We start from the raw sequence: 56,991 nt of genomic DNA, 5'->3' as shown, positions 1-56,991 counted from the left end.
CCCTTCGTGGCTTCGTGCAATGTCGTGTGCGAGATCGCCCCCGACCGGCCAGACATCTCCCGGAAAGGTGGGTTTCCGACCGATTTGCGAAGTTCTCGCAGAGCCGCCGCGAAGTCCTCGATCGTCTCCGTCCGTACAGGCATGTCTTCCACCGGGCGAAGCTAACAGCGCCCACGGTGTTTACTCAAGCTCGAACCCACAGTGGCGGGCGGAGTAAGGCGGCTGGTACCACCGAGCCGGACCTGGATCATCTGCCGGTGAAGCCGTCATCTGAACTGCGCCGGCAGCCGCCGACCGGCCGGGCCCGATACGTGATCGGCCGGTGAGGATCGCCGCAAGCTCGATGAGCGTACAGAAAGCCGCTCGACTCATCCCCGATGGCGGCCGGCAGCGGCCGCGCACCGGCCACGGCGCCAAGGGCGCCCGCTCCACGACCGGGCGAAGCCGACCGTCGAACCCGATGGACACGACAACGGGCACGGCATGCCGCCGGCCCACCGTCACCGCCACACCCGCGAGTTGTCGCTCTACGGCACCCATCCGGATACGACTGGACGTGGTGAGGTCTACCGCTCACTGAGGTCGGGGGTTCTCCGGGCATGCATTCTGCGGAATCTTTGTATTTTTGGGCCCGAACGGTGAATTTATCACCCCCAGGCCGGTCCAGTAAACTCCTATGGACGCATGCACCCGACCCTGGAAGGAAATCATAAGAATTTCGGAAACATACTGCTGGCCGTCCATCGTCAGGCCGGCGACTTCCAGCACCCACCCGTCTTCCGTGTTGCCGCTACGCTTGAGTGCCGCGGATCTTAATATTCTTGGCTTGTCCTTCGGGAGAAGACAGTATGCGAATGAATCCTCGAGTGTCTGCTTGCATTGATCTTGATCGCGGACGGATCTCTCACAAAAGTCCGTCATGCCCTTTTCGGAAACTCCCGTAACGAGTTTGTTGAATGCCGCCCTCGCGCTCTCGTCGTTCAGTGGGATCAAGCTTCCGCCCGAGGTGTTGCCGCTACATCCCGCCCCCAGCGCGAGAACGGCGACAGCCACAACGGCTTTGATGCGCCTCATGTACGCAATCCAATCTACGAGCGAACCTCGGACGCATGTGACATGCGTCCGAGGCCGATCCTTCGAGGAGGGCTAGCGAATGTCGAACAAGGCCCAGGAACTATCCAGGCAGGTGGGGCGCCTTATGCCATGAAACACTTCCCGAGCCGTCGGTCACACGCTCTCTCGGTATTATCATTCAAGCTCAGAGAATGATAACGGTCTCTTGGTTGAACCAATTCGACCAGTCCGGTCGAGCGTTGGCCTGCGGCTGCCTGATGGAAGATCTGTGTCGCGTTGTGCGCAGGCGGTCGGGGAGGACCGCCCCCTTCCAATAGGTGCTCATCTTACCCCCTTCGGGGTAAAGGTATACTCGCTGCTCTTCGCAGTGGGTATATGAGCCGCCGAGGCCGAACACCTCGACCGATATGCTGAGGTCAATGGTGCGGCAGTTGATGTTCGGGCTACTGTCCTGAGGGGCGTAGTCGTGCCATTGAGTACCTCCGCTGTCTACTTGATGACCCTTTCCGCATGACGTCAGCCACCATCCCGCCGTGGACTGGCATGAGGTCCACGAGTCGATCGCGTAGTAGTTCCACGTGCCGTTGCCATCGTTCTTGAGGACGTACTTCTTGTAGCACGGCATATGCCAGCCACCGGTGCTTGACCGACTCCCTGCTCGTGGTCGCCAACGGAGCCTGATACCGGAAACTCCTTCCGTTTGAGACGATTGATATGAGGTAGGTGCCGTATGGCTGTTCGTGCGATACGAACCGTACGTTGACTGAATAGCTACCTGCAAGAGCAGTTTGAGAAGCAGTCAGGCCGACAAGTCATCTGCGAAGTCGAGGATTCGGTAATCCGAATTACCTCGATCGTCTCTCCAGGTCAGGGTTCGGATTGCAGGACGATTGCAATGTTGTCAATGCTGGATGCATGCCAATATGGGCCGATTAAGGACGACCGCATCCGCCAATATGAGTGTCCAACACCATGGGCGTACAGCTAAGGCGATATACCGCATTTGCGGCTCGGAGCGTTGAGAGCAGCAGGCCGCCCACCCTGCAAAAGCCCTATCTCGCGGCAAGAGAATCCACCTTCGATATTCCCTGTGCGGCGCTTAACGGAATGAGTTCTGCCGCGCTTCGGCCTCTCGCTGTAGCGACGGCGAGAGGAGCGACGGATGGCGCGGCTGAAGCCGTGGAAGGTCAGCGACGAATCGCGGGCGAGGTCTCCGCGCGATCGCGGCCGGTCCAATTGAGATCCTGATTTCAGGAAACCTGTTCGGCGGTTGTACGGTTTCGCCCCGTGCCACGGCTGTTCGATCCGGTGCTCTTGAGAGCGAAGTCTCTCCCGAGAGGTTTCCGGCTCTGGATGATCGCTGTCCCCATGGCGCTGTTCGCGAAGTGGGCCGACGTGTCACCAGGCACCCCGGCACGCGGAAGGCCCCGGAGCAGGTCCAGGGCCTTCGGTATGGATCAGGAATCAGTCGTCGAGGGCGTCGGAGCTCTGCCGGTCGGCGCGGGAGCGTTGTCCCTCGACGCACCTGGCGTAGATCCTCACGAGCACGTCAACGCCGTGCCCGGCCCGCTTCGCCGAAACCCCGGAATCAAGCCACAGGACACGGCGGTGTGGCGCAGGTCGTACGGCCGAGCCGCCAGAGGTCAGTCGATCCGCTGGCAGATCGCCACCGGCAGCCGGGGAGACCACGTCTTGGTGGTGTCGTCGTACGCGCGGGCGTATCCGTTCTTCCCCCCGGCGCAGGGAGCGGCGATCGTCGTCTCCACGTAGATGGTCCCGCCGGGAGTGATGGAATGCGGCCGGGCGGTCTCCCACTTGGAGAACGCCGTCCGGCCGGTGTTGTACTTGACGACCAGGAAGACGCGGCGGCCGACGGTGAAATTGCCGCCAGCGATCTTGAGATGGCCGTTGAAGGTGTAATTGAACAGGAAGCCGGCGGAGGTCGTGCTGGTGACGCCCGTGGCGGACGTGGTCGACGCGTTCGCGGCGGCGCTGAGGGCCGGGACGCCCAGGGCGACGATGCCGGCGGTGGCGGTGACTCCGATCAGGGTGCGGATGGTGCGGCTCATCGGGATCTCCTATGCGATCGTGTGAACCGTGCGGTTGGGGGCGCTGTGTCGAGGGGCTTGCATCACCATTGATAGGCCGGGCCGCCTGCAAGGCGCTTACAACAGCCCTGACGTCCGCATACGGGCCGCCGCAGGTCGTCCAAACCTTGATCGGTTCCGGCGCCGAGGAGATCGGCCGCTGAAGGGCCGTGTGCCCGCCTGCCTCCTGGGGCCGACACCGACGTGTCCGGTCGTGTGGTCCAGCCCCCCGGCGGACGTGGACGGCCGCGAACCGGCGGGGACCGCTGAGGCGTCGCGGCTACAGGTACGTCAGCGGGCCGGGGTCCGGGGGCGATTCCACCAGAGGGAGAGGGACAGGGCCGCGGTGATGAGGATGGCGCCGCCGGCGGCGAAGGCGGCGGCTGTGTCGACCCGTTGGTGGATGACGGTGAAGCTACCGGGGAGGGCGTCGAGGGCGCTTTGGAGCTGGTCGGCGTTCTCAGCGCGGTGGTAGGAGCCGCCGGTGGTCCGGGCTATCCGTTTGAGTGCGGGCTCGTCGATGGTGCGGGGGTTGCGGCCCCTGTCGAATCCGCCGCGGCCGCCGGAGCCGCCGCCCCAGCCGCCGTAGCCGCGGCCGTCGAACTGTGAGTTGTCGCAGACCATCGGGGCCGGGTTCGTGGTGCCGAAACCGATGGTGAAGACGCGTACGCGGCGCAGGGCCGCCTCCTGGGCGGCGAGCTGCGGGTCGACGCCCTGGGTGTTGGCGCCGTCGGTGAGCACGACGATCGCGGCACCGGCGTAGCCCGACCCGCCGCCGGGGTTCGCCCCGGTGGAGGCGACCGACGGGTCGACCTCCGCGATGGCGTCGATCGAGGTGAGCATGGCCTGCCCGATCGCGGTGCCGCGGGACACGGTGAGGCCGTCCAGCGCCTCGATCAGCGAGTCGGTGTCGTCGGTGGGCGGGACGAGCAGTCCCGCGCTGCCCGCGAAGGTGACCAGGCCGATGCGCGGCCCGCCCCGCTGCGACTCGATGAAATCGGCGGCGGCTTTCCTCGCGGCGGTGAGGCGGTTGGGGTCGACGTCCGTGGAGCACATGGAGCCGGAGGTGTCGAGCGCGAGCAGGATCGTCACCGACGTCTGTGGCACCGGGACCGACGCCTGTGGTCGCGCGGCCCCGACCGCGAGCAGCGCGAGTCCGGCTACGAACAGTGCCGCGGGGATCTTCCGCGTCCAGCGCGTGCGGCCGGGCAGGGCGCCGCGTACGAGCGCGATCGAGGTGACGCGCACGGCGGCCCGCCGGCGGCGGCGCCGCGCCCACTCCCGGATGGCGAAGATCAGCGGGATGACCAGGATGGACAGCAGTGCCCACGGCCATGAGAACGACATTCAGATCACCCGTCCAGACCGGAGCACGGTGAGCGCCGCGCCCGCGGTGAGCAGCGCGAGGGCGAGCCCGATCAGCCCGCCGGCGAGGGGCAGCGGCTCGTCGGAGACGGTGAGCCGCAGGTCGACCGTGTCGGCGATCCCGTCGAGCCGCGCGGTGTCGGAGGCGGGGTGGTAGGTGCCGCCGGTGGTCTGCGCGATCGAGGTGAGGGTGTCCTCTTCGAGCGAGGTCTGCAGGTGGTAGCCGTCGACCTTCACCGTCGCCCCGGCCGTGGTGCCGACCCCGACGGTATGGATGTGGACGTTCGCCCGCTGGGCCACGGTGGCGGCCCGTTCGACGTCCGCGCCCTGGTTCTGGCCGTCGGAGAACATCACGATCGTCGCCGACGGCCAGTAGCCGATGTCGGGCGCGGTGCCGTCGCGGCCGACGGCCACCTGCTTGCCGGTGATCGCCGACAGGGAGGCCGTGATGGCCGTCCCCAGCGAGGTGCCGCCGGTGATCCTCAGCCGGTCGATGGCCTTGAGCGCGATGGAGTGGTCGGCGTCGGGCCGTGCGGTGGTGAGCGCACCCCGCTCGAACGCGACGACTCCGATGTCGACGCTGTCGGGCTGCGCCGCCACGAACGCGCGGGCCGCCCGCTGCGCGGCCGCCAGCCGGGTGGGCGCGACGTCGTCGGCACCCATGCTGTTGGAGACGTCGATGGCGAGGATGACGGTGCCCGCGGTCCGCGGGACCGGCACCATGGCCGCCGGTCCGGCGGTGGCGATCGCGAGTACCCCGACGCCGGCGATCGTCAGGCCGACTCCGAGGTACGCCCGGCGTCCGCCCGGCACGGCGACCCCGGCCGCGGTGAGGGCGGCCGTCCGGCGGCGCGCCGAGACGACGGCCGCCCAGGTGAGCGCCGCCGTGACGAGCAGTCCGACGACCAGCGGCAGCGAGGAGGACAGGGTCATGAGGCCTCCTTCGCCGGTCTCATGCGTCTGTTGACGACCTTGGCGAACTCGGTCGTGGATCGGTCCCCGGTTCGGGCGACGACCTCGGCAAGCCCGGTCGTGGGTCGATCCCCGGTTCGGGCGACGACCTCGGCAAGCCCGGTCGTGGATCGGTCCCCGGCCCGGGTGACGACCTCGACGAGCCCGGTCATGGCGACCGGTCCCCGGTTCGGGCGACGACCTCGACGAGCGCCTCGGCCAGATCGCGGTCGGTGTCGATGCGGTGGACGGGCACCCCGGCCCGGCGCATGCCCGCCTTGAGCCGGGCGTCGCGGGCGTCGACGGCGGCGCGGAGGCGGACCCGCAACAGCGGGTCGGCGGAGTCGACGACGAGCTGCTCGCCGGTCTCGGCGTCCTCGACCACGATCAGCCCGGCTTCGGGCAGCACGTCGTCGGCCGTGTCCACGATCCGCAGGGCGACCACCTCGTGCCGCCGGGCCAGGCGCTGGAGCGAGCGCTCCCAGTCGCCGTCGCCGATGAAGTCCGACAGCACGACGATGAGCGCGCGGCGGCGCGCGAGCCGTCCGGCCGCGTCGAGCATCTCCGCCAGGTCGGTGGTGGTGCCGCCGCGCGTCTTGGAGGTGCGTTCCAGCTCGGCGCCGATCCGCAGCGCGTGCCGCCGGGAGGTGCCGGGCGGCACGACGCGCAGCGTCCCGGTGTCGAACAGCAGGGCGCCGACGCGGTTGCCGCCCCGGCCGAACAGCCGGGCGAGGACGAGCGCGAGCTCGGCGAGCACATCGTGCTTGCCGCGCCCCGGCCGGCCGGCCGCCATCGACGCCGACCGGTCGAGGACGAGCCACACCGTCAGCTCACGATCCTCGGTGAACACTCGCAGGTGCGGCTCGTCCAGCCGCGCGGTCACGTTCCAGTCGATGTGCCGGGCGTCGTCACCGTCGCTGTAGGCGCGTAACCCGGTGAAGTCGATCCCGGAGCCGCGGTGCGCGGTGCGGTGGGCGCCCTGGAGCCGGCCGTCGAGCCTGCGGACGACCTTCCACTCCAGGCGGAGCAGGAGCCTCTCGGGGGCGGTGGCCATGACAGCTCAGCGGTTCTGCAGGACGACGTCGGGCGCCCGGACGGCCCCGAGCACCCTGGTGATGATCGTGTCGGCGTCGACGTCGTCCGCGAGGGCCTCGTAGGACAGCACGAGGCGGTGGCGCAGCACGTCGAGCGCGAGCTCGGACAGGTCGTGCGGCAGGACGTAGCCGCGGCCGCGCAGGAACGCCAGCGCCCGGGCGCCCGTGACGAGCGCGATGGACGCCCGCGGGCTCGCCCCGTAGGTGACGTACCGTTCCAGCTCGCCGAGCCCGGCCGTCGCGGGGGAACGCGTCACGGAGACCAGCCGTACCGCGTAGTCGACGATCGCCGGATCGACGTACACCTGCTGAGCGCGGGCCCGCATCGCGATCAGGTCCTCGGCCGCCACCATCGGCCGCGGCGGCTCGGGTGGACGCAGCGCTCGTGCGACGATCGCCTGCTCTTCGGCCTGCGTCGGATAGTCGACGATCACCTTCATCATGAAACGGTCGACCTGCGCTTCGGGCAGCGGGTAGGTGCCCTCCGACTCGATCGGGTTCTCCGTCGCCATGACCAGGAACGGCTCGGGCACCCGGAACGTCTCGCGGCCGATCGTCACCTGATGCTCCTGCATCACCTCCAGCAGGGCGCTCTGCACCTTGGCGGGGGCGCGGTTGATCTCGTCGGCCAGCAGCAGGTTCGCGAACACCGGGCCGAGCTCGGTTTTGAACTCCCCGGAGTGCTGGTGGTAGACCCGCGTGCCCACGAGGTCGGCCGGCACCAGGTCGGGGGTGAACTGGACGCGCTGGAAACTGCCGGCGATCGCGGCGGCCAGCGACCTCACCGCGAGCGTCTTGGCCAGGCCCGGCACGCCCTCGACGAGCAGGTGACCGTCGGCGATCAACGCGACGGCCATGCGCTCCAGCAGGACGTCCTGCCCGACGATCGTGCGTTTGACCTCGAACAGCACATGTTCGAGCGGATGGGCCGACTCGGAGGACTTGGTCGAGGTCATATGGTGTTCCTTCTCGTGACGCTTCGGTCAGATCTGGGGCCCACCCGGCGGCCCGTCGCCTTCGCCTCCGCCCAGGGCCGCGCCGATCGGCACCGCGAACGCGATGCCGGCGAACGCCTCGTCGCCGCCCGGGTCGGCGATCGAGACGACGATCCCGATGACCAGGCCGCGGGCGTCCAGGAGGGGACCGCCGGAGCTGCCCGGGTTCGCGGAGGCGTCGAACTGGATGAGCCCGTTCAGGTCGCCGTCCTTGGCGGTCCGGTTCAGGCCCGACACGACGCCGGTGGAGACGCTGTAGGTCAGGCCCAGCGGATTGCCGATCGCCACGACAGGCGCGCCCACGGTCGCGGCGCCGCCGAGCGTCGCGGGGACGACGATCTCCGGCAGCTTCGCGGGCCTGAGGGTCGCGACGTCGAGCTTGGGATTCGACGACGCGACAACGGCCTTCGTCTTGGTGCCGTCGGCGAACGTCACGGTGATGTCCTCGGCGCCCTTGTTCGAAGTACCTTTGTTCGAGGTGCCTTTGTTCGAGGTACCTTCGACGACGTGGTGCGCCGTCAGAATCGTCCCGTCCTCGGCCGCGATCACCCCGGTTCCGAGCGACTTCCCGGCCTGGATGACCACCACCGACGGCCCGACCCTCCTGAAGACGTCGGGCACCGTGAGCGTCGCACTGGGCGTCGGCGTCGCGCTCGGCCCGGCCGCGGCCTCTTCGCCGTTCCCACCGCCGCTTCCCAGCCAGTACGCGAGCAGCGCCACGACGACGAGTGCGCCACCTCCGACGACGAACCGCCGGGCCTTCCCGGTCACGGCTCCCTGAGCCTCGACCGCGTCGGCCTCCTGCGGCACACGCTCCATCGCCCCATACTCATAAATTTAAGTTGAAAGTGCTACAAACTCCGCCTGAAAACTCCCTGGGAACCGGTCCTCGCAGCCCGGCCCGTACGGCCGAAAACCGTTTGCCTCGTGTGGTGGGCTCAGGGAACGTGGTGTCCATGACGCTCTGACGGACAGCACCCCGCCACTCCGAGATGCCACGGCGCCGACGCGCCCCGTGACGCTGTCAGCCCATACCCTTTTGAAGAGAGCCTTTTTGTCTCAGCAACGCTCCCGGCAGGAGTCCCCGCTGCCGTCCACCTCGGCCGTGGGTCCGGCCACCGTCACCGTGTTCGCCTCCCCCACGAGCTGGATCGAGTCCGACGCCCTCGCGCAATGCCACCAGGTGGCCGCCCTCGACGGCATGACGCACGTCGCCGCCATGCCGGACCTGCACCCCGGCAAGGGCGCCCCCATCGGCGCCGCCATGGCGTCGACCGTGCTGTATCCGTTCCTGGTGGGCTCCGACATCGGTTGCGGCATCGCCGTGTTCCCCATGAAGCTCAAGCGCGCCGTGCCCGAGAAGCTCGCCGCCCGCTTCCCCGACCTCGATCGCGCGCTGGATCCCGAGCGGGACGCCGGCGATCCGGCCTGGGCCGTTGTGAAGGGCGACATCCCCGCCGGTCACGTCGAGGGCCTCGGGACGGTCGGCCGGGGCAATCACTTCGTCGAGCTGGCGCGGATCGGGACTGTCTTCGAGCCGGGCCACGCGAGCCGTCTCGGACTCGCCGAGGACGACCTGGTCCTCATCGTCCACAGCGGTTCCCGAGGGCTGGGCGAACGGATCCTGCGGGCGCACACCGAGGTCCACGGCGCGGGCCCCGCCCCCGATCCCGGCGCCTACCTGGCGATACACGACGACGCCGTACGCTGGGGATCGCTCAACCGGCGGTTGATGGCCGCCCGGGTCGCCCATGCCCTGGGGGCCGAGCCCGCCGAGCCGCTCGTCGACCAGTGCCACAACCTGGTCGAGATCCGCGACGGGGCCTACCTGCACCGCAAGGGGGCGGCGCCGGGTGACGGCAACGACGTGCTCATCGCCGGCACGCGAGGCACCCCTTCCTACCTCGTGGCCGCCCACGCCGGGCCGGACGCCAACCATTCCGTCGCGCACGGCGCGGGCCGCAAGATGTCGCGTGCGGACGCCCTGCGCCGGGGCCGGGCCAAGCACACGGTCGAGGAGCTGCGCCGCACGCCGGTGGGGTCGCTGGTGGTGTGCGGAGACCGCCAGCTGCTCTTCGAGGAGGCGCCGACGGCCTACAAACGCATCGAGCAGGTGATCGCCGACCTCGTCGACCATGACCTGGCCACGCCCGTGGCCACCACGGTCCCCCTGGTCACCTACAAGACGCCCGACCTCGGGTCCACGCCCCGGCGGGACGAACGCCGCAAGCGAGGCCGGCGATGAGCGTCCACCTGCTCCTGTCGGTCGGGCGTGGCCCGCAGGAGTGCGCCTGGGCGCTGGCCCGGCTGCTGCGCCGCCTGGAGGTCGACGCCACCCGGCAGAACCTGGAGACCCATCGGGCCGAGACCGTTCCCGGTGACCTGCCCGACACCTACCGGTCGGTCCTGATCCAGATCTCGGGAGCCGGCGCCGAGGCGTTCGCCGCCTCGTGGACCGGAACCCTGTGCTGGCAGGCCCCCAGCCCGTACCGGGCCGGCGCAGGCCGGAAGAACTGGTACGTCATCGCCCGACCGTGCCAGGTCGACGTCCCGCGCACGACGTTCTCGGAAGCGGATGTCGACATCGTCGCCTGCCGCACCGGCGGCCCCGGCGGTCAACATCGGAACAAGGCCAGCACGGCGGTACGGGCGACCCACCGGCCCTCGGGGATCGTCGTCGTGGTCGACACCGAGCGGCAGTTCAGCCTCAACCGCCGCATCGCCATGCGGCTGCTGCGACAGCGCATCGAGCACGGCGACGAGGTGGCAGGACGCGCCGTCACCACCGCCCGCCGGCGCATCCACGACGAGCTCGTACGCGGCGACCCCACCCGTATCGAACGCCCGGAAACGCCGAAGCAGGACCTGGCCGGCCCCGATCCCCGATCAAGAATCGGAGGTCATTGACTCGATCACCCGGGTCGGGCGTCGATGGTGTACGTGACCACGGACACCGGCCGGCATGCCGGGCGCGCGGAAGCGCGGCGCACAGGGCCCTGTGGACCGCACCGGCGGCGAACCAGCGTGGAACTCGGCAAGGGCTTGATCATCGGAGACCGGTCCGCCGACGACCCGGTACGCCGACCTCGCGCCGTGGATGCCTGTCCGGCCGCCCGTCCCGGTGCGGGACGGGCGGCAACGGCTCGATCGGCGCGCACCGCTCATCGGTCAGATCAGAGGGGTGAAAACCGGTCTCGCGTCATGCCCCCGCACCCACCTGGCAAGACGGCCCGGCGATCACCTCTCTTAGACGCGCCAGGGCATGTGCTGGAGAGTCCAGGTGTTGCCGTCCGGGTCGGCGAAGCGCGCGTAGTAGACGCCGCCCAGATCCTCGACCGGGCCCACGTCCGCCCCGCGCTCCAGGAGTGCGGCGCGGGCCTCCTCGATGTCGCTCACCACCAGGTGCAGGCCGCGCAATGTGCCGACCGGCATGTCGAGGGACGGGATGCCCTCGGTCAGGGTGATCGAGCAGGCCGAGCCCGGTGGAGTGAGCTGGACGAATCGAACTCCGTCCGCGGGCCGTACGTCGACGTCCACGTGGAAGCCGAGGCGGTCGGCGTAGAAGGCTTTGGCCCGGTCGATGTCCGTGACGGGCACCGGGACGAGTTCGAGGAGAAGCGCGCCGGGAGGGACGGGCGGTGAGGTGAGGTCGGCCGGGATGTCGGCGAGGTCGGTCGGGATTTCGGTCTGCGTGGGCTGGGCGTCGGTCATCACAGCTGGCCTTTCACGTCGGTCATCACAGCTCGCCGTTCAGGGTCGGTCACTACGACCCACCTTCCACGGTCGGTCATCACAGCTCCCCGTTCGCGGTCGTCTCGCCGAGCATCTCGGCGAGACGGTCGTACCCCTCGCCCGCGCCGCGTTCCATGGGGGTGCGGAGCACGCTGTCGCGGACCTCCCGCGAGGGGTAGCGCACCCTGGTGGTCATCGCGGTCCGGCCGTCTCGCTCGTCGAAAACGGTGGTGACGAGGGCCTCGCCCTCGTCCCAGCCGTCGTGGACCTCGCTCTGGACCAGCCGGCCGGGCGCGTCGACCTCGTGGAACACCCCGCCCTGGCCCAGCTCGGCACCCTGCGGCCCGCGCGACACGAAGCGCCAGGCACCGCCCGGACGCAGGTCGATCTCACAGACGACGAGGTGCCAGCCGCGCGCGCCGTGCCATCGCCGGAGCAGCTCGGGCCGGGTGAACGCGTCGAAGACGAGCCGGCGGGGAGCGGCGAACGTCCTGGTGAGCACGAGGTCGGTGTCGGACACCGCCCGCACCGTCAGACCTTCGGTCTGCTCCTGCCCCGACATCACGGGCTCTCCCGTTCAGCGGCGTTCGCTCCCCCGGGCTCAAGCTCGCCGAGGAGATCGTCCAGCCTCTGATAGCTCTCCTCCCAGTAGGAGCGGTAGTTCGCCAGCCAGTCCATGGCGTCCCTGAGCGGGCCCGCCTCCAGGCGGCGGGGCCTGCGCTGCGCGTCGCGTCCGCGAGAGATCAGCCCGGCGCGCTCCAGCACCCGCAGGTGCTTGGAGATACCCGGCTGGCTCATCGCGAACGGCGCGGCCAACTCGGTCACCGTGGCCTCGCCCTCCATCAGCCGGGCCAGAATCGCTCGCCGGGTCGGGTCGGCCAGCGCGGCGAATGTCGCGTCGAGAACGTCGGCAGCCACTTTGATTACCTTTCGGTTCTATAACTAGCTGGTTTTGTATCGTGCCGGGTTCGACCCTGTCAAGGACCTCGGACTCGGCGCCCGCGCCGGCAGGGTCCTGCCCCCATGACCCGCCGGATCGACCTCCGCCGGTCGTGTCATCGCTCCTTCGACCTGGTGCTCCGGTGCCGTACCGATCCCATGCCGGTCCGGCGCCGGTCGGGTACCGGCCCCGCGCCCCTCCGCGGCATATCGACGGATAGTCGGATCGTCCAGCCAGTCCACCGATTCCACCATTCCTGCGGCCTCGAGCTGGGCTCATAGTTACCTCACCTGAGCGGACGCGCCATGGTGAAGTCCAGTCCCCGTTCTAACCGGAGGCGAAATGCCGCAACGAACCGGACCTCGCAACCCAGCCCTCGTCGCCGTGGTAGCCATGGCGGCGATGCTCCTCAGCCTTCTCGCGACGCCCCCCGCGTTCGCGCTGACGACCCGCGGTGTGAGTTCGCCGAACGGGCAGATCACCTTCAACGTCACCGAGCAGGCGCAGGGAGCGCTGACGTTCGCGGTGACGGCCGGAAGCACCTCGGTCTTCGGGGAGTCACCCCTGGGCATCGCCACCTCGGCGGTCGATCTGCGGTCCGGGCTCGGCTTCACGGGAGAGTCCCGCAGGTCGATCGACACGACCTACACGTTGCCCGCCGGGACCAAGCCGTCGTACCGCGACCACGCGAACGAGCTGGTGCTGCGGTACGCCAGGTCGGGACAGACGCTGGAGCTGGTGATCCGGGCCTACGACGACGGCGTCGCCTACCGGTACCGGCTGCCGGGAAGCGGCGCGGTGTCGATCACGGACGAGGTCGGCGGGTGGCGCCTGCCGACGACGACCGGCGGATGGGCCGCCCCCTGGAACGGGAACTACGAGCAGGACTACACCTACCGGAACGCCTCCCAGCTGAACTCCGGTACGGAACTCACCATGCCGCTGCTGGCGTCGATCAACGACAACGCCTACTTCACGGTGATCACCGAGGCCGAGGTGATGAACGCGAACGCCTCCTACGTGCCGTCCCTGCTGAAGGGCAGCGGCGCCGGTGACGGGCTGCTGAACCTGAAGCGGACGCCAGACCAGGCGTTCCCGGTCTCGGCGACGTACCCGTTCCAGACGCCGTGGCGGGTGGCGATCATCGCGAGCGGCGTCGACCCGCTCTACAACTCGGATCTGGTGCAGCACCTGAACCCGCCGTCGACGACCGCCGCCTCCTGGGTGCGCCCGGGGCGCGCCGCCTGGTCGTGGTACGCGGACGAGGACAGCGCCGCCGACCTCGACAAGCAGAAGGAGTACGTCGACTTCGCCGAGTCGATGGGCTTCGAGTACGTGACCATGGACTGCTGCTACGACCGCGCGACGGATCTCCCGGCGATCGCCTCCTACGCCAAGCGGCGCGGGGTGGACATGTTCGCCTGGGTCAACGCCGAGCCGTTCGCCGACCCGGCCGTCGCGGACGCGCTGATGGCCGAGCACAGAGGCTACGGCGTCAAGGGCCTCAAGGTGGACTTCTTCCTGCGGGACTCGCAGGAGGCGATGGGCTGGTACCAGTCGATCGGCAAGGCGGCGGGCGACAACGAGATGATGATCACCTTCCACGGCAACACCAAGCCGGGCGGGGAGAACCGTACCTGGCCGTGGCTGGTGACGACGGAGGCGGTGGCCGGAACCGAGCACTACCTGTACCCGCCGCCCACGACCGCTCGCCAGGATGTCACCTATCCGTTCATCCGGAACATGCTCGGCGGCATGGACTACACGCCGACGATGATCTCGGAGAACGGGTCGATCCTCACGCAGGGGCACACGCTCGCGCAGGCCGTCGTGTACACCTCCGCGATGGTCAACTACGCGGACTCCGCCGCGGCCTACGAGCAGTGGGACGGCCGTCACCTGATGCGCGCGCTCCCGACGACGTGGGACGAGACGAAGGTCGTCGAAGGGTTCCCCGGAGACCACATCACGGTCGCCCGCCGCTCGGGCGGCGACTGGTTCGTCGGCGCGATGACGTCGCCGGCCAGGACCGCCACGGTCCCGCTGTCGTTCCTCGGCGCGGGCGCGCACACGGCGACGATCTTCTCCGACAACGGTTCGGGACGGCTCACCACGTCGACCCAGACCGTCACGAACGCGACCACGCTCTCGCTGCCGATGATCGCCACAGGCGGTGTCTCCGTGCACATCTCGAAGACCCCCCTGCCGAAGATCGGGTCCGGTGACACCCGGTACGAGGCGGAGAGCGCGTCCAACACGCGCGGCGGCAGCGCCGGGATCCACACCTGCAAGGGATGCTCCGGCGGGCAGAAGGTCGGCGACGTCGGGGCAGGCGGTTCGGTGCGGTTCAACGGCGTGATGGCCGCGACCGCGGGCACGCACCGGCTGACCTTCACCTACACCTCGGGCGACCCGCGTTCGGTGCAGGTACGGGTCAACGGCGCCACCGTCTCGACGGAGAACGTCAAGGACTCCGGCGGCTGGGAGCACGTGGGCAAGTGGTCGCTCGACGTGCCGCTCAACGCCGGCGCGAACACCGTCACGTTCCTGAACGACGGCGCCCACGCCCCCGACATCGACGCGTTGACGATCGCGCGCACGGTCCAGGCCGAGGCGCCGGCGAACACCCGGCAGGGCGGCGCCGCCGTGGACGCGTGCTCGGGATGCGAGGGCGGTTCCGGGGTGTCCGCTCTGGCGAACGGGTCGCTCTCGGTGCGCGTCGACGCCGTCTCGGCCGGCGACAAGACGGTGCGGATCAACTACGCGTCGGCGACCGCCGGCTCGATCGAGGTGGCGGTGAACGGCGGAACCGCGGTCACCGTGCCGCTGCACGCGACGGGAAGCGACGACACCCCCGCGACGGTGACCGTCGGGCTCCCGCTGAACCCCGGCGCGAACACGATCGTGCTGGGGAACGCGTCCGGGGCGGCGGTGACCGTCGACTCGGTCGGCACGGTGATGTGAGCCGGATGGGGCGGTGACCGTCGGCTCGATCCGCGCGGTGATGTGAGGCCGGTGAGGCGGTGCCCGTCGAAATCGATCGGCACCGTGATGTGAAGCCGGTGGGGCGGTGCCCGTCGAAATCGATCGGCACGGTGATGCGAGCCCGGCGAGGCGCCGCCCCACTCATACCGTCGGATCGTCCATCCCCTACCTGTGAAAGCCCATTTCACGAAGAATCAAACGGCCGATAGCGTCATTGATATGTGGCGGTGCCCCCCGCCCCCCAAGCAGCCGGACGGCATCTGATGGAGAACGTGGTGACCAACGAAGTACGCTCCCGACCCGCGACGAGTGCGGGCGGTGTCGACGCCCGGGTCGAGAACACCGGCGCGGGAGTGCGGCTGACCGTCACCTGGCAGGAGGAGCAGGAGGAGGAGGTCGTCCTCGACCGGATCCGGCTCGGTTTCGTGCTCGACGGCACGGAACTGGGGACGGACGCGGAGCTCGTGCGCGTCTCGGAGCGTACGGTCCGCGACCGGTTCCGCGCCCGCTCCGGCAAGTCGGTCGGCGAGCATGACTACGAGCACCGCGAGAGCGTGTACGCCTTCCGCGAGGTCGGCGTCGAGTGGCAGGTCATCCTGCGCGTCGCGCGTGACGGTGTCGCGATCCGCTACGCGATGCCCGCCCTGGACGGGACCGCCCGCGTCACGGGCGACCGCACCGCCGTCACGCTTCCCGCCGGGTCGAGGAGCTGGGTGCTCGACTACCAGACCTGGTACGAGACGCCCCGCTTCGGGGCCGACAGCGCCGAGCTGGCGAGCGGCGCGTACGGGCTCCCGTTCCTGGTCCGGCTGGACGCGGCGAGGCATGTCCTGATCACCGAGTCGGGGATCGACGGCCGGTTCGCGGGCGCGCACGTCGTGGCGGGCGAGCCCGAGACGGACGGCGGGCGGACGCTGCGGTTCACCCTCGCCGACGACGGCGTCGAGGTCACCCGCGGCGTCGTCACGCCGTGGCGGGTCTTCCTCGTCGGAACGCCGGCGGAGCTGGTGTCCTCGCTGCTCGTCGACGAGCTGGCGCCCGCGGCCTCTCCCGAGCTGGAGGGGGCGGCGTGGGTCCGGCCGGGGCGGGCGGCCTGGTCGTGGTGGTCGGACTTCTACTCGGGCGCGCAGCTGGACAAGCAGAAGCACTTCGTCGACGTCGCCGCCGACCTTGGCTGGGAACACCTGCTCATCGACTGCGGGTGGGAGGAGACCTGGGTGCCGGAGATCGTCTCCTACGCCGGCAGCCGGGGCGTCCAGGTGCACCTGTGGACGATCTGGCGTGACCTGAACAGCCCGGAGGACCTGCGGAGGCTGGCGCTGTGGCGGTCCTGGGGCGTCGCCGGGATCAAGGTCGACTTCATGGAGTCGGAGTCGAAGGACCGTTACCGCTGGTACGACACGATCCTCGCCGAGACCGCGCGGCTCGGCCTCATGGTGAACTTCCACGGCTCGGTCATCCCGCGCGGCTGGGGACGCACGTTCCCGCAGGTGATCGGGTACGAGGCGATCCGCGGCGCCGAGTACTACGTGTTCTTCGAGAACCAGGCGCTCACCGCCGCGCACAACGTCATCCAGCCGTTCACCCGCAACGTCGTGGGCGGCATGGACGCCACGCCGGTCGCGTTCGGCGCCGCGAACCGCACGACCAGCGACGGTCACGAGCTCGGCCTGTCGGTGGCGTTCGAATGCGGGATCACCCACTTCGCCGACCACGTCGACGCCTACGCGGGCCGCCCGCTCGCGGCCCGGTTCCTGGCGGAGCTGGCGCCGTACTGGGCGGAGACGGTGCTGCTGGCGGGCGACCCCGACAGCCATGCGGTCATCGCCCGCCGGGCCGGCGACCGGTGGTTCGTGGGCGGCATCGCCACCGGGGAGGCCCGTACGATCCGCGTGCCGCTCGACGTGCTCAGGGTGGGGCCGGACGCCCAGGTGTGGATCGTCGGCGACGCGTCACCCGCGACCGGCGAGGTGCCGGAAACCGGACGTACGGAGACACCCGCGACCGGACACACGGAGACGACCACGACCGGCGAGGTGGCGGCGACCGGGCTCGCGGAGACGACCACGACCGCCGGCGACGCGATCGACGTCGAGGTCGCCCGCGACGGCGGCTTCGTCGCCATCGTGGCGCCCGCGGGCACCGGCCTGTTCCGGGCCACGCCCCGGCCGCGTCAGGCCGTGCCGGTCGTGCACCCGGCCGTCGCCGAGGTCGGCGCGGACGGGACCGCGTCGATCACGACCGACGCCGGTGCCCGGCTGCGCCTTCCCCCCGGCTGGTCGGCGGACCGCGTCGGCGAGACCGGCTGGGCCGTCCGCCCCGACGCCTCGCTGCGCCCCGGGCGTCTCGGCGTCGTGACGGTCGAGCGGGACGGCGAGGGTCATCGCCACGGCGAGGGCCAGGTGCCCGTCGTCTCGCACGCGCGCGTCGTCCGCCCGCTGACGCCCGGCGGCCACGCCCTCTCGGACCTGCCGATGATCGCCTTCGTCAACGACGACGGGCCCGTCGAGCGCGACCAGTCGAACGGGGCGGGCAACCCCGGCGACGGCCGGCCCATGCGCGTGGCGGGCCAGGGGTTCGAGCGCGGCCTCGGCACGGCGCCGTACTCGGAGGCGCGCTTCCACCTCGGCGGGCGCGTGGAGACGTTCACCGGCGCGGTCGGTGTCGACGACGAGTCGACCGGCGGCGCCAGGGTCCACGTGCTCGGCGACGGCCGCGAGCTGTTCACCGCCGTCGTCGAGGCGGGAAAGCCCGTCACGGACTTCGACCTGGAGGTTCGGGGCGTCCAGACCCTCTGCCTGCGCAGCGAGACGGCCACACCGGACGACGCCGGTGTGCACGTCGACTGGGTCGACACGACCCTGCACGTCCCATCCACCAGCCGATGACACCGTGCCGATCACGGCGACCGGTGCACAGCACGATCAGAGGAACACCATGAAAAGCACGTGGATGGCGGCCGTGGCGATGGCCGCGGCGACGACACTTCTCACGGCCTGCGGGTCCGGGGCCGGATCCGGCTCAGGGTCGGGTGCCGCGCCGAACGAGAAGGTCACCCTCACCTACGCCAACTGGAGCGAGGACCAGGCTCCCGCGATGGAGCAGATCGCCGCGGAGTTCCAGAAGGCGAACCCGAACATCACCGTCAAGGTCCAGACGCTGCCGTGGACCGAGTACTGGTCGACGCTCCAGGTCGGCGCCGCGGGCGGCACCGCGCCCGACGCGTTCTGGATGCTCGCCGACCACTTCCGCGAGTACGCGAAGGGCGGCCAGCTGCTCGACCTGTCGGAGACGGTGAAGGCCGGCGGGATCGACACGGGCGTCTACCCCAAGGCCGTCACCGACTCCTACACCTACGACGGCAAGCTGTTCGCGCTGCCGAAGGACTTCGACACCAACGGCATCTGGTACAACAAGGCGCTCTTCGACGCCGCGAAGGTCGCCTACCCCGACGGCACCTGGGGCTGGCAGGACGTGCAGGACGCCGCCAAGAAGCTGACCGACAAGGCCAAGGGCGTGTGGGGCATCGCGGCGCCGATCGACCCGCAGGGCGGCTACTACAACACGATCCTGCAGGCCGGTGGGCAGATCGTCAACGCGGAGGGCACCGCCTCCGACTTCGCGAGCCCGGCGAGCGTCGCCGGCCTGAAGTTCTGGGCCGACCTGCAGGCGGCCGGCTCGTCGCCGACGCTGCAGCAGCTGTCGGACACCGAGGCCGTCTCGATGTTCGAGAACCAGAAGGTCGCCATGTACTTCTCCGGCGCGTACTGGGCCTTCCGCTTCCACAAGAACCCCGACCTGAAGGGCAAGGTCGACGTCGCGCCCCTGCCGCAGGGCGTCAAGCGCGCCACGGTCACCAGCGGCATCGGCAACGCCGGGTACGCGGGCAGCAAGCACCCGGAGGAGCTGAAGAAGTTCCTGGCCTTCCTGGGCGGGACCAAGGCCGCCGAGATCCAGGCCGCCACCGGAACGGTGCTCCCCGCCTACGAGGGGACGCAGCAGCCGTGGCTCGACGCGATGCCCGAGTTCAAGCTGAAGGTGTTCATCGACGCCATCGAGTACAGCGTCCCTCTCCCGGTCGCCGGCAACGCGTCGGAGTGGCAGGGACTCGCCGCGCAGTACCTGGCCCCCGCGTGGGACGGTAAGAAGCCCGTGCAGGAGGCGGCCAAGGAGTACCAGGCCGCCGTCGACGAGGTGCTCGCCAAGCAATGACGTCCATGACGACGAAGCCCGTGCGGGCGAAGGAGCCCGTGCGGCGGCCGACCGGCCGCCGTGCGGGCGCCGGCCAGCCCAGCGGCTGGTGGGCGGCCGCGTTCATCGCCCCGGCGGTGATCGGCCTGGCCGCCCTCTACCTGTGGCCGTTCCTGTCCACCATGATCAAGAGCTTCCAGGACGTGCCGGCGTTCGGGCCCGCCACCTTCGTGGGGCTGGACAACTACACGAACCTCGTCGGCGACGAGGACTTCTGGAAGGCGTTCGGCAACTCGGCCCTCTACACCGCGATCATCCTGCTCGGCATCCCCCTCGCCATCGTGCTGGCGGCGCTGATCGAGCAGGTCGGCCGGGGGCGTGCGGTCTACCGCGTGCTCTTCTTCCTGCCCGTGGTCACCCTGCCGGTCGCCATCGGCATGGTCTGGCGGTTCATCTACAACGGCGACTTCGGGCTGTTGAACTCGGTGTTGTCGTGGTTCGGCGTCTCCGGCCAGTTCTGGGTGGCCGACCCCCGGTTCACGATCTACGCGTTCGGCCTGGTCGGCATCTGGATGGGCCTCGGCATCAACCTGATCATCCTGGGCGCCGGGCTGCAGGCCATCCCGAAGGATCTCTACGAGGCCTCCGCCCTCGACGGCGCGGGCCGCGTACGGCAGTTCCGTCACATCACCGTGCCGCTGCTCAGTCCGAGCATCTTCTTCGTCACGATCCTCAACGTGATCGCCGCCCTGCAGATGTTCGACCTGATCTTCGTCATGTTGCGCGGTGTGAACAACACGGCCCTCGCCGACTCCAAGACGATCGTGTACCTCTTCTACGAGAAGGCGTTCGTCCAGTTCGACCAGGGCTACGGCGCCGCGATCGCGATCGTGCTGCTCATGGTGATCATGCTCGCCACGGCTCTGCAGTTCCGCCTCCAGAAATCGTGGGTGTTCTATGGCTGAGACCACCGCCCGTCCCAGGCCCCGCCTCCGGCGGCGTGGGACCGCGGCCACCACCTGGCCGATCCACGTCGTTCTCATCGTCGCGGCCGTCATCATGGTGGTGCCGTTCGTCTGGCAGATCCTCACCGTGTTCAAGACGACCGCCGAGGCGACCAGGATGCCGCCGACGATCCTCCCGGAGGACTTCGGCCTGCACTCGTTCGCGACCTTCTTCACGACCGTGCCGTTCTGGTCGATGTTCGCGGTCTCGGTCGGTTCGCTGGTCCTGCGGGTCGCCGGCCAGCTCGCGGTCGCGGCGCTCGCCGGGTACGCCTTCGCCCGCATTCCCTTCCGAGGCCGCAACCTGCTGTTCGGCCTGTTCATCGCCATGCTGATGGTGCCGAGCCAGCTGTTCCTGATCGGCCAGTACGAGCTGATCCGCGGCATGCGGATGCTGGACACCCTGCCGGCGCTCGCCATTCCCGGCCTGTTCTCGGCGTTCGGCACCTTCCTGATGCGCCAGGCCTTCCTCACCATGCCGAAGGACTACGAGGAGGCCGCGCGGCTCGACGGCGCCAACACCTTCCAGGTGTTCTGGCACGTCATGCTCCCGATGGCCAGGCCGATGCTCGCCGCGCTCGCCGTGCTGACCGGCCTCTACTCGTGGAACGACCTTCTGTGGCCGCTCATCGTCTCGCCCTCGGGCGAGAACCGGCCGCTGCCGGTCGGCCTCGCGGGGCTGCAGGGACAGTTCGGTACGGACTACCCGACCCTCATGGCGGGGGCGTTCGTGTGCTCCATCCCGCTCGTGATCGTCTTCCTGCTCCTGCAGCGGCAGTTCTTCGCGGGCATCGCGAGCAGCGGGCTCAAGGGATGACAGAGAAAACAGCGAAGACAGGGAATGATCACACAGTGAACGACGACACGAACGACGCGGTGGACAACGCCACGGACGACGGCCGGCGCGCACCGGTGCACCTGCGCGCGGGAGGCACCAGCCTCGTCGTCGCCGTCGACGGCGGCCGGCTCCCGCGCATCCTGCACTGGGGAGCGGACCTCGGCTCGCTGGGAGACGGCGCCCTGGCGGACCTGCACAGGGCCGCGCTCCCCGCGATCGGCGACAGCGCGGTCACCTATCCGCAGCCCGTCCCCGTGCTCCCGCAGCTGGCGGAGGGCTGGCTCGGGCGCCCGGGACTCGTCGGCGACAGTGACGGCCGCCGCTGGGCGCCGAAGTTCCGGCACGCGACGCACCACCTCGACGACGCGGACGCCGACGGCCCCGTGCTGCGCAGCACGGCGCGCGACCCGGAGTACGGCCTGACCACCGACATCGAGATCCAGGTGCTCGCCGCCGGCGGGCTCGTACGCCAGCGGGCCCGGATCACCAACGACGCCGCGACGCCGTACCGCGTCGGCGGCCTGGAAACGGCCCTCCCCGTACCGCCGGACGCGTCGGAGATCCTCGACCTGACCGGCCGCTGGGCGCTCGAACGCGTGCCGCAGCGGCGCCCGTTCCACGTCGGGGAGTGGGTCCGGGCCTCGCGGGGCGGCAAGCCGGGCCTCGAACACACGCTGCTGCTGGTCGCCGGTGAGGAGGGGTTCGGGTTCCGGCACGGGTCGGTGTGGGCGACCCATCTCGCCTGGAGCGGCAACCAGGTGCTCGCCGCCGAGCGGACACCGGCGGGCACCAGGCACCTGGCGGCGGGAGAGACGCTGCTCGCGGCCGAAGTGGTGCTCGGGCAGGGCGACTCGTACCAGAGCCCGTGGCAGTACGGCTCGTGGGGAGTGGGGCTGGACGATCTCGCCTCACGGTTCCACCGGCATCTGCGAGCGCGCCCCGGGCATCCTCGCTCGCCCCGGCCCGTCGTGCTGAACACCTGGGAGGCCGTCTACTTCCAGCACGACCTCGCGACCCTGGCCGCGCTCGCCGAACGCGGAGCGGAGATCGGCGCCGAGCGGTTCGTGCTGGACGACGGGTGGTTCCTCGGCCGCCGGGACGACACCAGCTCGCTGGGCGACTGGACGGTCGACCCGGCCGTCTGGCCGGACGGCCTCGAACCGCTGGTCGCCCGCGTGCGCGAGTCCGGCATGGAGTTCGGCCTCTGGTTCGAGCCGGAGATGGTGAACCTCGACTCCGACCTGGCCCGCGAGCATCCGGAATGGATCTTCGACGCGGGGCACGGCCCCGGGCTGCCCTCCCGCCACCAGCATGTTCTCGACCTCGGCCACCCCGGCGCGTACGACCACCTCCTGGAGCGGATGAGCGCCCTGATCGGTTCGCTCGGCATCGGCTACATCAAGTGGGACCACAACCGGTACCTGCTCGACGCCGGCCACGGCCCCGACGGCCGGCCGGGGGTGCGCAGGCAGGTCCAGCAGGCGTACCGGCTGATGGCGGACCTCAAGGCCGCCCACCCGGGACTGGAGATCGAGTCGTGTGCCAGCGGCGGTGGCCGCATCGACCTCGGCGTGCTGGAGTACACCGACCGGGTCTGGCCGAGCGACTGCAACGACCCGCACGAGCGGCTGGAGATCCAGCGCTGGACCGGGCTGCTGGTGCCTCCGGAGATGCAGGGCACGCACATCGGAGCCGAGGAGACGCACACGACCCACCGCACGCATCCGCTCGACTACCGCGCGGAGAAGGCGCTGTGGGGACACCTCGGCGTGGAGGTCGACCTGCTCACCGTGGACGACGAGACCCGCGCCGCGCTCGCGAGGTGGATCGCGTTCCACAAGGAGCACCGGGCGCTGCTGCACTCGGGCGAGGTCGTGCACGCCGACCTCGCCGACGCCGCGTTGCGCCTCCAGGGTGTCGTGGCCGGCGACCGGAGCGAGGCGCTCTACGCGTTCAGCGTCGTCGAGCGCCCGTCGACCTGGCCGCCGGGGCGCATCCGGCTGCCCGGTCTCGACGACGAGCGGACCTACACCGTCGAAGCCGTTCACCCGGGCTCCCCGCCCGCGCCCGGCACCGTGCTCCCGCCGTGGCAGCACGACGGTGTGACCATGTCCGGGCGGGTGCTGCGGCTCGTCGGCTTCGAGGCGCCGTCGCTGGACGTCGACCGCTCGGTGCTGATCCGCGTCGTGAGCTCACCGGCGAAGCCGTGACCTGGGCAGTCGCTGATCCGCGTCGTGAGCCCACCGCTTGGATGGCGGCCGCGTCGCGCCCCGAGCCCACCGGCGACGTCGCGACCTGGACGGCGCCGCCGGGCGCGGGCCGTGGGAGGTGGCGGGCCGGGCTCGCGGGCCGCGGAAGGCTCCGCCCGCGCGCGAGCCGCGGGAGAGCGCCCCGGGCTCAGCCCTTGGCGCGGTTGCGGTATTCGGTGGGGCTGGCCTCGTGCATCCGCTTGAAGTGGCGGGAGAAGTAGAACGGGTCGGGATAGCCGACCTCGCGGGCGACGGTGGCGACGGTCGCGTCCGTCGTGTCGAGCAGGTGGCGCGCCTGCGCCATCCGCAGCGCCGTGTGGTGCGCGAGCACCCCGCCCCCGGTCGCGCGGCGGAACATCGCGCTCAGGTGGGAGGGGGAGACGCCGACCAGTGACGCCAGATCGGCGACCCTGACCGTGCTGTCCAGCCGCTTGGCGAGATAGGCCATCGCCCGCTGCAGGGGATCACCGGGCGCCGGCATGGCGCGGTCGACGACGATCTGCGTGAGAAGCTTCCACGCCGCACCGGCGGCTCCCATCTGGCTCGCCGGTGAGTGGTCGCGTTCGAGGGTGGTGACGATCTCGTCCAGCAGCGCGACCGCCCGGTCGAGGTGCCGGATGGGGACCACCGGTCTGGACGCGCTCGCGCCGATCTCCTCGATGAGCTCGGCCAGGTCGCTGCCGCGTAGATGGCACCACCAGATCGTCCAGGGGGTGTCGGCGGAGGCACCGTAGGAGTGCGGGGAGCCCCGCGGGATCACCAGGGCCGCGTTCGACCCGACGCGATGCTGGGCGCCGCCGACGTTCGCCCATCCCGTGCCGGCCGCGCACAGGATGAGGATCGTCTCCTCAGTGCCGTTCGGCCTAGTCATCAGGTGGTCTGCCGCCTTGGGGTAGTAACCGCAGTCGGTGACCATGAGGCGCCTGGTCACCGGGCGGGCGTGCGCCTCGGCGACGACACGGCGCGGCACGATGGTGAGCCGCTGGTTGAGGAACCCCTCCTGGATCGGCATCGGATCAGTATGGCATAAACCATCGGATCGTCCAGGCTGCGTCGCACAATGGACATTCCTCGCGACCGGTCATCGCGTGTTGACTGATCTGCGATGAACGAAATGGTGACGATCCCGGTCCCGCTGCGCCCCCTCTTCGACCTCGGACGCGGCGGCAGATGGACATCGCTGGCCGGCGGCGGCCGCGAGTGGCTGTGGTCGCGCCCCGACCCGGCCAGGGAGGGCGTGGTCCCCGGCATGGACTTCGTCGACGTGGGCGGCCTGGAGGAGTGTCTTCCCACGGTGCGCGGCCTGCCCGATCACGGCGACGCGTGGAGCCGCCCCTGGAGCGGGTCGGCGGGCGAGGGCTCCGTACGGGGCGACGGCTTCGAGCTGCGGCGCAGGGTCACCGAGGAGGCCGGGGCGGTGGTCGCCGAATACCGCCTGTCGGCCGACCCCGGGTACGCGTTCGTCTGGGCCGCCCACGCCCTGCTCGACGTCGGCGACGACGCCCGGCTCATCGCTCCCGCGGCGACCCCGACCAGGATCTTCCCCGAGGCCGCGGAGATGCTCGCCCGTCCCTGGCCCTCCGGCGTCCCCTATCTGGAGGGCCGCTGGCCCAACCCGCTGGGCCTGCCGCTCGGCCGGTTCGGCCCATGTGACGGCACCGCGGCCGGAGCCGTGCTCCGGTGCGCCGCCGTCCGGGTGGTGGACGGCCCCGACGTCCTCCACCTGCGCGTGGAGGCACCCGAGGAAGTGCCGGTGTCCACCGCCCTGTGGCGCAACCTCGGCGGATTCCCCGCCCGCGCGCCGTACCGCAGCATCGGCGTGGAGCCGATGCTCGGCGCGGTCTTCGACCTGGCCGAGGCGAAGCCGGGAGACGCCGCGGTGGTCCCTCCCTCCGGGGAGCTGACCTGGCGGCTGGTACTGGCCGCGGAACGGATGAGCGACGGCCGAACACCCTCCGGAGAAAGCGGGAGAACCCTCCCGCTCACACGTGTGACGTGAATGCCCGCAGGAGCCCCGGGGCTCCTGCGACCCGTGGGGACGGGTTTTCCGCACCCGCGGTCATTGACGCCAGGACTTCTCGTATTTGCGCCGGTATTTGACGTCGTCCTCGGTCTCGATGAGCGCCGTCGCCCGTCGCGCGATCGTCTCATCGCCCGTGGCCCTGTGGAGATCTCGCAGCCCGACGACGATGTCGTTCCGGATGAGCGTGTAGTTCTTCTCCGGCTCGCATTCACCGAATCGCGCGGCGAGCGCGTCGACCAGGACCGTTCGCCGGGTGGGCCCGGCGAGCCCGATCCTCCACAGCGACCGCAGGCAGTGTCGCGCCGTCACGAACCGCTCGTCCCTGGTGACTTCGACCAGCGCGGCGAGGTCTTTCAGAATGCGCTCCTCCGGGTCGCTGACCGCCAGATTGCACAGGATCTGCGCCGCGATCGCCCGGTTGTGGTTGTCCTCGTGAGCGAGGTTGCCGACCACCTCGTCCCACACCGCGTAAGCCCAGGGAACCGGATCGCCGGTCGCCCTCATCATCTCCTCGTACGCGGCGTTCTGCCGTTCGCGGTTCTTCGACCAGAGCTCGCTGAATCCTTGCGGCGCCGAACTGCTGCTCACAGGTTCCAACTCCAACATCTCGCGCCAATGATCCGGATGCGGTCGTCCGCATACTAGCCAGCCCGGATGTCGGCCCGGGGCTCCGGCACAGCGGAGTGTCCGTTTCACCCTGGCGTCACCTCGCCGCTCGACCGGGGCTTCGACGCGGGCCTTCGCGAGTCTCGGCCGCCGCGAGCGTCCGTCGTACGACGGACGCTCGCCCCGGCCGGACATCTCGTGGCTTCGATCGGCCTCACGCCGCCGCCGTGGAAGCCGTGGGGGCGAGATCATTCCACGCGTGCACGCCTTCGAAGCGGGATCGATCAGCACGCGACGGCCGGGTCCGCCGAATCTCGCAGGCTGCGCCGGTAGGCGGCCGGGGGCATGCCGTAGGCGGCGCGGAACACTCTGTTGAAGTGCGATTCGCTGCTGAAGCCCCACCGGGCGGCGACGGCGTGGACCGGCGGGGCGTCCGGTACGGGATCGGCCAGGTCGCGCCGGCAGCGTTCGAGCCGGCGCTGCCGGATCCAGCGCGCCACGCTGAGATCCTGCTCCTCGAACAGCCTCTGCAGGTGCCGGGTGGAGATGTGGTGGGCGGAGGCGATCATCGAAGGGGACAGGCCCGCATCTCCCAGGTTCCGTTCGATGAACGCCTGGACGCGCATGACCATGAGCCCTCGCGGATCGTTCGGCGGCGCTGCCGAGCGCGTGTCGAGGGCCTGGGCCAGCAGGGTCGCGAGGAGGTCGAGGATGACCCTGGAGATCCGGATCGCCTCCTGGGGCGGGAACGGATCACGTTGCCGGACCAACTGGAGCAGGAGCCCGGACAGCAGCGCGCCGACCCCGTCCCGCGCCGGTAGCCGTACCCCGAGGAGCCGTTCGACCTTGGCGCTGGAAACCGGAAGGACCTCGCGGGAGAACTGCAGGATCAGGCCGTCAGCCGGGTTCGCCGAGCGTCCGTCCGGGTCGGGTGCCCCGGGACCGCCGGCCGGTGTCCAGGCATGGAAGGGCCGCCCGGGACCGCCGACCGGTGTCCAGGCGTGAAAGGGCCGCCCGGGACCGCCGGTCGGCGTCCAGGCGTGGAAGGGGCGGGAGGTGTCGTACAGCAGCAGCTCCGCCGACCCGAGGTCGGCTTCACGATCTTGTTGCCGCGTTCCCGATCGGCCTCGGAGGGTCAGCGAGAGCCGGTACAGGCCGGAACCGGACGGGCGGATCCGGTGCTGGGCGCGTCGTGCCTCGAACGACGCGCACCGCACCCGTGACAGTCGCATGATGCCGAGGTCGACGGAATCCGGCCCGGCCCAGGAGTCGCCGGATTCGGGGCCGGGGTGGCCCACCGAGACCATCGATCGCGCGACCGGCTCCCGCCGGAAATCGAGACGCCCGCCGACGGGAAATTCATAAAGCCGTATCATGTAAGAAAGCCCCCACCTTCCCGCATCAACGTTTCAAGGGACAGCATTTTCACGGTCGAGAGAATCGACAGGTCGTGAATCCGTTCCCGACGACCGGCCGGGATGGCGTGTGATCGTCGGGCCGGTGGGCCGTTCTCCCGGTGCGGCAGGGCACGGGCGGAGGCGATGGCCGCATCGACGTGCCAGGAGCAGGTCTCGGTCGCCCCTTCGTCTCCTCCCCGTCGACCCCGTCGACCTCTCGTCTCCGGCGGATGAGGAAATGATGCTTCGAGCTTGTATATCTCTGGTATATCGCCTTACCCGACCCGGACGGTCGGCGATGGACACCTTTCCCGCGATTTCGCACCACGGCTCCCCCGCACACCTGGGCGATCTTTCCGACCGGCCGGGGGCGTGAACTCCACAGCGCCGGAGCATTTTCCGGCCGGGCGATATATGTGACGGATATGCTTGACGCATCGTTTCGGAAAATACTAATTCAAAGGAAAACGAGTCGTGCCGGACAGGCTCCCGAATTCCTTCGGCCGGAAAGGATTCCCATGACCGAGCGCACCCTCATCGACGAGCCGCACGAGACCGAGCCGCACCGCCTCCGCACCACGTGCACGCCTCGCGGGGAGAAGGTGTTCGCCGTGTCGGCGTGCCGGACGGGTTCCGGCGCCGGTGCGATGAGCCCTGCTGTGCGGGAAAGAGTCCTGTTGTGCGAGAAGGCGGTCCAGAAGGTCGCCGCTCGGGTACGTTGGGGCCGATGAACGATCAGCACGCGGAGGTTTCACGGCCGGAGCGTGGCCACCGGCCGAGCGAGCGGACGATGCCCGCGCGGCCGGACGTCTCGGAGGACGGGCCGCGGGGCATGCGCGCGGGCAGGTCGCGCAGGAGGCCGGTGGTCGCCTCGCTCGTCGGCCTGGTCGTCGCGATCTCCGGCTGCGCCCCCTCGCAAAGCGCCGCCGTGCCGAACGCCACCGCACCGAACGGCGCCGCGCAGGACGCCACCGCACCGGACGGCACCTCGCGAAGTACCCCCGCGCCCGCTGATCCCGGCCGGAAGACGACACCGCCGCCGGCGAAGGAGTCCGCGCCCGCGGGGCAGGTGCCCGCCCTGCCCGCCCCGAAAGCGGCGATCCCCACCGACCCGTCGCGGCTGGCCCGCTCCCTGACCACGACCACCGCGGAGCTCCGGCGCGCCATCGACGCCTGGAGGCGCGAGGGCGACCCCGGCAAGGGCGAGCCCCCCGAGCCGGTGGTGCTGCTGGCCCTGCACCAGCAGCGCATCTACCGCTACCTGGTCCTCAACCCGAAAGTCGCCTCCCGCACCTACGCCAGGCTGCCGAAGGCCCTGGCCGGGCAGGCGAAGGACAACGTGACGGCCGGCCGGGGTCTGCGTTCCCTCGTCCGGCCCATCAGCGGGGCGGCGAAATTCCGCGTTCAGCCGGCCAAGCCCGCCGACTTCCTGCTCGGCCACTTCCGGCACGCCGAGCGGCGGTTCGGCGTGGAGTGGGAGGTGCTGGCGGCGGTGATGTTCGTCGAGACCAAGTTCGGCCGCGTACGGTCGCCGAGCCACACGGGCGCCAAGGGGCCGATGCAGTTCATGCCCGGAACGTGGGCCGCCTACGGGATGGGCGGTGACATCCAGGACACCCGCGACTCCCTGCTCGCCGCGGCCAACTATCTCCGCGCGTCGGGGGCGCCGCGCGACTACCGGCGCGCGCTGTACGCCTACAACCACTCCCAGGCGTACGTCGACGCGGTGCTGCTGCACACGCGCCAGATCAAGCAGGACATCAGAAACTACTACGCCTACTACAATTGGCAGGTGTTCGTGGTCACCACCCGTGGGGACCGCCGCCTCACCGGTCCCTGACCACTCACGTCACCGCCCCCGGCGGGCGGGAATCCGGTCGTCCACCTCGGCCCGCACCGCCGGTGGACCCTGCGACGCCTCGACCGAGGACGGCGATACCCCTCCGCCGCGGGCCGACCACGCTTTCGCCGGCGCGCGTCCCCGGCCCGGTGGACGCGGTGAAGGCCAGGCCGGGCGGGGCGACCTTCTCAACGGCCGACGGGCCTCGCCCCGGGCGGAGAGTGCCTGTATAGGCTTACGCCGCGAAGGCCACAGAGCCTCCGAAGGCCACAAATGATATGAAATTCCCGGAAAGTCCTTTTCCTACGAGCTGGTGAGCGGCCGCCCACCTCCCCCACGGCCGGCGCCTCCTGGTGCTGAATCTGGCCCCCATGCTGGGCGAGGTCATCCGCCTGATCGGCTGGGACCGGACGCCCGGTTTGATCCTCGACTCGGAGGCTGTCCCCGCATGAGCACCATCACCGCCCAACCCGCCGACACGGCGTCCGAGTTGATCCATCAGGCACTGATATACGACACCGACCAGGCCTTCCTCTCCGCCACCACCGCGTTCTGCCTGGACGGCCTGGCGCGCGACGACAAGGTCCTGGCGGTCACCACCGATGCCAACATCGAACTGCTGAGGGCCGCCCTGGGCGACGCGGCGGGCCGGGTGGAGTTCGTCGCCGCGCGGGAGTGGTACGAGGCGCCGGGCCGGACCCTGGCCGCCTACAACTCCTACGTCAACACCCACTCGCCCGCCCACCGGCGGATCCGCATCATCGGCGAGCCGGTCTGGCACGGCCTCGGCGAGCGGCAGGAGGCGGAGTGGACACGCTACGAGTCGATGCTCAACGTCGCCTTCGCCGGCAGCCCGGCCTGGATCGTCTGCCCCTACGACGCGCGGACGCTACCCGGGCGTATCGTCGCCGACGCCCGTCGCACCCACCCGAACCTGCTGGTCGGGCTCCACCCTCGGGTGAGCCACGACTACAGCGATCCGGCGGCCTTCACCCACCCCGCCGACCACCACCCCCTGCCGCCGCCGCCCGCCGGGACCGAGGTGACGACCATCCGATTCGACGCCGACCTGTTCCGGATGCGACGGCTGGTCGCCGCGCGGGCTGCCACGTTCGGCCTGTCGGGTGAGCGGGCCGAACGATTCCTGCTCGCCGTCAACGAGGTCGCCACCAACGCCGTCGAGCACGGCGGCGGGCACGGCGAGATACGGCTGTGGGCCGACGGCCCGGCCATCGGCTGCGACATCGTCGACCCCGGGCGTATGGAAACGCCGTTTCCCGGCTACCTGCCGCCCGATCCCACCGTCCTCGGCGGTCACGGCCTGTGGGTGGTCCGCCAGGTCTGCGACCTGCTGGAGATCCGCACCGGCCGGCCCGGCACCCACTTCCGTCTTCACCTGTCCCGCGCCTGACCGCGGCTCCGGACACCGTCGGACCGCGCCGCGAAGCCGCCCCACCGCGAGAGCCGTCCGTACGACCGCGTCACCGGCGGTCACCGGGGACGGCGGGCGAGATACACCAGGGCGGGTGGCAGGTTGCGCCATACCGTCCTGCTGAGCAGGACCTCCTCGAACGTCGTACGGAGGTCACGGAGGTGCTCCCGCGCGGGGGGCGCCCATCGTGTCCAGCGGTAGGCGAACTGGGTGAACACCCCGTCGGCGGACAGCGAGCCCGCCACCAGCGGCAGCAACCGCACGCCCCGCACCGGCCGGAACGCGACCCAGGGCAGCCCGCTGACCACCACGTCGGCGGACAGACCGCGCTCGGCCATCAACCGGGGCAGATCGGCCGCGTCGGCGTGCACGACCTCGACCTCGGGGAAGCGGCGGTCAAGGAGCCCGGCGAGGCGCGGGTTGAGCTCGACGGCCAGATGACGGCCCCTGCCACCCAGACGATCCTGGATGACCTGGGTGAACGCCCCGGTGCCCGGCCCCAGCTCCACGACCATCGGTTCTCCGCGCTCGGGGATCGGCACGACCATCTGCGCGGCGAGCCATCGCGAGCTCGGGGCGACCGTGGCCGTCAGCAGCGGGGATCGCAGGAACTCGCGGAGCAGGGAGGTCTCGCCGGAAACGTCGGCGACGTCGGCGACAGGGCTGGTCGGTCTCACCGTGCGTGCTCCAGGGTCGTGGCTTCCCGTTCTCGCCCGCTCATGTTTCCAGCGGCTCGCCCACCGTCGTCACGCGGCCGGGATGAACAGTGGGGGACATCTCCCGACGTCCCCTCCCGGTCGGCGCGCCCCTCTCGATCAGCGCCCCCTCCCGATCGGCGCGCCCTCTGGATCGGCGTCCCGGAATCAGGGGCCCGGCGCGAGTCAGCGCATCAGGTCGGGCCTGTTGGTGATGATGCCGTCCACCCCGTAGGAGATCATGCGGCGCATGACCCCCGGGTCGTCCACGGTCCAGGTCAGGACCTCCATGCGGTGGCGGTGGACACTCCGGACGTACTCCGGGGTGAGACCGCCGTACGGCGGGTTGATCTGGCTGGCGAATCTCGCCAGTTCCGGGAGCTCGGCGGTCGTCGGCGTGCCGATCAGGCCGATCGGGATCCTGGGCATGATCCGGTGGAACGTGCGCATCGAGCCCCAGTCGAACGACTGCACGACGAGCCTGCCGGGCGTCAGCCACGAGGGGTGACGCCGCAGCTCGTCGGCGACGCGGGCCTCGACGCCCGGGTAGAGCCGCGGCGCCTTGACCTCCAGCAGCAGGCCGATCCCGCGCCCGTCCATCGCGCGCAGCGTCTCTCCGAGCGTGGGCACCGGTTCGCCCTCGTACTTCGAGGCGAACCACGAGCCCGCGTCCAGCCTGCGGATCTCCGCGAGCGTGAGGTCGCCGACCCTCCAGGGGGCCCGGCCGGGGAAGACCCTCTCGACGTCGGTGGTACGGGTCAGCGTCGTGTCGTGCATCAGGACCAGCTCGTGGTCCTTCGTCTCCTGGACGTCGAGCTCGAACATGTCGGCGCGTTGCGCGTCCGCCAGCTCGAAGGCGGCGACGGTGTTCTCCGGCGCGTACGCGGACGCCCCGCGGTGGGCGACGCCGATGGGCGCCGCGGACGCCCCGCGGTGGGCGACGCCGATGGGCGCCGCGGGCGCCGCGGCGGCGGCCGGGAAGACGACTGCCGCCAGAATCGTCAGCGTGGTCGTGACAGTGAGGCCAAGCCTTCGGAACATGGGTCTCCTCGGTGCGAAGAGCGTCCTACGATCCGAACTTGACAGCGTCACATGACATCGAGTTGATGAAGGAGTGGCTCACCGATGCCGGGGAGATGAGCAGTCGGCCCGGCTCGGGCACCGCGTTCCTCATGTCGCGGCGGGGAAGTCACGTCCGGTGGCGCGGGCCGTGAGAACGCGAGGCCGGAATCGCGCCCGCCCCCGGCCCGCGACGGGGCCGGGGGCGGGATTCTCCTCGTCAAGGGGTTCTCCCTGCCGGAGGATTTCCTGGTCAGGGGTTCGGCGGACGCCACATCGGGAACATCGGCGGGCCGCCGGGCATGAACATCGGGCCGCCGAGGTCCCGGTAGCCGTGGCGCAGATAGAGCTTGCGGCTGCGGGTGCTGCTGGCCTCCAGATACGCCGACGTCCCCGCCTCGTCGAGCCCGCGGTGGTGCTCCTCAAGCAGCCGGGTCCCCGTTTTCCGCCCCTGCCATCCGGGGAGCACGGCGAGGAACGACAGGTAGTGGTGCGGGTCGTGGGGGTGGCGCTTCTCCATCTCCTCGCCCATCTGCCCGATGCGCTCCGCGTGGGGACCGGCGAACGCCTCCACGCGGGCGTCCCGGTCGGGAATCTCGGGAAGCGGCTCGACGCCCTTGTGGAACCACACGGCCACGGCGGACATGTCGGCCGTCGCGTAGACCTCGCCGTGGATGAGGGCGCTCTCAGTGATCATGGAGAAGAAGTGGGGCATCACCCGGCGGCGGTCGTCGTCCGGCGGGATCATCCAGGCCGAGATCTCCTGCTCGTGGAAGGAGGTGGCGATGATCGCGCCGATGGTCTCGGCGGCTCCGGGGGCGTTCTGGATGCGAATGATCTCGGTCATTCGTTCCCTCCCACGGCCGCCTGGGCGCCCAGCCCGATGTTGGCGTACACCTTCGGCCGGTTGGCCCGTAGGGCGAGTCCCCACATGACGCCGAAGCCCGCGGCGACGAAGTAGACGGCGGGCATGATCCAGCGAAGCGGGGAGTCGGGGGCCACGCCGAGCACGATGTCGAAGTTGGCCATGACGAGCACGATGACGACGACCAGCAGGACCGAGGAGATGCCCGGGGCGATCCGGGTCCGCCAAGCGTTCTCCTCGTGGGGGTTCTTGCCGAAGAAGACCAGCACGGAGAGCGAGGTGGCCGCCAGCATCAGGAGCAGTCCCAGGCCGCCGAACGATCCGACGGTGAAGAACAGCTGGACGACCGGGTCCAGGCCGAAGAACGCGTATATGACGATCGTGACCAGCCCGATGACGCTCTGCGCCACCGAGCCGTTGACCGGGGCGCCGGTCCGGGGGGAGGTGCGGCCGAAGACCGCGGGAAGGACCCTTTCCCTGCCGAGGGCGAAGACGTAGCGGGAGATCGTGTTGTGGAAGGCGATCAGCGCGGCGAAGAGGCTCGTCACGAAGAGGAGGGAGCCGATGGTGGCGATGGTCGCCCCCAGATACTGCCCGGCCAGGTTGAAGAGCAGGGTCGGGCCCTGCTCCCGCGAGGTCGCGACGATCTTGTCCGAGCCGATCGGCACGGTCATCGCCCAGGACGACAGGGCGTAGAGCCCGGAGATGACGGCGAGCGCGACGTAGGTCGCGATCGGCACCGTGCGCCTCGGGTCCTTGGTCTCCTCGGAGAACACCACCGACGACTCGAAGCCCGCGAAGGACGCGATGCAGATCGCGATCACCGCGCCCAGCCCGGGGCCGAAGAGGTTCGCCGGGGCGAAGACGTCGAGGCTGTAACCCGAGGTCGCCGGGTTGATCAGGTCGGCGATGTCGAACACGACCACGACGGCTATCTCCGTCAGCAGCAGGACCGACAGGACCTTCCCGTTCACGTCGACCCGCATGAGGCCGAGCACCCCGGTCAGCAGCCAGGCGACCAGCCCGATGACCCACCAGGGCGGGGAGCTGCCGAACCAGTCGGCGATCAGCGGCTCGCCCGCCGAACCGATCATGCCGTACAGACCCACCTGGAGCGCGTTGTAGGCGAGCAACGCGACCCACGCGGTCGCCACACCCACCGGCCGGCCGAGCCCTTTCGCGGTGTACGCGTAGAACGCCCCGGCGTTAACGACGTGTCGGGCCATCGTCACGTACCCGACGGCGAACAGGCCCAGGATGGCTCCGAGCAGGATGAAGGCCAGCGGCACGCCGGTCACGCCGGTCGCGGCGTAGGCGGCGGTCACCGAGCCCCCGATGACGGTCAGCGGTGCCGCCGCCGAGATGACGAAGAACACCACCGACGGCACACCTAGGCGGTCCTGGGCGAGCGCCGCGGAGACGGCGCTGGCCCTTCGTTCTGTCACGGGCATTGGGGGGTCCTTGAAGTGAGGGGGGCGGGTTCACCGGCGGCTGATGACGGAGTCACCTACGGCAGCCTCGGTCTGGGCGATCAGTTCCTGGAGCGGCGCCGGAAGGGTGGCGATCGCGTCGGAGAGATACCTCGGGTTCTGCTCCCACAGGACGAGCTGGTTGCCACCGGTCGCGACGAGCAGCCCCAGCAGGACGCGGTCCTGGACGTTGAGCGGCTCACGGCGCTGGATGGCCAGGTTGACGCGTCCGGCGGGCCACGCCGCGACGTTCACGTCGACCGGCACCCGCCTCCGCGACGGGCGTCTGCCGGGCGGGCGCAGCAGGCCGTCGGCGGTCATCCGGGCCGCCACGTCGGCGAGTGCCGTACGGGCGAGAAAATGCAGCCAGGTCCGGAAGCGATGCGAGGGTTCGGTGACGATGTGGTCCAGGGCCGTCCGGGTGAGCGCGTCCGCGGGCGGCGCCGCGTCGAGGGCGACGAGCCGTATCTGTCCCGCCGCCAATCCCACGGTTATCCGCCCGGTGAGCATCAGTTCCCCCAGGACGGCGGCGGCCAGCCCCAGACCGGTCAGGCGGGCGTGAAGCCTCATCCGGCCGGTCGCGTTGTCATGCATGACAAAGAACAGGTCGTTGGCCAATCGGGTTCCTGAAAGATCAACTCCAACCACGAACGGCGATCGTATAGCTAAATCATTAAATTTGTCATTACGCGAACAAAGTTCTGGCGTCAGGCATGGATCGGCCATACGAAAATCGAAGAAACGGACAGATAGCCAACGACCTGGAGCTATGCCGAGAGGCTTCTCGAAAACTCTGACGAATCCAAGAATTTACATATTTTTGGCCAGCGGCGGGCGAGCGCCGGGAAGCGGCCCGAGGAGGATCTTCAGAGTTGGAACAACCCCGGTCAGGCGACCTTCCAAAGCGCGGACCCGTGAATCCCCGTGAATCTCCACGGGACTTTAATACGGGCATTTTTGGCAGTTTGGGACTGGCATAATACCGCGACGACTTCCCCCTTCCCCACCGGAGTGGTAGCGGAAGGGGGAAGGCCTCGTCGTTTCAGACGGCCCGGACGGGCCGGCGGAGCATGGTCCGCGTCCTCTCCGGATCGGTCTCCCGCACATCGGGCAGATAGATCTCGCGGTGCGGGCCGTCGGTGAAGGTGACGAGCCCCGTGTCTCGCATCCGCGCGTCCAGCCGGGCGAGGGTCCTGGGCTCCTCCGCGTACGGCCCGCGACGCAGGCCCTCGGTGAAGGTGACGAGCCGCACGCGGGCGGGACCGAACTCGACCGCCTCGGGATCGCCCGCGGCCGAGTACCGGTTCATTCCAGGTCCTCCAGTTTGATCATCAGATGTGTCACCAGCCGGTCCTGTGGCGTGGTGGCGGGGTTGGAGACGTAGACCTCGCGCAGCGGGCCGCGGGGCGTGTGCCCGCGCTCGCCCACCCAGGCGAGCAGCGCGTGCGTCGTGAGAGGGATCTGGTCGTACGCCCCGACGTGGGTCGCCGACGCGTACGGGCCACCCGGCAGGACGTCCGGAGAGGTCCCCGGGACGTCCTCGGACGTCTCCAGCGCGACGGCCACGGCCACCTCGTCCGCCATGTCGAGGGGGAACAGGCCGACCAGCAGCCCGTCCGGCGCGCCCGCCGCCGCGAGCAGCCGGGCCACGCACGCCGAGGTGACGAGGCCGATCCGCTCCTGCGGCGCGGTGTCCCGCACGACGGCCACCCTCCGGGCGGGCTCGCGGACGACGGTCACCTCCGGCCGGGGCAGGCCACCGGACAGGATGCGTTCGAGCGTGGCGAAATTGCGCTCGCGGCGCGCCAGGTCGGCCTCCATGCGGTCGCGTACGCCGCCGAGCACGCCCTCCTCGCCGGACAACACCCGCCCGATCGAGGGAAGGGGCACGTCGAGGGAGCGCAGCAGGCCGATCAGCATCGCGGCGCGTGCCTGGTCGGGCCGGTAGTAGCGGTAGCCGGTGTCCGGATCGACGTGGGCCGGGGTCAGCAGGCCCAGCTCGTCGTAGTGGCGCAGCTGCTTGACGCTGAGCCGGCACAGCCGTGCGAACCGCCCGATCGGCAGGTGTCCCTCGTTCACGTCATCAGCATGGACGATCCCGCGGCGGGAGAGTCCGTCCAGGCCGTCGCCGTCGCGTGACAGCGGGCGTGGCCGGGACCCGCGTCACGGGTCCCGGCCACGCCGGAGCTCTTCCTCGATCGGGCCGTCGTCACCTCACGGTCAGCGGCGGCACCGGCTGTCTCGTACGGCTTCGGAGATCGTCAGTTCGAAGACTTTCAGGGTAGAGACTTTCAGGGTGGAGACCGTCAGGTTGGAGACCGTCAGCAGCCCCGGGCGGCGAAGGCCAGGAACTGGGTGACCTCGTTGCTGTCGAAGTTGTCGTCGGAGCCGACCACCAGCGTGCACTCGCCGTTGCGCAGGCGCGGCCCCCAGGCGAGGCTCTCCAAGTTCTGCGCCGGCGTCCGCACCGTGCTGAGATCCGAGACGAGCCGCTTGGTGACCGGGCGGTATGGGCGGGCGGCGGACAGGCTGTCGCGGGCCAGCACGTTCGTGGCACCGCGCAGGTCGATCTCGTACAGCTTGGCCCTGTAGTTGACGCCCTCGATCCAGGAGCGCTCAAGGGCGAGGTAGCGGTTGTCGTCGATCGCCAGGATCTCCGAGACCCCGCTGTCGGACTTGCCGTTCGCCGGGATCGGCGCCGCCGGGAGCTTGTCGATCGGGTAGGCGTACTGCCCGCGCGGCCGGCCGTCGCGATCCCACACGGTGATGCGGGCCGTGGCGCCCTGGTCGACGGTCGGCGGCGCGCCGTCCTCGTACCTCGGGCCCTCCGTGACGGCCGCGATGGTCCGCTCCGTGGAGGTCAGCCCCTCGAACCCGAAGTTGCGCCGGGGGCCGTTGGTGGTGGCGGTCATCTTCAGGTTGCGGGGGATCGCCAGCTCGCCGAGATAGCGGCCCTCGGTGCCGCTCCAGCGGACGGACAGGTCGGACACCGGGATGTTGGGATTCGCCGTGTCGGGCCGGTCGCCCTCGTTGGCCCACAGCAGCCTGCGGCTCCACCGGTCGTAGCGGATCGTCTCGGGATCGGCGGACCTGGGCCGTCCGTAGGCCGGGTAGGAGCTCCCGCCGGGACGCCGCAGGGTGGTGACGCCGGTGAGGTTCACCCCGGTGAACGCTCCGGTGGCCGGGTTGATGTCGAGGCGGCCGGTGTAGAAGCGGGCCGGGTTGTATCGCCACCGGTCGTCGGAGATGAAGTACCAGGTGCCGGTGCGCGGGTCACGGTCGATACCGGAGAGGCCGCCGACGGTGGTTCCCCGGAATCGCATCTTGTGCGGCAGGCGCTGCTCGCCGAGGAAGCGGGTGATCCGGAGCCCCTGCGGCGGAGCCGCGACCGCCGCCGAGGACTGTGCGGCCCCCGCCGAGGGCTGCGCGACCGCCGTCGACGCCTGCGCCCCGGCGGCCCCGAGGCTGACCGCCGTCGCGAGCGCGGCCGCTAGTGCCGTGATTCTTCGCGAATTGGTCATATGATTCTCCTCTTCCCAGAAATGATCCCGAAAGAACTGGCTGGAATATGAGACCGCGGATTGCGGAAAATTTCCACGAGAATCAACACTTCAATGCCCATTGGCCGCTCATTGACAGGGCGGAACAAGCCATTTGTCACGCATTTTCCGTCACTACGTCGACAACCGGGGCAAGGCGCTTCAAAGCATGCGGGCACGGACGCCGAGGACGGCACCGTACGAGCAGCTCGCGCCCCGGATTCCCGTACGCGTACGCATCCGGGAATCCGAGAGCGTCCGCGACGCCGCGCCCCGGGCGGATCCGGACGGACGGCATGCGTCATCACGACAACAACGCGTGTCATTTCCTGGAAACGTGAATCACACCGGATTGGATGGCGATCCGCCTTTCATGACACGAAAAAGTCATCGTGCCGCGCGAAAGCCGATTCCGGGGTTTATCTCTCGATCGCGGTAACGCGTACGCGAATGCAATGCGCCGAGGGTCGGGCTGTCCCGTTGGTGCTCTTGTCCTGGTTCGCGAGCGTAAGGGGGCAGGGCGTGATCGGGTGGCGGTCGGCCGGATAGCCAGCCGGTGGGTCGGGGGCCGGCTGAGGCCCGAATCGCCGAGTCACCGAGCCGCCGAGCCGGTGGGTGAGTCGGCGATCACGGGGATCGTACATCCGCTCCGGAGTGGCCTCCGGCGTGAGGGGTACGCTCGATGGGACGCCGACAACTCCGCCGGGTCTACTCCATATGGACATCTGGACGGCGAAACATGGCGGATACCGAGCCCACGTGCGAGCTGCACCTGCGGATCGTCGGGCAGCCCCATGACCTGATGCTGCGCCTGCACGGACACGAACCCACCGAGGACGAGGTCGCGGGCTGGATGCGGGACGGGGCGGTGATCAGGCTCAAGGTCACCGAAACGGCCGGACGGACACCTCACACCATGCTGGTGAATTTCAGCAGCGTGGTTTTTGCCTGGCTCTGTCCCTACCAGTCCGGCAGAGGGGTGAATCTATGAAATCAAGGGAGGCCCGAAGACGGGTGCGCGCCGGATCCGGTGACCCGTGAAGGTGACCCCGCCGAACGTCGCTCCCGACGCGGCCGCGGCCGCGGCTCCGCTCGACGTGACTCCGGACGCGGCTCCGGACGCGACCCCGAAGGTGCCCCCGCTGAAGGTGGCCCTGCTGGGACCGGTCGCCTGGCGTACGCCGCCGCGCCACTACGGGCCGTGGGAGCAGGTCACCAGCCTGCTCGCCGAGGGGCTGGCCGCCAGGGGCGTCGACGTGACGCTCTTCGCCACCCTCGACTCGATCACCTCGGGGACGCTCGACGGGGTCTGCCCCACCGGCTACGCCGAGGATCCGTCCCTCGACGGGCGGGTCTGGGAGGCGATGCACGTCGCGCACGCGCTGGGGCGTTCCGCCGAGTTCGACCTCGTCCACAGCCACCTCGACTGGCTGCCCCTGGCCTTCGCGGGTCACTGCCGCGCTCCGCTGCTCACCACGGTTCACGGGTTCTCCGGGGCGGGGATCCTGCCCGCCTACGCCCGTGCCCGGTCCGCCTACGTCTCCATCTCCGACGCCGACCGCTCCCCCGAGCTCGACTACGTCGCCACGGTCCATCACGGCATCGACCTCGGCCTCCTGCCCTTCGACCCCCGTGGCGGCCGTGGGCTGGTCGTCTTCGGCCGGGTCCATCCCGACAAGGGGACGCACACGGCGATCGAGATCGCGCGGCGGGCCGGGCTGCCGCTGACCATCTGCGGAATCGTCCAGGACCGGCGGTATTTCGAGGAGCGGGTCGCCCCGCACGTCGACGGCGAGCGGGTCGTGTTTCTCGGCTCGGTCGGGCCCGAGCGGCGTGCCGAGATCCTCGGCGGAAGCGCGGCCCTGCTGCACCCCATCGCGTTCGACGAGCCCTTCGGCCTGTCGGTGGTCGAGTCGATGGCCTGCGGCACCCCCGTCGTCGCCTACCGGCGCGGGTCGATGCCGGAGGTCGTGGATCCGGGCGTGACGGGCTTTCTGGTGGACACCGTCGAGGAGGCGGTCTCCGCGGTTTCGCGCGTCGGCGCGATCGACCGGGCGGGTTGCCGCGACCAGGCCGAACGCAGATTCGGCGTGGACAGAATGGTGACCAACTATTTACGCATCTACGGCGACATAGTGGACCGAGTGTAATCGCCTGATACTGTCAGGGTGACGTAGCCCCCGCGATCCTTGCGGGGTCGCGGCAGCCGGGCCCCGATGAGGACGGCCCCCGGCGCCAGGCTTCGGCTCCATCCGTCACCGCGCTGACCGATGGGCGTCTTCACCGAGTAAGGCCCGCATCCGTGATCCGGAGCGGCCGATGACCGGAAGGCATGGCATTGGCCTGTACATATGGATTTCTCAGCACCCATCCGCCCACGCAGTGCGGGCTGGCGACCTTCAACTCCGCCCTGGCCGCCCACCTCACCGGGGGCGGTACCCGCGGCGGGATCGTCCGCGTCACCACGGACGCCGACGACGAACGCCCCGTGCCCGGGGTCGTGCACACCTGGGCACCCGGCGGGCACGAGAGCTGGAAGGCGGCGACCTCCGCCCTGGAGCGGTTCGACGTCGCGGTGGTCCAGCACGAGTACGGCATCTACCCCGGCACGGACGGCCAGGACGTCCTGCCGCTGCTGCGGCATCTCACCGTGCCCAGCATCGTGGTCCTGCACACCGTGCTGACCCGGCCGACCCCCCGGCAGCGACAACTGCTCGAACAGATCGCGGACGCCGCCGGCGCGGTGGTCACCATGACCGGAACCGCCCGCGACCGGCTGCTCACCGGCTATCACGTCACCTCGGACAAGGTGTCCGTCATCCCGCACGGGGCCGCCGACCACATGCGCGTCCCGGCCCGGCGCCACCCGCGGCCGCACCTGCTCACCTGGGGGCTGATCGGCCCCGGCAAGGGCATCGAGTGGGCGTTGCAGGCGCTCGCCCTGCTGGAGGACCTGTCTCCCTCGCCCACCTACACGATCGCGGGCAAGACCCACCCCAAGGTGCTCGAGCAGCACGGGGAGGCCTACCGCACCCGGTTGCAGCGGATGGGCGTGCGGCTCGGCGTGTCCGCCTCCGTGCGGTACGACCCGGTCTACCGTGACCAGGCCTCGCTGATCCGGCTGATCCGCTCGGCCGACGTGGTCGTGCTGCCGTACGACTCGCACGAGCAGGTCACCTCCGGTGTGCTGATCGAGGCGGTGGCCGCCGGAGTACCGGTCGTCGCCACGTCCTTCCCGCACGCCGTGGAACTGCTCACCGGCGGGCCCGGCCTGCTCGTACCCCACGAGGATCCCGCGGCGCTCGCCGCGGCCGTACGCCGGATCCTCACAGAGCCCGGCCTGGCCGAGGACCTCAGGAACCGTACCCACGCCCTGGTCCCGACCCTGCTGTGGCCCGCCGTGGCGGCGCGCTACGAGGAGCTCGCCCGGGGTCTCCTCTCCGGACGCCCGGCAGCCGTGGCGGCGGCCCTGTCGTGACCTCCGCAGCCCCCATGCCCCCCGCGGTCTCCCTCGCCATGCCCGGCTTCAGGCACCTGGCACGGCTGAGCGACGACACCGGCCTGTTCGAGCACGCCAGGCACGCCGTCGTCCGCCGCCAGCACGGCTACTGCACCGACGACGTCGCCCGCGGGCTCGTCGTCACCAGCCGCGAACCGGCGCCGTCCCCCCAGGTACGGCGGCTCGCGGAGTGCTATCTGGCCTTCCTCACGCACGCGCAGGACGGCTCCGGCGCGTTCCACAACCGGCTCTCCCACGACCGGCGCTGGACCGACGAGCCCGGCCTCGGCGACTGGTGGGGGCGGGCGCTGTGGGGCCTGGGCACCGCGGCCGCCCGCAACCCCGCTCCGTGGATCCGCGACGAGGCCCTGATCTCCTTCACCGTCGGAGCCACCGGGCGGTCCCCGCATCCGCGCGCCATGGCGTTCGCCGGGCTCGGCGCGGCGGAGGTCCTGCGCGTCCTGCCGGGCAACGCCCCTGCCGCGGCCCTGCTCGCGGACGCCGCCCTCGCGGTCGGCGTCCCCCCGGCCGATCCCGGCTGGCCGTGGCCGCAGCCTGAGCTGACGTACGCCAACGCCGCCCTCGCCGAGGTGCTCATCGCGGCGGGTCACCTCGGCGGCGACGGCTCGATGCTCGCCGACGGCCTGCGGATGCTGGCCTGGCTCCGCGACATCCAGACCAGGGACGGGCGGCTGTCGGTCGTACCCGTCGCCGGCTGGCGGCGGCACGGGCCGCGGGACCGCTACGACCAGCAGCCGATCGAGGTCGCCGCGCTCGCCGACGCCTGCGCCACGGCGGGTGCCGTCACCGGCGACCCCGCCTGGCAGGCGGACGTGTGGCGGGCGTCGGCGTGGTTCCAGGGCGCCAACGACCGGGGGACGGCGATGTGGGACATCGCGACCGGAGGGGGCTACGACGGCCTGACCCTGTACGGGCCCAACCTGAACCAGGGCGCGGAGTCGACCATCGCGCTGATCTCCACCCTGCAGCACGCCGAGCGCCTGGCGAGCGAACGGAGTGAGGCCCTCTGAGGGCATCCCGCCCTGGTCACGAGACCGGTGGGGATGATGTCATGGGTCTCATGACGGGATATGGCGCGACCCCCACCAGGCGTCGCGTCCCGGCCACGCTTCCCGAAGGCCCCCGCGACCCGGCCGGGCCTCCGGGCCCTCGCGTCCCGGCCGCGCCTCCCGGAGCAACCCGCGTCCCGGTCGCGCTTCCCGGAGCGACCCGCGTCCCGGCCGGGCCTCTCGAAGGCCTTCGCGATCCGGCCGCGCCTCCCGGAGATACCCGCGTTTCGGCCGGGCCTCTCGGAGGCCCCCGCGACCCGGTCGCGAGGCCGGCGGACGAGGTGCCATGACCATCCGGGACCTGGCCACCCGGCTCGACCAGACCCTCGCCCCCGACCCGCGAAGAGTGATCATCAAGCTGTTCGTGCCCGGCGAGGACGCCGTCCTGGTGCGCAGCCGGGCCACCGCCCTGATCGACCGCATCGCGCTTCTCGGCCACGACGAGACCGCCGCGCTGCTGGAGGAGACACTGCGGGGGTTCGGCGACCGGCACCGCGACCTCGCGGCGACCTTCCTGCACCACTACGACCTGGTCCGCTACCGGGTCCCGAGCCATCTCGACCTGCGACCGGCGGTCCGCCTCCTGGTCGGCGCCTACTTCAGCCACGAGTACGCCGTGGAGGGCGCCGCGCTGTGCAACCCCTCGATGGTCGCCCACCCCGACCAGTCCGGTCTGGAGCCGGGACGGCTGCGCGTGGTGATCAGCACGCGGCAGATCGGCGAGGGCCACCTGTCGTCCATCGGCTTCGCCACGGCGGTGCTCGGCCCCGGCGACGGGCTCGTCGTCGCCGACCGCTCGGGGCCGCTGACCGCCGGGCCCCGGCACGGCGTCCCCCACCGGCGCGACCTGCTCGCCGCCGCGCTCGCCGACGAGGACCGGGACAACGAGGTCTCCGCCACCGTGCTGGGCTCGCTGCCGGAGCTCTTCGACGACGACGACTTCGAGCGGGCGGTCGCCCGGCTCCCCGCCGACCTGCTCGCCCGCACCACCACGCACGGCACCGTGGAGGAACTGCGCCGGGCGACCGCCTCCGACTACGCCGTGACCTTCCCCGCCGACGTCCCCATCGAGCGGCGGGTGCTCTGGCCCGCCACCGCGGCCGAGAGCAACGGGATGGAGGACGCCCGTTTCGTGAGGATCGTCGGTGAGGACGGCACGCCTTCGTACCGCGCCACCTACACCGCCTACGACGGGCGGCACATCCGGTCGTGCATGCTCGCCAGCGACGACCTGCGCACCTTCGAGTTCACCCCGCTGCGCGGGCCCGCCGCCGCCAACAAGGGGATGGCGCTGTTCCCGCGTCCGGTGGGCGGGCGTCATCTGGCGCTGTGCCGCTCCGACGGCGAGACCATCGGCCTGACCTCCCTCGACGAGGACAACAGGTGGCGACGCCCGGTGCCGCTCCACACCCCCCGCAGCGGCTGGGAACTGGTCCAGGCGGGCAACTGCGGATCCCCCCTGGAGACCGGGTCCGGCTGGCTCGTCCTGACGCACGGCGTCGGCCCGATGCGCCGCTACGCCATCGGCGCGCTGCTGCTCGACCTGGACGAGCCGCACCGCGTCATCGCCGAGCTGCCGGGCACGCTCCTCACCCCCGGCGACACCGAGCGCGAGGGGTACGTCCCCAACGTCGTGTACTCCTGCGGCGGCCTGCTGCACGCGGACGCCCTCTGGCTGCCGTACGGGGCGAGCGACGCCCGGATCGGGTTCGCCCGCGTGTCCCTCGCCACCCTCCTGGGGGCGATGCGATCGCCCCCAGGAGCCGGGTGAGCCGGGTGAGCCCGCGCCGGCCGACCTCCTGACCTCCTGGCCGGGCCGCCGGGCCGCCGGGCCGCCGGGCCGCCGGGCCGCCGGGAGAGGGTGACGCCGCGACTCCGTACGAGCTCCTCCGGCACCGACCATTGACAAAATATAATTTTACGTACAAGGTTGATTTTGCGATGAGAGACGTCCTGTACCTGGAGCAGATCGAGCAGGCCGAGGCACTGCTCAAGCCGCAGCGCATCGAGGTGCTGCGGCAACTCGCCGAGCCGCGCTCGTGCACCGAAGTGGCGGCCCTGCTCGGCCAGACCCCGCAGAGGGTCTACTACCACGTCAAACGCCTGGTGGAGGCCGGCCTGGTGACCCAGGTGACCGAGCGCAGGGTGCGCGGCATCCACGAGGGCGTCTACCAGGCGAGCGCCCGTTCCTACTGGCTCTCGCCCCGCCTCGTCGGCCGGATCGGCCTGCGCGCCACCCAGGACGAGCTGGGCCTGGGCTACCTGCTGGACCTCATGGAGGAGGTCCAGGCCGACATCGGCGCGCTCGACAGGACCGCGCCGGAGCTGCCGTCCATCGGCGTGTCCGGCGAGATCCGCATGCTCCCCGAGCGGCGCCAGGAGTTCCTGAACGACCTCCAGACGGCACTGCAAGACCTTTTCACCCGTTACGGCGGCGCCGAAGGGGACGCCTTCAAGCTCGCCGTCGCCTGCTACCCCAAGGGAGAACCCCGTGAGTGAGCCGATGAAGCTGCACGCGCGCGTGGCCGCACCGCTCAAGGCGGTGCACCACGCCCTGACCGACCCGGGCGAGCTGCGAATCTGGCTGGCCGAGCACGCCGAGGTCGAGCTGCCGCACCGGTACGACTTCTGGGGGCGCCACACCCCCGAGGGCGAGGCGCCCCACCAGCGCCCTCTGCACGTCGACGACCACACGCTGCGCTTCTCATGGCTGCTCGGCGGCCAGGAGACGACCGTCGAGATCGGCCTGGAGGAGGAGAGCGCGGAGTCGACCATCGTGTCGCTGACGCAGACCCACTTCGACCAGGAGTCCGCGATGACCGACAGCGGCGTCCTGGGGACGCTGCAGACGTTCTGGTGTCTGTCGATCGCGAACCTGGTCGACCACCTGGAGGGCCGCGAGCTCACGCCGAAGGCCGACTTCACCTCCCCGATCATGCGGGAGGGGCTCGTCATCGGCGGCTCGCCGGAGGCGGTGTTCGACTCGCTCGTCAACCCCGAGAAGTTCAGCCGGTGGTTCGGCTACAAGATCGACATCGAGCCGTACGTCGGCGGGCGGTTCGCGATGGGCGGCTTCGAGGTCAACGAGACGCCCGCGAAGGTCGTCGAGCTGGAGCCCGGCCGCAAGCTCTCCCTGGAGTGGCCGGGCCTCGGCTTCTCCAGCTGGGAGCTGGAAGGCTCGGGCGGCGCGACGCGGCTCACCTTCGTGGAGAGCGGCTTCAACGAGGAGAACCCCCCGTACGCCGGGTGGATGGGCTGGCTCAGCGGCATCGCCGAGCTGCGCCGCTTCCACGAGCTGAGCGACTGGCGCCCGATCTGGCTCGACCCGTCCCAGCCCGCCTCGCCGGAGGAGACGCCGGCGAGCGGCTGACGACGCGGGGCGGGGTGGGCTGGGACGGGGATGCGGGCCCCTGGAGATCTGGAGATCTAGCTGACGCAGAACTCGTTCTCCTCGGGGTCGCGCATCGTCACCCCGTAGTAGTCGTCACTGCCCTCGATCGTCAGCACCCGTACCACCGTGGCACCCAGCGCCGTCAGCCGGGCGACCTCGGCGTCGACCCGCTCCCTGCGGACCGCCACGGGCGCGGTGCGGTCCTCGTTGGCGCGCAGGTCGAGGTGGAGGCGGTTCTTGACCACCTTGCCCTCGGGCACCTTCTGGAACCACAGCCGGGGGCCGACGCCGTCGGGGTCGACGGCGGAGTCGTAGCCGTCGAAGAGATCCTCCTCGGGCAGCCCGGCGTCGCGCCAGTAGTCGCTCCAGCTCTCGAACCCCTCGGGAGGCTCCTCCAGCCTGTAGTGCAGCGCCTCCGCCCAGAACCGTGCCAGCCTGTCGGGGTCGGCACAGTCGATGGTCACCTGAATCCTGATCGCCATGATCGCCTCCATACCGGCACCTCACCGGCACGTCACCGGCGCCGACGATCCTGCACCACCCGTACGACATTTCCCGGAGGGCGCGGGCCTCACCAGCACATGACGGCCGCCTGGCCGGGCCCCCAGCAGGAGTGGACGCGCGCGCGAAGGACGTAGCGGCGGTCCCTGAGCAGGTGGAAGCGGAGGGACGCGTTGCGCGGGCGCCCTCCGTCGTCGTCACCCGCCAGGTAGCGCAGGTCGTCGCCGACCTCCTCGAACAGCACCAGCACCGTGTCGCACTCTCCGAAGACACCGACGGTGTAGTCACGGGTCGCGCGGGGGGCGATCACGAAGTCGCGCTGCTCCCCCGGCTCGGTGCCGAGCGGGGCGGAGCGGAACGGCCGCAACTCGGGCGGCGGCTCGGTGCCCGGGGGCGGGTACCAGCGGCGGGCGAACGCGGCGTCCCGTTCGGAGACGGTGCCCGGCGGCACGACCCCCGCCCGGTAGCACGAGGGCTCCAGGATGAGCCCCGGGCCGAACCGATATCCCATGACGGACAGCGGATCCCATACGGGGCCGTTCACCTCGCTCTCGTCGAGCCTGCGGATGACGTTGTGGAACGTCCGCGATCTCGACCAGAGGTTCGGCGGTCCCGCGAAGTCCTCGTAGACGGCCTCCTCGTCCCAGAGGATGTCCGAGTACGGGCTCTGGTGCTCGTGGACCATGCCGATGACATGGCCGATCTGGTGCAGCACGGTGCCCCGGCCGTGCGCCCCGGTGAGATCCCAGCCGAAGTTCACCGTGCGGGAGGCGGTTCCGACGCGGAGCGCGTCGCGTCCCACTGCCGACCACGACCCGGCGTCCCGGCGGAAGCCGATCCGTACCTCCGCCTCGGTACGGTCGGCGACCTCGGCGAACTCCAGCCCGATGCCGAGGTCCTTCCACTCCTGGAAACCCCGGCGCACGGCGTCACGCTGCCCACCGTCACACCACCCGCCGTCGCCATGCCCACCGTCGCACCGCTCGCCGTCGCACTGCTCGCCGTCGCGCCGCTCGCCCAGGAAGCAGTAGTGCAGGACCGTACCGTTCAGCCACGCCCGCCGCCCCGAGAGCAGGGCCGCGCGTCGCCTCCCCTCAAGGCCGTCCGGCGGCGCGTGGGTGGGATACGGCGGAAGCGAGCACTGCCGGACACGCTCGCCGTCGTCCGCCCTCATCGAGATTCCCGCAGCCGGGAGGCCCCCGCCTTCGGGCATCGTGGGGAGATCAAGGAAACCGTGTCCACATGCCACGACACTGGAGATGGAATCCCGGACGCGCATGAGTAGGGGCTACTCAATTCCACGTGTATCACGGACGGGCGGCCCGGCTCATACCGCTGTGAGAAACCCACGGTCCCCCTGGCCGTTCACGGCCAGGACTGAGGAACTCGATCTCGTACGGCGAAACCTGGCGGCCGGCCGCCGGGGCGTCGTCGTGACCGGCGCGGCGGGGAGCGGCAGAAGCCGCCTGGCCGCCGAGGCCGTCCCCGAGGCTGTGACCGGGCCGGCCCGCGCGCGGGTCGCGGGAACGCCGGACACCCGGGACATCCCGCTCGCCGCCTTCGCCCACCTCCTTTCCCGCGCACCGCGCCTCGCGGAGCTTTCCGCCTCCCAGAGGCCCGCGCCGTACCTCACGAAATCGTCCCCGCACCTCGCGGGGCTTCTCTGCCCGCCGGACCCCGCCGAGGCGCTGGACGGTCTACGCGTGCTCGTCGTGGACGACGCCCACCTCCTCGACGACTCCTCGGCCGCGCTCGTCCTGCGCCTGGCGCTCAGGGGGCGTACCCGCCTGCTCGTCACGGTCAGGGAGGGCGAGCCCGTGCCGGAGGACGTCTCCAGGCTCTGGGAGGAGGGCCTTCTGCCGCGCATGGCGCTGGCCCCCTTGACGGAGGACGAGTGCGGCGAGCTTCTGTCCGGGGCGGTGGGCGGCTACGTCGACACCCTCACCGTCCGGCGCCTGCACCGGGCCAGCCGCGGCGACCTGCGGCTCCTGCGCGAGCTGGTCGTCGCCGTCCACGCCGGAGGGGACCTGAGCCACGTGTCGGGCACGTGGACCTGGCGGGGCACTCCCCCGATGACCGCGCGCGTCAGGGAGCTGGTGGAGGACACGATCCGCGACGTCGACGGGGAGGAACGGGAGGCGCTGGAGCTCATCGCGTCCGGCAGGTCCCTGAAGCTCGTGACGTCCATCGACCCGTCCGAGCTCGTCGCCTCCGGCGCGCCCTCCGAGTTCGTCGCGTCCGGCGAACCCCGGAGACTCACCGCGTCCGGCAGGCCGTTGGAGCTCGTCGCGTCCGGTGAGCCGCGGGAGGCGGGCGCGCCGGGCGCCGGGACGGCCTTCGCCGTCCTCGAACGCCTGCGGAGGAAGGGGCTGGTCACCGTGGACGACCGGTTGTCGATCCGGCTCGTCCACCCGCTGCACGGCCCGGTGCTCCGGGCCGCCGCGGCGCGCCCGGGGGCGGGCGGGGCGTCCGGCGCGCGGCGGCTCCCGCGCGCCTCGGCCACGGCGCTGGAGGCCGAGTGCGAGGAGCTGGCCGCACGCGCGTACGCGGGAAGGCTCTCGGGGATACCGTGCGGCACCGGCGAACGGATGGCCGAGGACGACACCGGCTGGGACGAGCCCGCGATGCCGGAGTTCTGCGCGCGGCGCGCCCGTGTCGCCCGGCTTCGCGGGGAGACGCGCGAGGCCGTCGCCTGGAGCCGCGAGGGGCTGCGGCGCTCCCCCCACCACCGCGCCTGCCTGGCCGAACTCGCTCACGCCTCCGCCTACATCGGCGATCTGACGACGGCGTGGCAGGCCCTGTCTCGCGGTCCGGCCCCCGGCGGGGACGCGCGGTCGCGCACGTGGCCCGCCGCCCAGGACCGCCCTCCGGCATCCGGGGCATCCCTGGCATCCGTGGGCGGCGCGCGGTCGCTCGCCGCCGAGCGGGCACGGACCTGGACGCTCGCCGCCGAGGGAGACCTCGACGGGGCCCTGCGGTCCGCGCTGCGTGCCGCCGGAGACGACCCGCTCGAAGACGACCTGTTCGCCCTGCACGACGTGGTGCGGCTCGGCACCCCCGAGCTGGTCGTCGACCGGCTCGGGAAGCTGGCCGACCGCGCGGAGGGGGGCCTCGCCCCCCTGCTGGCGCGGCACGCCCGCGCGCTGGCCGGACGCGACGGGGAGGCCCTGGACAAGGTGGCGCGAGGTCTCGCCGACCTCGGCCTGGCACTGCACGCGGCGGAGGCGTTCGCGCACGCGGCCCTCGTCCACGAGGACCGGCGCGCCTCGCAGGCCTCCAGGAACCGGGCCTCCGAGCTGGCCGCCGCCTGCCAGGGGGCGCGCAGCTCCGCCCTGGTCAACCTCGCGTTGCCGAAGCTGACCGCACGCCAGCGGCAGATCGTCAGCCTCGCCGCGGCGGGCCTGACCAACCGGCAGATCGCCGAGCAGCTCACGGTGTCGATCCGCACGGTGGCCAACCACCTGTGCGACGCCTACGCGCGGCTCGGCAGCAGCGACCGGGCCGGCCTGGGAAGGCTCTTCACCGTCGGCTAGTGCCGGGCCGTACCGGCCGACGCGACCCGCCGCCGGCCGGTACGGGCCTTGCCGACCGGCGCGACCCACCGCCGGCCGACGCGGGCCTTGCCGACCGGCGCGATCCGCCGCCGGCCGGTGCCGGGGCTCCCCCTCCACCGACGCGACCCGCCGCCGGTCGGCGCGGCGGCCGGAGACGCGTGAGCCGGGGCACCACCCGGCCAGGGGGGTCAGGCTCCGCCGATGGCGGAGAAGGACCAGCCGGTCGCCCGGTTGAGGGCGTCGCCGGGCATCGCCAGCCTGGCGTCACGCAGGGCCTCGGCCATGCTCAGGCCGCGCCGCAGCCCCTCGTGCAGGGCCAGCATCAGCGGCACCACGGCCTCGTCGTCGACGGGCACCGAACTCGCCACGATCCCGGCCGTGCCCAGCGGCAGCAGCGCCGCGGCGAGGCCGAGCAGCTCGTTCGCGCCGACCGGCTGCAGCCTGCCGGAGTCGCAGCTGGACAGGACGATCCGGTACGGGGCGCTGTGAAGCCGTTCGAAGTCGTGCACCGTGAGCGGACCGTCGTCCATCCTCAGGGAGGAGAACATCGGGCTGTCGGAGCGGAAGGTGCCGTGCGCGGCGATGTGGGCGAGCCTGCTGCCGTCGAGCGCCGCGAGCACGGCCGGGGCGACCGCGGTCCCGGCCTCCAGCACGGTCGCCTCCCCGTACCGCGCGGCCAGCAGCGGGACCTCGGCACCGCCCGTCGCCAGCCCGGGACCCCTGACCAGCACGACCCGCTCCTTCGACGGCGACGGCTCGATCCGCCGGGCGCGGAGCCAGGCGCTCGCGGACGGCGACACGCTCAGCACCCGCTCGCCCAGCGCCGGCAGCAGCGCCCAGGGGACGCCGTGCAGCCTGCCCGGCGGGACGACGACCACGGGACCGTCCCCGAGGTGGCGTACGGCGGGGCCGAGCAGCGACTCCTGGAGGCGGCGCCCACCCGCTTCGAGGACGGGCAACCTGCCCTCCGAACCCCCGTACGCGATCCGTCTGAGGCCCGCGCGGGCGTGGTCGGCGTCGATCGCCGCGTCGGCCAGCCGTCCCGCGGCGAACCTGCGCACCCGGCCACGGCCGCAGAGCAGGACGTGCAGCTCGCCGTCGACGGCGACGATCTCGATCAGCCAGCCGTCGCCGAGCCCGTCGAGCAGGGGGCCCGCGTCGAAGCGGTGCCCGTCGAAGCCTCCCGCGCTGCGGGTACGGAGCGTGCGGGCGCGGATCTCCTTCTCCAGCCGCCGCTGCTCGCGCTCCAGCGCGGGGACCGGCACGCCTCCCGGCCGCGCCGTGTCGACCCGGCTGCTGATCTCGCGGAAGGCCGTCACGTCGCGCAGCAGCTCGGGATCGTCCGGGGGCCGGGTGGGCGGGACCGCGAGCACGGTGGCGCGCCAGCGTTCGCTCCAGCCGAGGAACCGGCGGGGGCTTCCCCCCGCGAGGGTCGCCCGCTGCGCGAGCACGGCCAGCTCCGCCCCCTGCGCGCTGGCCCGCGCCCGCAGCTCCGAGGCGCCCAGGGTCATCCTGTGCTCGTCCAGCAGGTCGAGCCCCCGGCGGCAGGCGTCCAGCACGCCGCGCGTACGCCCCGCTGCGGCCGCCCTGAGCGCCTGCGCCACCCAGCCGTCCACGCGGGCGAAGGCGGGCCCGCGCGCCCTGCTCCTGGCCGCGGCGGCCAGGTGCCGTTCCGCGTCGGCCTCCCAGCCGAGGGCGAGGGCGGTGCGTCCGGCCAGCAGCGAGGCCTGGACCGCCTCGGGGGAGCGCAGCTCCGCCAGCCGTACCGCGACATCGGCGGCGTCGCGCACCGAGCGGCCGGAGACCTTTCCCGCCGCGAACCTGGCCTGGACCAGCACCAGCCGGGCGTGGGCCTGCCACCAGTCGCGGCGCTGGCTGGAGAACAGCCGGATGGCCGTGCTCGCGCGGGCGATCGCCGCTTGCGGCTCACCCGCCGCGATCGCGGCCCGCGCGGCGATCAGGAGGAGTTCGGCGCTGCGGGTCGTCTGCCCTCCCATGCGGTTCAGCTGCTCCGTGGCGGCGTCGGCCTCCTCCAGCGCCTCGCGCGCCAGCCCGGCCGCGAGCAGCACCCCGCACCGCCGGATGTGCAGGACGAACATGGGCGTGCCGAGGGCCTCGTAGCGGCTCGCGGCCTCGTCGAAGAGACGGAGCGCCGCGGGGAGGTCGCCGGACCGGAACGCCACCAGCCCTCGGCTCTCCACGGCGTCGGCCTTGTCGTGCTCCTGGTCGGTGGTGTCCCACAGCTGCTCGGCCGCGACGAAGTCGGCCTCGGCCCGCTCGACGGATCCCATGGCCAGGTGGACGGTCGCCCTGAGCGTGAGCGCCCGCGCGGTCCAGATCGTGTCCTGGGCCCTGCGCAGGGTGGGAATGGCCCGCCGCAGGTCGTCGAGCGCCTCGCGGTGTCCCCCGAGAACCCACCAGGCGTAGCCGCGGCGGAACAGCACGCGGGCCCCGGTGACCCCGCTGCCCCTCTCGACGGCCGCCTCCAGCGCCGCCATCCCCTGCCTGGTACGGCCCGCGTGGATGAGGGCGGCCCCCAGGGTCGCCAGCACGTCCGCCTCGCGGTTCGGGGAACCCGACCTGGCGGCCAGGGCGCGGGCCTGCCGGAGATGGCCGATCGCCACCATGAGGTCGCCGAAGTCGCGCTGCCAGATGCCGATCACCTGGTGGGCGACGGAGGCGTCGTGCGGGGAGGGCGAACCTGACAGCAGGGCCCGTGCTCCGGCCAGCGCGTCCGCGGGGCGGGCGAACACCAGGGGCAGCAGAGCGAGAGGGTCTCCCGCGGGCGGCGGGATCCGCGAGCTTCCCCCGGTCACGGATCGATGTTAGACGTGGTGTGTTCAGGGCGTCCATGCCGTGGAGGCCCCCGGGGACGCCCTCCTTCCGGCTCCGAGTTCACGTTCGCGCCCGGAAATTCGCTCGGGGGGTGTATCAGTGAGACACACGACGACTCTTAACCCATGGCGACGTCAGGACATCTCTGAGGCGAGGACGGCGGATATGGCACCAGACAGGTTTCAGGAACAGTTCGACCAGATCCAGGCCGCCATGGGAAACGAGGTGGTGCTCGCGGCGGGTTTCGAGGGCTCAGAGCCCATGTTCCTCTACCAGAAGGGCTACGTCCTCGCCCGCGCGGACGACGCCGAGAGGGTCGCCTCGCTGATCCGGGAGGCGTTCGTCCGCGACCGCGGAGGCAGCCAGGACGAGAACGTGAGGGTGGAGCGGGAGGAAAGTCCGGGCGGCGTGCTCAGGATCCGGGTCGGGGAGCCCGACAGGGGGGAGCGCTTCGGCGACCGCGACGTGTCCGACGCGCTGAAGGCCGTCGAGGACCTGGAACGTGAGAACGGGCGCCGCATGGTGTCCCGGAACCACATCGTGTCCATCGCGGTGAACTGCTGCCCCGGCGACGAGCCGGTGCCGGTGTCCCGGTGCGAGCCGCCCAACCCGGCGGTGGCCGAGTTCTCCGGCGAGGCAGAGGTGCCGGTGTCCGTCCTCGTGGTCGACACCGGGCTGGTGGACGACTACAAGACGCACCCGTGGATGCACCGCGTCAAGGGCGTGGGCGAGATCGAGTTCGACGACGAGGGCATCCTCAAGCAGTACGTCGGGCACGGCACCTTCATCGCCGGGCTGGTCAGCGCCGTCGCGCCCGGCACCGACGTCACGGTGCACGCGACGCTCGTCAACGCGGGCGCCATCTGCGAGAAGGACCTGGGCGACAAGCTGCTCGGAGGGATGCTTCCTGAGGGGAGGTGGCCCGACATCATCAGCCTGTCCGCGGGGACGACGAGCACGTGCTCGGAAACGCTCCTGGGGCTCGAACGCTTCATGGACGCGCTGAAGGCCCACCCCGAGACGCTGCTCGTGGCGGCCGCGGGGAACAACGGCAACGACGTGAGGTTCTGGCCCGCGGCCTACGCCGACCATCCCGGCTACGCCGGTGCCGTCGTGTCGGTGGGGGCGCTGAGGAAGGACGGCGCGGCTCGTGCCTGCTTCAGCAACCACGGGCCGTGGGTGACGACGTACGCGCCCGGTGAGCGCCTGGTGAGCGCCTTCACCGCGGTGGACCCCACTCCCGCGGAGTACGACTACCAGCACTCCACCTTCTCCAAGTGCCGGTACGACCACCTGTACGACTGCACCTGCCAGTTCCCCCCGCACCGGGGCGAGCTCACCGAGAAGATGAAGGAGTCGCCGAACGCCATCCGCGAACGCGTCGTGTTCGACGGCCTGGCGGAGTGGAGCGGCACCTCCTTCTCCACGCCCCTGGTGGTCGGCATGATCGCCAACTACATGATGCGGAACAAGGGGATCGACTCCCGGAAGGCGGCCGAAAGGATTCTGGCCGAACCCCCCGCCGGCAGGCTGCAGAACATCCCCGTCCCGGCCCTCATTCCCTCCACCTGGACAGCGCGGAGCGTGCAAAGTGTTCCGGCCCCGGCCCCCCGCTGAAAACCACTGCGGGCGGATCGGCCCTCCGGCGTACGATGACAGTCCCGAAAGCAAGGGGACGTCACCGTGGATCGAGACTCGATCGGCATCCTCTTCCGCGCCGCGGTGGACGGGGACGACGCCGCGGCGTGGAAGTCCCTGGTGGAGGGCCTCAGCCCGCTCGTGTGGTCCGTCGTGCGCGCTCACGGGCTGAGGGACGCGGACGCGCAGGAGGTCTACCAGACGACCTGGTTCCGGCTCGCACAGAACCTTACGCGGATCCGCGAGCCGGAAAAGGTCGGCGCGTGGCTGGCCAGCACGGCGCGCAACGAGTGCATCAAGGTGATCAGGGCCGCCCGGCGGGTCTCGCCGAGCGACGACCCGGACGTGTTCGATCGCGTCGTCGACGACCGTACGCCGGAGCAGGCGCTGATCGACTCGGAGGACGCCGCGAGAGAGCGGGAGCGGGCGCGGGCGGCCTGGCAGGCCTTCCAGGAGCTCGGTGAGAGCTGCCAGCGGTTGCTGCGCCTGCTCACGGCCTCTCCGCCGTTCAGCTATCAGGAGGTGTCGGCGACGCTCGGCATCGCCGTCGGGAGCATCGGGCCGATCAGGCAGCGCTGCCTGCGACGGCTGCGCGTCCTCCTGGGCAGGCGGGGTTTCCAATGAGCGACGACGAGCTGGAGGCGGAGCTGCGCCGGGCCATCGAGCTGTTCGATCCCGTTCCCTCGCATCTCCTGCAGATCGCGGTCGAGGCCTACACGCTGCGCACGCTCGACGACGAGCTGGCCGAGCTGGTCTTCGACTCCCTGAGCGGCCCCTCGCAGGTGCGAGGTGAGAGGCAGCCTCGCATGCTGACCTTCCAGGGCGCGGGGCTGACCGTCGACCTGGAGGTCACCGTGACCGCCACCGGCGGGCGCGTGGTGGGCCAGCTGATGCCGCCGCGCCACGGGCAGATCGAGGTCCTCGGGGGCGATCCGGTCACGTTGACGGCCGACGACCTGGGCAGGTTCATCTACGACGACGTTCCCCCCGGGCCGTTCAGCCTCCGCTGCCGTCACGGGGACGCGACGGTCGTCACCGAGTGGATCACCGTCTGACGGCGGCTCACCCCGCGTCCACGGCCCTTGGGTTTCGGTGCCCAGGTGGGGGTATTCGACCTGGTAGACGAAGGGGGACCCATGAACGACCGTCATACCGCACCAGAGCTGATGACCGAGAACGACGTCGTGGACCTGCTGGTGCGCCAGCACGCGATGATCAGGGATTTGTTCGACGAGGTCGAGGAATCCCCCGCCGGGGCACAGCGGGCCGAGGCCTTCCAGCGTCTCGTACGGATGCTGGCCGTGCACGAGACCGCCGAGGAGGAGGTCCTGCACCCCTACGCGCGGCTCAAGATCCAGGATGGAAACGAGGTGGTCGACGAACGCCTCGCGGAGGAGAAGGAGGCGAAGCAACTGCTCGTCGACCTGGAGAAGCTGGGCCCCGGGCACCCTGGTTTCTCCGCGCGGCTCCAGATGTTGCGGGCGGCGGTGCTGGCCCACGCCCGCGCCGAGGAACGCTACGAGTTCGCCCAGTTGCGCGCCCGGACGAGCGTGGCCGAGCGCCGGGCCATGGCGGCCGGGGTGAAGGCGGCGGAGGCGCTGGCACCGACCCACCCGCACCCGGGTACGGAGTCGGTGGTCATGAACCTGCTGTTCGGGCCGCCTCTGGCGATCGTCGACCGGACCCGTGACGTGATCCGCCAGGCCATGCGCGGGCAGGACGGCTGAGACACCGCGTCCCGCTTGCCGGTTCCATCGGGGGTGGTTCAACCGCGAGACCGGGGGCGGGGCCGGAATCTCGGGATCGAGGTCGGAGCCGACATTTTGGGGTCAAAATCTCGGGGCCGGAATCGGGGGCGGGATCGGGGTCGGGGGGCGGTCACGCCCTCGTCGCCGCGCCCGCCTCCCGCAGCGAGGAGGTGCCGCGGCGCCAGTGGCCCATGACGTGTTCGGCGAAGAGCCGGTCCAGGGCCAGGGCGCAGGCCGCGCCGTACAGTACGTCACCGGCCCGCGAGGGGTGCTGGCGGGCGAAGCCGCCGCACATGTCGTGGGCGGCGATCTGCTCGTGGACGGC

Annotated in this window: 50 protein-coding genes and 1 pseudogene (1 of these 51 only partly in view); 25 read left to right on the top strand and 26 right to left on the bottom strand. The window is 70.9% G+C overall.

The features are described 5' to 3' along the window. From ACSDR0_RS36500 to ACSDR0_RS36465, 8 genes are all read right to left on the bottom strand, one after another. Positions 1-20 carry the start of an NBR1-Ig-like domain-containing protein gene (locus ACSDR0_RS36500; protein ID WP_435293511.1) on the bottom strand. The gene continues 901 nt to the left of window position 1, outside the view, so 20 of the gene's 921 nt are visible here — the first part of the coding sequence; its start codon is at positions 18-20; its stop codon lies off the left edge, out of view. A 553-nt stretch (positions 21-573) separates the two neighbouring features. Then, complete coding sequence (locus ACSDR0_RS36495) at positions 574-1,074, bottom strand: hypothetical protein (RefSeq protein ID WP_435293510.1); 501 nt, start codon at positions 1,072-1,074, stop codon at positions 574-576. Between the two features lie 1,643 nt (positions 1,075-2,717). Next, entirely contained in the window at positions 2,718-3,143 is a 426-nt protein-coding gene (locus ACSDR0_RS36490; protein ID WP_435293509.1) for a hypothetical protein, read from the bottom strand. Positions 3,144-3,452: 309 nt separating this feature from the next. Further along, on the bottom strand, positions 3,453-4,508 hold the full coding sequence (locus ACSDR0_RS36485) for a VWA domain-containing protein (RefSeq protein WP_435293508.1): 1,056 nt from the start codon (positions 4,506-4,508) through the stop codon (positions 3,453-3,455). Further along, positions 4,509-5,459, bottom strand: a complete 951-nt coding sequence (locus ACSDR0_RS36480; protein ID WP_435293507.1) for a VWA domain-containing protein — start codon at positions 5,457-5,459, stop codon at positions 4,509-4,511. Between the two features lie 187 nt (positions 5,460-5,646). Then, a complete protein-coding gene (locus ACSDR0_RS36475) occupies positions 5,647-6,531 on the bottom strand; it encodes a DUF58 domain-containing protein (protein ID WP_435293506.1) in 885 nt (294 codons plus the stop codon). A 6-nt stretch (positions 6,532-6,537) separates the two neighbouring features. Next, positions 6,538-7,527 (bottom strand): AAA family ATPase, encoded by a 990-nt coding sequence (locus ACSDR0_RS36470; RefSeq protein WP_435293505.1) that lies wholly within the window; start codon positions 7,525-7,527, stop codon positions 6,538-6,540. A 27-nt stretch (positions 7,528-7,554) separates the two neighbouring features. Next, positions 7,555-8,385 carry a S1C family serine protease gene (locus tag ACSDR0_RS36465; RefSeq protein WP_435293504.1) on the bottom strand — a complete coding sequence of 277 codons (831 nt, stop codon included), beginning with the start codon at positions 8,383-8,385 and terminating at the stop codon, positions 7,555-7,557. Between the two features lie 235 nt (positions 8,386-8,620). Between ACSDR0_RS36465 and ACSDR0_RS36460 the strand changes: the two genes are divergently transcribed. Next, positions 8,621-9,811, top strand: a complete 1,191-nt coding sequence (locus ACSDR0_RS36460; protein WP_435293503.1) for an RNA ligase RtcB family protein — start codon at positions 8,621-8,623, stop codon at positions 9,809-9,811. After that, complete coding sequence (gene prfH, locus ACSDR0_RS36455) at positions 9,808-10,473, top strand: peptide chain release factor H (protein ID WP_435293502.1); 666 nt, start codon at positions 9,808-9,810, stop codon at positions 10,471-10,473. The genes ACSDR0_RS36460 and prfH overlap by 4 nt, the downstream gene beginning before the upstream one ends. 339 nt (positions 10,474-10,812) lie before the next feature. Here the strand turns inward: prfH and ACSDR0_RS36450 are convergent, their stop codons facing one another. From ACSDR0_RS36450 to ACSDR0_RS36440, 3 genes are all read right to left on the bottom strand, one after another. Next, positions 10,813-11,277: a VOC family protein gene (locus ACSDR0_RS36450; RefSeq protein WP_435293501.1), complete on the bottom strand. Its 465-nt coding sequence runs from the start codon at positions 11,275-11,277 to the stop codon at positions 10,813-10,815. Positions 11,278-11,356: 79 nt separating this feature from the next. Beyond that, positions 11,357-11,860, bottom strand: a complete 504-nt coding sequence (locus ACSDR0_RS36445) for an SRPBCC family protein (protein ID WP_435293520.1) — start codon at positions 11,858-11,860, stop codon at positions 11,357-11,359. After that, positions 11,860-12,216: an ArsR/SmtB family transcription factor gene (locus ACSDR0_RS36440; protein WP_435293500.1), complete on the bottom strand. Its 357-nt coding sequence runs from the start codon at positions 12,214-12,216 to the stop codon at positions 11,860-11,862. Before ACSDR0_RS36440 ends, ACSDR0_RS36445 begins: the two co-directional genes overlap by 1 nt. A 364-nt stretch (positions 12,217-12,580) precedes the next feature. Here ACSDR0_RS36440 and ACSDR0_RS36435 point away from each other — a divergent pair, with 364 nt between their 5' ends. The 6 genes from ACSDR0_RS36435 to ACSDR0_RS36410 all read left to right on the top strand — a co-directional run bounded on the left by ACSDR0_RS36435 (position 12,581) and on the right by ACSDR0_RS36410 (position 23,466). Next, a complete protein-coding gene (locus ACSDR0_RS36435; RefSeq protein ID WP_435293499.1) occupies positions 12,581-15,202 on the top strand; it encodes a glycoside hydrolase family 97 catalytic domain-containing protein in 2,622 nt (873 codons plus the stop codon). Positions 15,203-15,498: 296 nt separating this feature from the next. Further along, a complete protein-coding gene (locus ACSDR0_RS36430; protein ID WP_435293498.1) occupies positions 15,499-18,111 on the top strand; it encodes a glycoside hydrolase family 97 catalytic domain-containing protein in 2,613 nt (870 codons plus the stop codon). Between the two features lie 49 nt (positions 18,112-18,160). After that, the gene (locus ACSDR0_RS36425) at positions 18,161-19,435 is read left to right on the top strand and encodes an ABC transporter substrate-binding protein (RefSeq protein WP_435293497.1); all 1,275 of its coding nucleotides are present in this window, start codon (positions 18,161-18,163) and stop codon (positions 19,433-19,435) included. A 5-nt stretch (positions 19,436-19,440) separates the two neighbouring features. Continuing rightward, positions 19,441-20,379, top strand: coding sequence for a carbohydrate ABC transporter permease (locus ACSDR0_RS36420; RefSeq protein WP_435293496.1), 939 nt, complete (start codon positions 19,441-19,443; stop codon positions 20,377-20,379). After that, complete coding sequence (locus ACSDR0_RS36415) at positions 20,372-21,235, top strand: carbohydrate ABC transporter permease (protein WP_435293495.1); 864 nt, start codon at positions 20,372-20,374, stop codon at positions 21,233-21,235. The genes ACSDR0_RS36420 and ACSDR0_RS36415 overlap by 8 nt, the downstream gene beginning before the upstream one ends. Positions 21,236-21,270: 35 nt before the next feature. Beyond that, positions 21,271-23,466 (top strand): alpha-galactosidase, encoded by a 2,196-nt coding sequence (locus ACSDR0_RS36410; protein WP_435293494.1) that lies wholly within the window; start codon positions 21,271-21,273, stop codon positions 23,464-23,466. 187 nt (positions 23,467-23,653) lie between these two features. Here ACSDR0_RS36410 and ACSDR0_RS36405 read toward each other — a convergent pair whose 3' ends face one another. Further along, complete coding sequence (locus ACSDR0_RS36405; protein WP_435293493.1) at positions 23,654-24,517, bottom strand: helix-turn-helix domain-containing protein; 864 nt, start codon at positions 24,515-24,517, stop codon at positions 23,654-23,656. Positions 24,518-24,610: 93 nt separating this feature from the next. On the opposite strand from ACSDR0_RS36405, the gene ACSDR0_RS36400 reads away from it, so the two are divergent. Beyond that, the gene (locus ACSDR0_RS36400) at positions 24,611-25,504 is read left to right on the top strand and encodes a hypothetical protein (RefSeq protein ID WP_435293492.1); all 894 of its coding nucleotides are present in this window, start codon (positions 24,611-24,613) and stop codon (positions 25,502-25,504) included. Between the two features lie 60 nt (positions 25,505-25,564). Here ACSDR0_RS36400 and ACSDR0_RS36395 read toward each other — a convergent pair whose 3' ends face one another. Further along, positions 25,565-26,116, bottom strand: coding sequence for a hypothetical protein (locus tag ACSDR0_RS36395; RefSeq protein ID WP_435293491.1), 552 nt, complete (start codon positions 26,114-26,116; stop codon positions 25,565-25,567). Between the two features lie 302 nt (positions 26,117-26,418). After that, positions 26,419-27,510 carry a helix-turn-helix domain-containing protein gene (locus tag ACSDR0_RS36390; RefSeq protein ID WP_435293490.1) on the bottom strand — a complete coding sequence of 364 codons (1,092 nt, stop codon included), beginning with the start codon at positions 27,508-27,510 and terminating at the stop codon, positions 26,419-26,421. A 539-nt stretch (positions 27,511-28,049) separates the two neighbouring features. On the opposite strand from ACSDR0_RS36390, the gene ACSDR0_RS36385 reads away from it, so the two are divergent. From ACSDR0_RS36385 to ACSDR0_RS36375, 3 genes are all read left to right on the top strand, one after another. Continuing rightward, complete coding sequence (locus ACSDR0_RS36385; protein WP_435293489.1) at positions 28,050-28,262, top strand: hypothetical protein; 213 nt, start codon at positions 28,050-28,052, stop codon at positions 28,260-28,262. Beyond that, positions 28,259-29,371 (top strand): transglycosylase SLT domain-containing protein, encoded by a 1,113-nt coding sequence (locus ACSDR0_RS36380; RefSeq protein WP_435293488.1) that lies wholly within the window; start codon positions 28,259-28,261, stop codon positions 29,369-29,371. The genes ACSDR0_RS36385 and ACSDR0_RS36380 overlap by 4 nt, the downstream gene beginning before the upstream one ends. 448 nt (positions 29,372-29,819) lie before the next feature. After that, positions 29,820-30,782, top strand: coding sequence for an anti-sigma factor RsbA family regulatory protein (locus ACSDR0_RS36375; protein WP_435293487.1), 963 nt, complete (start codon positions 29,820-29,822; stop codon positions 30,780-30,782). An 80-nt stretch (positions 30,783-30,862) separates the two neighbouring features. Here ACSDR0_RS36375 and ACSDR0_RS36370 read toward each other — a convergent pair whose 3' ends face one another. Together ACSDR0_RS36370 and ACSDR0_RS36365 are read right to left on the bottom strand one after the other, a co-directional pair. After that, positions 30,863-31,480, bottom strand: coding sequence for a class I SAM-dependent methyltransferase (locus tag ACSDR0_RS36370; RefSeq protein ID WP_435293486.1), 618 nt, complete (start codon positions 31,478-31,480; stop codon positions 30,863-30,865). A 204-nt stretch (positions 31,481-31,684) separates the two neighbouring features. Further along, positions 31,685-32,539 (bottom strand): glycerophosphodiester phosphodiesterase, encoded by an 855-nt coding sequence (locus ACSDR0_RS36365; protein ID WP_435293485.1) that lies wholly within the window; start codon positions 32,537-32,539, stop codon positions 31,685-31,687. A gap of 38 nt (positions 32,540-32,577) precedes the next feature. On the opposite strand from ACSDR0_RS36365, the gene ACSDR0_RS36360 reads away from it, so the two are divergent. Continuing rightward, positions 32,578-32,712, top strand: coding sequence for a hypothetical protein (locus ACSDR0_RS36360; protein WP_435293484.1), 135 nt, complete (start codon positions 32,578-32,580; stop codon positions 32,710-32,712). Between the two features lie 98 nt (positions 32,713-32,810). Here the strand turns inward: ACSDR0_RS36360 and ACSDR0_RS36355 are convergent, their stop codons facing one another. From ACSDR0_RS36355 to ACSDR0_RS36330, 6 genes are all read right to left on the bottom strand, one after another. After that, positions 32,811-33,404, bottom strand: coding sequence for a GNAT family N-acetyltransferase (locus ACSDR0_RS36355; RefSeq protein ID WP_435293483.1), 594 nt, complete (start codon positions 33,402-33,404; stop codon positions 32,811-32,813). Beyond that, entirely contained in the window at positions 33,401-34,873 is a 1,473-nt protein-coding gene (locus ACSDR0_RS36350; protein ID WP_435293482.1) for an APC family permease, read from the bottom strand. Before ACSDR0_RS36350 ends, ACSDR0_RS36355 begins: the two co-directional genes overlap by 4 nt. Before the next feature lie 30 nt (positions 34,874-34,903). Next, entirely contained in the window at positions 34,904-35,617 is a 714-nt protein-coding gene (locus tag ACSDR0_RS36345; protein WP_435293481.1) for a GOLPH3/VPS74 family protein, read from the bottom strand. Between the two features lie 316 nt (positions 35,618-35,933). After that, positions 35,934-36,200, bottom strand: a complete 267-nt coding sequence (locus tag ACSDR0_RS36340) for a hypothetical protein (protein ID WP_435293480.1) — start codon at positions 36,198-36,200, stop codon at positions 35,934-35,936. After that, positions 36,197-36,970 carry a MerR family transcriptional regulator gene (locus ACSDR0_RS36335; RefSeq protein WP_435293479.1) on the bottom strand — a complete coding sequence of 258 codons (774 nt, stop codon included), beginning with the start codon at positions 36,968-36,970 and terminating at the stop codon, positions 36,197-36,199. The genes ACSDR0_RS36340 and ACSDR0_RS36335 overlap by 4 nt, the downstream gene beginning before the upstream one ends. A gap of 242 nt (positions 36,971-37,212) precedes the next feature. Beyond that, on the bottom strand, positions 37,213-38,412 hold the full coding sequence (locus tag ACSDR0_RS36330; protein ID WP_435293478.1) for an esterase-like activity of phytase family protein: 1,200 nt from the start codon (positions 38,410-38,412) through the stop codon (positions 37,213-37,215). A gap of 757 nt (positions 38,413-39,169) precedes the next feature. Between ACSDR0_RS36330 and ACSDR0_RS36325 the strand changes: the two genes are divergently transcribed. The 7 genes from ACSDR0_RS36325 to ACSDR0_RS36295 all read left to right on the top strand — a co-directional run bounded on the left by ACSDR0_RS36325 (position 39,170) and on the right by ACSDR0_RS36295 (position 46,369). Continuing rightward, entirely contained in the window at positions 39,170-39,421 is a 252-nt protein-coding gene (locus ACSDR0_RS36325; RefSeq protein ID WP_435293477.1) for a hypothetical protein, read from the top strand. A gap of 46 nt (positions 39,422-39,467) precedes the next feature. Beyond that, the gene (locus ACSDR0_RS36320) at positions 39,468-40,580 is read left to right on the top strand and encodes a glycosyltransferase family 4 protein (protein WP_435293476.1); all 1,113 of its coding nucleotides are present in this window, start codon (positions 39,468-39,470) and stop codon (positions 40,578-40,580) included. Between the two features lie 182 nt (positions 40,581-40,762). Further along, a complete protein-coding gene (locus ACSDR0_RS36315) occupies positions 40,763-41,908 on the top strand; it encodes a glycosyltransferase (protein WP_435293475.1) in 1,146 nt (381 codons plus the stop codon). Next, positions 41,905-42,960, top strand: coding sequence for a glycosyltransferase (locus tag ACSDR0_RS36310; protein WP_435293474.1), 1,056 nt, complete (start codon positions 41,905-41,907; stop codon positions 42,958-42,960). The genes ACSDR0_RS36315 and ACSDR0_RS36310 overlap by 4 nt, the downstream gene beginning before the upstream one ends. A 325-nt stretch (positions 42,961-43,285) precedes the next feature. After that, positions 43,286-44,770 (top strand): glycoside hydrolase family 130 protein, encoded by a 1,485-nt coding sequence (locus ACSDR0_RS36305; protein ID WP_435293473.1) that lies wholly within the window; start codon positions 43,286-43,288, stop codon positions 44,768-44,770. 170 nt (positions 44,771-44,940) lie between these two features. Then, positions 44,941-45,498, top strand: coding sequence for an ArsR/SmtB family transcription factor (locus ACSDR0_RS36300; RefSeq protein ID WP_435293472.1), 558 nt, complete (start codon positions 44,941-44,943; stop codon positions 45,496-45,498). Next, positions 45,491-46,369 (top strand): SRPBCC family protein, encoded by an 879-nt coding sequence (locus tag ACSDR0_RS36295; protein WP_435293471.1) that lies wholly within the window; start codon positions 45,491-45,493, stop codon positions 46,367-46,369. The genes ACSDR0_RS36300 and ACSDR0_RS36295 overlap by 8 nt, the downstream gene beginning before the upstream one ends. Before the next feature lie 56 nt (positions 46,370-46,425). On the opposite strand, the gene ACSDR0_RS36290 is transcribed toward ACSDR0_RS36295, so the two are convergent. Continuing rightward, positions 46,426-46,872, bottom strand: coding sequence for a VOC family protein (locus ACSDR0_RS36290; protein WP_435293470.1), 447 nt, complete (start codon positions 46,870-46,872; stop codon positions 46,426-46,428). Positions 46,873-46,961: 89 nt separating this feature from the next. Next, entirely contained in the window at positions 46,962-48,065 is a 1,104-nt protein-coding gene (locus ACSDR0_RS36285; RefSeq protein WP_435293469.1) for a M12 family metallopeptidase, read from the bottom strand. A gap of 163 nt (positions 48,066-48,228) precedes the next feature. On the opposite strand from ACSDR0_RS36285, the gene ACSDR0_RS36280 reads away from it, so the two are divergent. Continuing rightward, complete coding sequence (locus ACSDR0_RS36280) at positions 48,229-50,424, top strand: LuxR C-terminal-related transcriptional regulator (RefSeq protein WP_435293468.1); 2,196 nt, start codon at positions 48,229-48,231, stop codon at positions 50,422-50,424. A gap of 209 nt (positions 50,425-50,633) precedes the next feature. Here ACSDR0_RS36280 and ACSDR0_RS36275 read toward each other — a convergent pair whose 3' ends face one another. Continuing rightward, entirely contained in the window at positions 50,634-53,261 is a 2,628-nt protein-coding gene (locus ACSDR0_RS36275; RefSeq protein ID WP_435293467.1) for a CHAT domain-containing protein, read from the bottom strand. 184 nt (positions 53,262-53,445) lie between these two features. Here ACSDR0_RS36275 and ACSDR0_RS36270 point away from each other — a divergent pair, with 184 nt between their 5' ends. The 4 genes from ACSDR0_RS36270 (at position 53,446) to ACSDR0_RS36255 (ending at position 56,645) form a co-directional block, all read left to right on the top strand. Continuing rightward, a complete protein-coding gene (locus tag ACSDR0_RS36270) occupies positions 53,446-54,897 on the top strand; it encodes a S8/S53 family peptidase (protein WP_435293466.1) in 1,452 nt (483 codons plus the stop codon). Between the two features lie 66 nt (positions 54,898-54,963). Further along, positions 54,964-55,542, top strand: coding sequence for an RNA polymerase sigma factor (locus ACSDR0_RS36265; RefSeq protein ID WP_435293465.1), 579 nt, complete (start codon positions 54,964-54,966; stop codon positions 55,540-55,542). Next, on the top strand, positions 55,539-55,973 hold the full coding sequence (locus ACSDR0_RS36260) for a hypothetical protein (protein ID WP_435293464.1): 435 nt from the start codon (positions 55,539-55,541) through the stop codon (positions 55,971-55,973). The genes ACSDR0_RS36265 and ACSDR0_RS36260 overlap by 4 nt, the downstream gene beginning before the upstream one ends. 81 nt (positions 55,974-56,054) lie before the next feature. Further along, positions 56,055-56,645, top strand: a complete 591-nt coding sequence (locus tag ACSDR0_RS36255) for a hemerythrin domain-containing protein (protein ID WP_435293463.1) — start codon at positions 56,055-56,057, stop codon at positions 56,643-56,645. Between the two features lie 151 nt (positions 56,646-56,796). Here ACSDR0_RS36255 and ACSDR0_RS36250 read toward each other — a convergent pair. Next, positions 56,797-56,991, bottom strand: a pseudogene (locus ACSDR0_RS36250) (iron-containing redox enzyme family protein); the annotation flags it as partial.

The organism is Streptosporangium sp. G11 (genome assembly GCF_051192615.1).
Taxonomy (GTDB): domain Bacteria; phylum Actinomycetota; class Actinomycetes; order Streptosporangiales; family Streptosporangiaceae; genus Streptosporangium.
Note: the sequence above shows the minus strand (reverse complement) of the source record. Positions and strands in the feature narration are given on the sequence as shown.

Excerpts from the sequence above, each read along its gene's own strand:
- ACSDR0_RS36445 (WP_435293520.1), bottom strand. The coding sequence starts at position 11,860 with ATGTCGGGGCAGGAGCAGACCGAAGGTCTGACGGTGCGGGCGGTGTCC.
- ACSDR0_RS36255 (WP_435293463.1), top strand. The coding sequence starts at position 56,055 with ATGAACGACCGTCATACCGCACCAGAGCTGATGACCGAGAACGACGTC.
- ACSDR0_RS36390 (WP_435293490.1), bottom strand. The coding sequence starts at position 27,510 with ATGATACGGCTTTATGAATTTCCCGTCGGCGGGCGTCTCGATTTCCGG.
- ACSDR0_RS36425 (WP_435293497.1), top strand. The coding sequence starts at position 18,161 with ATGAAAAGCACGTGGATGGCGGCCGTGGCGATGGCCGCGGCGACGACA.
- ACSDR0_RS36465 (WP_435293504.1), bottom strand. The coding sequence starts at position 8,385 with ATGGAGCGTGTGCCGCAGGAGGCCGACGCGGTCGAGGCTCAGGGAGCC.
- ACSDR0_RS36450 (WP_435293501.1), bottom strand. The coding sequence starts at position 11,277 with ATGACCGACGCCCAGCCCACGCAGACCGAAATCCCGACCGACCTCGCC.
- ACSDR0_RS36385 (WP_435293489.1), top strand. The coding sequence starts at position 28,050 with ATGACCGAGCGCACCCTCATCGACGAGCCGCACGAGACCGAGCCGCAC.
- ACSDR0_RS36435 (WP_435293499.1), top strand. The coding sequence starts at position 12,581 with ATGCCGCAACGAACCGGACCTCGCAACCCAGCCCTCGTCGCCGTGGTA.
- ACSDR0_RS36345 (WP_435293481.1), bottom strand. The coding sequence starts at position 35,617 with ATGGCCGATCCATGCCTGACGCCAGAACTTTGTTCGCGTAATGACAAA.
- ACSDR0_RS36405 (WP_435293493.1), bottom strand. The coding sequence starts at position 24,517 with ATGCCGATCCAGGAGGGGTTCCTCAACCAGCGGCTCACCATCGTGCCG.
- ACSDR0_RS36365 (WP_435293485.1), bottom strand. The coding sequence starts at position 32,539 with ATGTTCCGAAGGCTTGGCCTCACTGTCACGACCACGCTGACGATTCTG.
- ACSDR0_RS36355 (WP_435293483.1), bottom strand. The coding sequence starts at position 33,404 with ATGACCGAGATCATTCGCATCCAGAACGCCCCCGGAGCCGCCGAGACC.
- ACSDR0_RS36270 (WP_435293466.1), top strand. The coding sequence starts at position 53,446 with ATGGCACCAGACAGGTTTCAGGAACAGTTCGACCAGATCCAGGCCGCC.
- ACSDR0_RS36485 (WP_435293508.1), bottom strand. The coding sequence starts at position 4,508 with ATGTCGTTCTCATGGCCGTGGGCACTGCTGTCCATCCTGGTCATCCCG.
- ACSDR0_RS36400 (WP_435293492.1), top strand. The coding sequence starts at position 24,611 with ATGAACGAAATGGTGACGATCCCGGTCCCGCTGCGCCCCCTCTTCGAC.
- ACSDR0_RS36475 (WP_435293506.1), bottom strand. The coding sequence starts at position 6,531 with ATGGCCACCGCCCCCGAGAGGCTCCTGCTCCGCCTGGAGTGGAAGGTC.
- ACSDR0_RS36380 (WP_435293488.1), top strand. The coding sequence starts at position 28,259 with ATGAACGATCAGCACGCGGAGGTTTCACGGCCGGAGCGTGGCCACCGG.
- ACSDR0_RS36490 (WP_435293509.1), bottom strand. The coding sequence starts at position 3,143 with ATGAGCCGCACCATCCGCACCCTGATCGGAGTCACCGCCACCGCCGGC.
- ACSDR0_RS36290 (WP_435293470.1), bottom strand. The coding sequence starts at position 46,872 with ATGGCGATCAGGATTCAGGTGACCATCGACTGTGCCGACCCCGACAGG.
- ACSDR0_RS36300 (WP_435293472.1), top strand. The coding sequence starts at position 44,941 with ATGAGAGACGTCCTGTACCTGGAGCAGATCGAGCAGGCCGAGGCACTG.
- ACSDR0_RS36260 (WP_435293464.1), top strand. The coding sequence starts at position 55,539 with ATGAGCGACGACGAGCTGGAGGCGGAGCTGCGCCGGGCCATCGAGCTG.
- ACSDR0_RS36350 (WP_435293482.1), bottom strand. The coding sequence starts at position 34,873 with ATGCCCGTGACAGAACGAAGGGCCAGCGCCGTCTCCGCGGCGCTCGCC.
- ACSDR0_RS36495 (WP_435293510.1), bottom strand. The coding sequence starts at position 1,074 with ATGAGGCGCATCAAAGCCGTTGTGGCTGTCGCCGTTCTCGCGCTGGGG.
- ACSDR0_RS36415 (WP_435293495.1), top strand. The coding sequence starts at position 20,372 with ATGGCTGAGACCACCGCCCGTCCCAGGCCCCGCCTCCGGCGGCGTGGG.
- ACSDR0_RS36315 (WP_435293475.1), top strand. The coding sequence starts at position 40,763 with ATGGCATTGGCCTGTACATATGGATTTCTCAGCACCCATCCGCCCACG.
- ACSDR0_RS36325 (WP_435293477.1), top strand. The coding sequence starts at position 39,170 with ATGGCGGATACCGAGCCCACGTGCGAGCTGCACCTGCGGATCGTCGGG.
- ACSDR0_RS36420 (WP_435293496.1), top strand. The coding sequence starts at position 19,441 with ATGACGACGAAGCCCGTGCGGGCGAAGGAGCCCGTGCGGCGGCCGACC.
- ACSDR0_RS36305 (WP_435293473.1), top strand. The coding sequence starts at position 43,286 with ATGACCATCCGGGACCTGGCCACCCGGCTCGACCAGACCCTCGCCCCC.
- ACSDR0_RS36330 (WP_435293478.1), bottom strand. The coding sequence starts at position 38,412 with ATGACCAATTCGCGAAGAATCACGGCACTAGCGGCCGCGCTCGCGACG.
- ACSDR0_RS36480 (WP_435293507.1), bottom strand. The coding sequence starts at position 5,459 with ATGACCCTGTCCTCCTCGCTGCCGCTGGTCGTCGGACTGCTCGTCACG.
- ACSDR0_RS36470 (WP_435293505.1), bottom strand. The coding sequence starts at position 7,527 with ATGACCTCGACCAAGTCCTCCGAGTCGGCCCATCCGCTCGAACATGTG.
- ACSDR0_RS36375 (WP_435293487.1), top strand. The coding sequence starts at position 29,820 with ATGAGCACCATCACCGCCCAACCCGCCGACACGGCGTCCGAGTTGATC.
- prfH (WP_435293502.1), top strand. The coding sequence starts at position 9,808 with ATGAGCGTCCACCTGCTCCTGTCGGTCGGGCGTGGCCCGCAGGAGTGC.
- ACSDR0_RS36340 (WP_435293480.1), bottom strand. The coding sequence starts at position 36,200 with ATGAACCGGTACTCGGCCGCGGGCGATCCCGAGGCGGTCGAGTTCGGT.
- ACSDR0_RS36285 (WP_435293469.1), bottom strand. The coding sequence starts at position 48,065 with ATGAGGGCGGACGACGGCGAGCGTGTCCGGCAGTGCTCGCTTCCGCCG.